The 56473-nt window shown below is 69.0% G+C and carries 51 protein-coding genes and 5 pseudogenes (1 of these 56 only partly in view); 20 read left to right on the plus strand and 36 right to left on the minus strand.

Features of this window, described 5'->3' with window-relative positions; genetic code table 11:
• From IO36_RS24835 to IO36_RS24870, 8 genes are all read right to left on the minus strand, one after another.
• Positions 1 to 329: the 5' portion of a TetR/AcrR family transcriptional regulator gene (locus IO36_RS24835; protein ID WP_037623081.1), read on the minus strand. Its footprint begins 283 nt before the window's first position; the window shows 329 of its 612 coding nt (coding positions 1-329); the start codon lies at positions 327 to 329; its stop codon lies beyond the left edge, outside the window.
• Positions 330 to 376: 47 nt separating this feature from the next.
• Positions 377 to 1279 carry a 3-hydroxybutyryl-CoA dehydrogenase gene (locus IO36_RS24840; protein WP_051900914.1) on the minus strand — a complete coding sequence of 301 codons (903 nt, stop codon included), beginning with the start codon at positions 1277 to 1279 and terminating at the stop codon, positions 377 to 379.
• Positions 1280 to 1385: 106 nt separating this feature from the next.
• Positions 1386 to 2561 carry an acyl-CoA dehydrogenase family protein gene (locus tag IO36_RS24845; protein ID WP_037623083.1) on the minus strand — a complete coding sequence of 392 codons (1176 nt, stop codon included), beginning with the start codon at positions 2559 to 2561 and terminating at the stop codon, positions 1386 to 1388.
• A gap of 38 nt (positions 2562 to 2599) precedes the next feature.
• Complete coding sequence (locus tag IO36_RS24850; protein ID WP_037623085.1) at positions 2600 to 3772, minus strand: acyl-CoA dehydrogenase family protein; 1173 nt, start codon at positions 3770 to 3772, stop codon at positions 2600 to 2602.
• 92 nt (positions 3773 to 3864) lie between these two features.
• Complete coding sequence (locus tag IO36_RS24855) at positions 3865 to 5919, minus strand: acetate--CoA ligase family protein (protein ID WP_037623086.1); 2055 nt, start codon at positions 5917 to 5919, stop codon at positions 3865 to 3867.
• A gap of 1 nt (position 5920) precedes the next feature.
• Positions 5921 to 6112: a ferredoxin gene (locus IO36_RS24860; RefSeq protein ID WP_037623087.1), complete on the minus strand. Its 192-nt coding sequence runs from the start codon at positions 6110 to 6112 to the stop codon at positions 5921 to 5923.
• A 53-nt stretch (positions 6113 to 6165) separates the two neighbouring features.
• Positions 6166 to 7416, minus strand: a complete 1251-nt coding sequence (locus IO36_RS24865) for an NADH-ubiquinone oxidoreductase-F iron-sulfur binding region domain-containing protein (protein ID WP_051900915.1) — start codon at positions 7414 to 7416, stop codon at positions 6166 to 6168.
• Complete coding sequence (locus tag IO36_RS24870; protein ID WP_158997480.1) at positions 7413 to 7820, minus strand: hypothetical protein; 408 nt, start codon at positions 7818 to 7820, stop codon at positions 7413 to 7415. Before IO36_RS24870 ends, IO36_RS24865 begins: the two co-directional genes overlap by 4 nt.
• A 424-nt stretch (positions 7821 to 8244) precedes the next feature.
• Here IO36_RS24870 and IO36_RS24875 point away from each other — a divergent pair, with 424 nt between their 5' ends.
• The 10 genes and pseudogenes from IO36_RS24875 to IO36_RS24925 all read left to right on the plus strand — a co-directional run bounded on the left by IO36_RS24875 (position 8245) and on the right by IO36_RS24925 (position 18378).
• On the plus strand, positions 8245 to 9420 hold the full coding sequence (locus IO36_RS24875) for an aromatic ring-hydroxylating oxygenase subunit alpha (RefSeq protein WP_037623201.1): 1176 nt from the start codon (positions 8245 to 8247) through the stop codon (positions 9418 to 9420).
• A 159-nt stretch (positions 9421 to 9579) separates the two neighbouring features.
• Positions 9580 to 10704 (plus strand): polyamine ABC transporter substrate-binding protein, encoded by a 1125-nt coding sequence (locus IO36_RS24880; protein ID WP_037623091.1) that lies wholly within the window; start codon positions 9580 to 9582, stop codon positions 10702 to 10704.
• 3 nt (positions 10705 to 10707) lie between these two features.
• Complete coding sequence (locus tag IO36_RS24885) at positions 10708 to 11604, plus strand: ABC transporter permease (RefSeq protein ID WP_037623092.1); 897 nt, start codon at positions 10708 to 10710, stop codon at positions 11602 to 11604.
• The gene (locus tag IO36_RS24890) at positions 11601 to 12491 is read left to right on the plus strand and encodes an ABC transporter permease (protein ID WP_051900916.1); all 891 of its coding nucleotides are present in this window, start codon (positions 11601 to 11603) and stop codon (positions 12489 to 12491) included. Before IO36_RS24885 ends, IO36_RS24890 begins: the two co-directional genes overlap by 4 nt.
• A 2-nt stretch (positions 12492 to 12493) precedes the next feature.
• Positions 12494 to 13564, plus strand: coding sequence for an ABC transporter ATP-binding protein (locus IO36_RS24895; protein ID WP_037623093.1), 1071 nt, complete (start codon positions 12494 to 12496; stop codon positions 13562 to 13564).
• Positions 13565 to 13594: 30 nt separating this feature from the next.
• Positions 13595 to 14914 carry a flavin monoamine oxidase family protein gene (locus IO36_RS24900; protein WP_037623094.1) on the plus strand — a complete coding sequence of 440 codons (1320 nt, stop codon included), beginning with the start codon at positions 13595 to 13597 and terminating at the stop codon, positions 14912 to 14914.
• A complete protein-coding gene (locus tag IO36_RS24905; protein WP_037623095.1) occupies positions 14907 to 16340 on the plus strand; it encodes an aminobutyraldehyde dehydrogenase in 1434 nt (477 codons plus the stop codon). The genes IO36_RS24900 and IO36_RS24905 overlap by 8 nt, the downstream gene beginning before the upstream one ends.
• Before the next feature lie 457 nt (positions 16341 to 16797).
• Positions 16798 to 17253 carry a hypothetical protein gene (locus IO36_RS24915; protein WP_051900917.1) on the plus strand — a complete coding sequence of 152 codons (456 nt, stop codon included), beginning with the start codon at positions 16798 to 16800 and terminating at the stop codon, positions 17251 to 17253.
• Positions 17250 to 17894 (plus strand): annotated as a pseudogene (locus IO36_RS24920) (ATP-binding protein); the annotation flags it as partial. The gene IO36_RS24915 and the pseudogene IO36_RS24920, both read left to right, overlap by 4 nt.
• Before the next feature lie 88 nt (positions 17895 to 17982).
• Positions 17983 to 18378, plus strand: a complete 396-nt coding sequence (locus IO36_RS24925) for a hypothetical protein (protein WP_051900918.1) — start codon at positions 17983 to 17985, stop codon at positions 18376 to 18378.
• 7 nt (positions 18379 to 18385) lie between these two features.
• Here IO36_RS24925 and IO36_RS24930 read toward each other — a convergent pair whose 3' ends face one another.
• The 3 genes from IO36_RS24930 to IO36_RS24940 are packed head-to-tail and all read right to left on the minus strand — an operon-like array spanning position 18386 to position 21412.
• A complete protein-coding gene (locus tag IO36_RS24930) occupies positions 18386 to 20023 on the minus strand; it encodes a tyrosine-type recombinase/integrase (RefSeq protein ID WP_037623096.1) in 1638 nt (545 codons plus the stop codon).
• A gap of 13 nt (positions 20024 to 20036) precedes the next feature.
• Positions 20037 to 20351, minus strand: coding sequence for a helix-turn-helix domain-containing protein (locus IO36_RS24935; protein ID WP_037623097.1), 315 nt, complete (start codon positions 20349 to 20351; stop codon positions 20037 to 20039).
• Positions 20348 to 21412: a tyrosine-type recombinase/integrase gene (locus IO36_RS24940; protein ID WP_037623099.1), complete on the minus strand. Its 1065-nt coding sequence runs from the start codon at positions 21410 to 21412 to the stop codon at positions 20348 to 20350. The genes IO36_RS24935 and IO36_RS24940 overlap by 4 nt, the downstream gene beginning before the upstream one ends.
• Positions 21413 to 21557: 145 nt before the next feature.
• On the opposite strand from IO36_RS24940, the pseudogene IO36_RS48340 reads away from it, so the two are divergent.
• A pseudogene (locus IO36_RS48340) lies at positions 21558 to 21652 on the plus strand (IS21-like element helper ATPase IstB); the annotation flags it as partial.
• Between the two features lie 56 nt (positions 21653 to 21708).
• On the opposite strand, the gene IO36_RS44825 reads toward IO36_RS48340, so the two are convergent.
• From IO36_RS44825 to IO36_RS43320, 3 genes are all read right to left on the minus strand, one after another.
• Positions 21709 to 22647, minus strand: coding sequence for a HEAT repeat domain-containing protein (locus IO36_RS44825; RefSeq protein WP_245173469.1), 939 nt, complete (start codon positions 22645 to 22647; stop codon positions 21709 to 21711).
• Between the two features lie 281 nt (positions 22648 to 22928).
• Complete coding sequence (locus IO36_RS24955; RefSeq protein WP_037623101.1) at positions 22929 to 23360, minus strand: DUF4259 domain-containing protein; 432 nt, start codon at positions 23358 to 23360, stop codon at positions 22929 to 22931.
• A gap of 329 nt (positions 23361 to 23689) precedes the next feature.
• Positions 23690 to 24334, minus strand: a complete 645-nt coding sequence (locus IO36_RS43320; RefSeq protein ID WP_051900919.1) for a hypothetical protein — start codon at positions 24332 to 24334, stop codon at positions 23690 to 23692.
• Positions 24335 to 24447: 113 nt separating this feature from the next.
• On the opposite strand from IO36_RS43320, the pseudogene IO36_RS49380 reads away from it, so the two are divergent.
• Positions 24448 to 24666 (plus strand): annotated as a pseudogene (locus tag IO36_RS49380) (anti-sigma factor); the annotation flags it as partial.
• Here IO36_RS49380 and IO36_RS24965 read toward each other — a convergent pair.
• From IO36_RS24965 to IO36_RS46965, 3 genes are all read right to left on the minus strand, one after another.
• Positions 24661 to 24987, minus strand: coding sequence for a hypothetical protein (locus IO36_RS24965; RefSeq protein ID WP_037623102.1), 327 nt, complete (start codon positions 24985 to 24987; stop codon positions 24661 to 24663). The pseudogene IO36_RS49380 and the gene IO36_RS24965 overlap by 6 nt on opposite strands.
• The gene (locus IO36_RS44835; protein WP_078943418.1) at positions 24984 to 25544 is read right to left on the minus strand and encodes a GNAT family N-acetyltransferase; all 561 of its coding nucleotides are present in this window, start codon (positions 25542 to 25544) and stop codon (positions 24984 to 24986) included. Before IO36_RS44835 ends, IO36_RS24965 begins: the two co-directional genes overlap by 4 nt.
• 869 nt (positions 25545 to 26413) lie before the next feature.
• Positions 26414 to 27127: a hypothetical protein gene (locus IO36_RS46965; protein WP_051900920.1), complete on the minus strand. Its 714-nt coding sequence runs from the start codon at positions 27125 to 27127 to the stop codon at positions 26414 to 26416.
• A 412-nt stretch (positions 27128 to 27539) separates the two neighbouring features.
• Here IO36_RS46965 and IO36_RS46970 point away from each other — a divergent pair, with 412 nt between their 5' ends.
• The 4 genes from IO36_RS46970 to IO36_RS24990 all read left to right on the plus strand — a co-directional run bounded on the left by IO36_RS46970 (position 27540) and on the right by IO36_RS24990 (position 29460).
• Entirely contained in the window at positions 27540 to 27698 is a 159-nt protein-coding gene (locus IO36_RS46970; protein WP_158997482.1) for a hypothetical protein, read from the plus strand.
• Positions 27699 to 27797: 99 nt separating this feature from the next.
• On the plus strand, positions 27798 to 28013 hold the full coding sequence (locus IO36_RS24980) for a hypothetical protein (protein WP_037623105.1): 216 nt from the start codon (positions 27798 to 27800) through the stop codon (positions 28011 to 28013).
• A gap of 14 nt (positions 28014 to 28027) precedes the next feature.
• Positions 28028 to 28696 carry an adenylate kinase family protein gene (locus IO36_RS24985; protein WP_037623210.1) on the plus strand — a complete coding sequence of 223 codons (669 nt, stop codon included), beginning with the start codon at positions 28028 to 28030 and terminating at the stop codon, positions 28694 to 28696.
• A gap of 227 nt (positions 28697 to 28923) precedes the next feature.
• Positions 28924 to 29460: a hypothetical protein gene (locus IO36_RS24990; protein ID WP_158997484.1), complete on the plus strand. Its 537-nt coding sequence runs from the start codon at positions 28924 to 28926 to the stop codon at positions 29458 to 29460.
• Positions 29461 to 29758: 298 nt separating this feature from the next.
• On the opposite strand, the gene IO36_RS24995 is transcribed toward IO36_RS24990, so the two are convergent.
• Positions 29759 to 30109: a hypothetical protein gene (locus tag IO36_RS24995; RefSeq protein ID WP_037623106.1), complete on the minus strand. Its 351-nt coding sequence runs from the start codon at positions 30107 to 30109 to the stop codon at positions 29759 to 29761.
• 663 nt (positions 30110 to 30772) lie between these two features.
• Positions 30773 to 31432, minus strand: coding sequence for a hypothetical protein (locus tag IO36_RS25000; protein ID WP_158997486.1), 660 nt, complete (start codon positions 31430 to 31432; stop codon positions 30773 to 30775).
• A gap of 672 nt (positions 31433 to 32104) precedes the next feature.
• On the opposite strand from IO36_RS25000, the gene IO36_RS25005 reads away from it, so the two are divergent.
• Both IO36_RS25005 and IO36_RS25010 read left to right on the plus strand, forming a co-directional pair.
• Positions 32105 to 33166, plus strand: a complete 1062-nt coding sequence (locus IO36_RS25005) for a hypothetical protein (protein ID WP_158997488.1) — start codon at positions 32105 to 32107, stop codon at positions 33164 to 33166.
• Positions 33112 to 34893, plus strand: coding sequence for a hypothetical protein (locus IO36_RS25010; protein ID WP_158997490.1), 1782 nt, complete (start codon positions 33112 to 33114; stop codon positions 34891 to 34893). The genes IO36_RS25005 and IO36_RS25010 overlap by 55 nt, the downstream gene beginning before the upstream one ends.
• 294 nt (positions 34894 to 35187) lie before the next feature.
• Here the strand turns inward: IO36_RS25010 and IO36_RS44840 are convergent, their stop codons facing one another.
• From IO36_RS44840 to IO36_RS47740, 15 genes and pseudogenes are all read right to left on the minus strand, one after another.
• Positions 35188 to 35727, minus strand: a complete 540-nt coding sequence (locus tag IO36_RS44840; protein ID WP_342455127.1) for a hypothetical protein — start codon at positions 35725 to 35727, stop codon at positions 35188 to 35190.
• A 50-nt stretch (positions 35728 to 35777) separates the two neighbouring features.
• Positions 35778 to 36323: pseudogene (locus IO36_RS25020) on the minus strand (glycosyltransferase family 2 protein); the annotation flags it as partial.
• Between the two features lie 117 nt (positions 36324 to 36440).
• Positions 36441 to 37197, minus strand: a pseudogene (locus IO36_RS44845) (UDP-N-acetylglucosamine--N-acetylmuramyl-(pentapeptide) pyrophosphoryl-undecaprenol N-acetylglucosamine transferase); the annotation flags it as partial.
• A 134-nt stretch (positions 37198 to 37331) separates the two neighbouring features.
• The gene (locus IO36_RS43325; RefSeq protein WP_245173470.1) at positions 37332 to 39077 is read right to left on the minus strand and encodes a serine/threonine-protein kinase; all 1746 of its coding nucleotides are present in this window, start codon (positions 39075 to 39077) and stop codon (positions 37332 to 37334) included.
• Between the two features lie 1578 nt (positions 39078 to 40655).
• Entirely contained in the window at positions 40656 to 41171 is a 516-nt protein-coding gene (locus IO36_RS25045; RefSeq protein ID WP_245173472.1) for a hypothetical protein, read from the minus strand.
• Positions 41168 to 42379, minus strand: a complete 1212-nt coding sequence (locus tag IO36_RS25050) for an amidase (RefSeq protein ID WP_037623213.1) — start codon at positions 42377 to 42379, stop codon at positions 41168 to 41170. The genes IO36_RS25045 and IO36_RS25050 overlap by 4 nt, the downstream gene beginning before the upstream one ends.
• Positions 42376 to 43401 (minus strand): bifunctional 5,10-methylenetetrahydrofolate dehydrogenase/5,10-methenyltetrahydrofolate cyclohydrolase, encoded by a 1026-nt coding sequence (locus IO36_RS25055; RefSeq protein WP_078943420.1) that lies wholly within the window; start codon positions 43399 to 43401, stop codon positions 42376 to 42378. Before IO36_RS25055 ends, IO36_RS25050 begins: the two co-directional genes overlap by 4 nt.
• Before the next feature lie 21 nt (positions 43402 to 43422).
• Positions 43423 to 43905 carry a hypothetical protein gene (locus IO36_RS46975; protein ID WP_158997492.1) on the minus strand — a complete coding sequence of 161 codons (483 nt, stop codon included), beginning with the start codon at positions 43903 to 43905 and terminating at the stop codon, positions 43423 to 43425.
• A 124-nt stretch (positions 43906 to 44029) separates the two neighbouring features.
• The gene (locus IO36_RS25065) at positions 44030 to 45760 is read right to left on the minus strand and encodes a type IV secretory system conjugative DNA transfer family protein (RefSeq protein ID WP_245173473.1); all 1731 of its coding nucleotides are present in this window, start codon (positions 45758 to 45760) and stop codon (positions 44030 to 44032) included.
• 2 nt (positions 45761 to 45762) lie between these two features.
• Positions 45763 to 47322, minus strand: coding sequence for a type VI secretion protein (locus tag IO36_RS25070; RefSeq protein ID WP_037623124.1), 1560 nt, complete (start codon positions 47320 to 47322; stop codon positions 45763 to 45765).
• Positions 47322 to 48851, minus strand: coding sequence for an SCO6880 family protein (locus IO36_RS25075; protein ID WP_037623126.1), 1530 nt, complete (start codon positions 48849 to 48851; stop codon positions 47322 to 47324). The genes IO36_RS25070 and IO36_RS25075 overlap by 1 nt, the downstream gene beginning before the upstream one ends.
• A 3-nt stretch (positions 48852 to 48854) precedes the next feature.
• Complete coding sequence (locus tag IO36_RS25080) at positions 48855 to 50717, minus strand: hypothetical protein (protein WP_158997494.1); 1863 nt, start codon at positions 50715 to 50717, stop codon at positions 48855 to 48857.
• The gene (locus IO36_RS48350) at positions 50707 to 51471 is read right to left on the minus strand and encodes a hypothetical protein (protein ID WP_245173474.1); all 765 of its coding nucleotides are present in this window, start codon (positions 51469 to 51471) and stop codon (positions 50707 to 50709) included. Before IO36_RS48350 ends, IO36_RS25080 begins: the two co-directional genes overlap by 11 nt.
• Positions 51472 to 51481: 10 nt before the next feature.
• On the minus strand, positions 51482 to 51808 hold the full coding sequence (locus IO36_RS25090; RefSeq protein WP_037623128.1) for a hypothetical protein: 327 nt from the start codon (positions 51806 to 51808) through the stop codon (positions 51482 to 51484).
• Positions 51809 to 51821: 13 nt separating this feature from the next.
• Entirely contained in the window at positions 51822 to 52643 is an 822-nt protein-coding gene (locus IO36_RS47740) for a hypothetical protein (protein ID WP_245173482.1), read from the minus strand.
• Between the two features lie 318 nt (positions 52644 to 52961).
• Between IO36_RS47740 and IO36_RS25100 the strand changes: the two genes are divergently transcribed.
• Complete coding sequence (locus IO36_RS25100; RefSeq protein WP_209441263.1) at positions 52962 to 54053, plus strand: C40 family peptidase; 1092 nt, start codon at positions 52962 to 52964, stop codon at positions 54051 to 54053.
• Between the two features lie 29 nt (positions 54054 to 54082).
• On the plus strand, positions 54083 to 54640 hold the full coding sequence (locus tag IO36_RS25105) for a hypothetical protein (protein ID WP_051900925.1): 558 nt from the start codon (positions 54083 to 54085) through the stop codon (positions 54638 to 54640).
• Between the two features lie 540 nt (positions 54641 to 55180).
• On the opposite strand, the gene uppS is transcribed toward IO36_RS25105, so the two are convergent.
• Complete coding sequence (uppS, locus tag IO36_RS25110; RefSeq protein WP_037623130.1) at positions 55181 to 55879, minus strand: polyprenyl diphosphate synthase; 699 nt, start codon at positions 55877 to 55879, stop codon at positions 55181 to 55183.
• On the minus strand, positions 55872 to 56420 hold the full coding sequence (locus tag IO36_RS25115) for an NUDIX hydrolase (RefSeq protein WP_051900926.1): 549 nt from the start codon (positions 56418 to 56420) through the stop codon (positions 55872 to 55874). Before IO36_RS25115 ends, uppS begins: the two co-directional genes overlap by 8 nt.
• Positions 56421 to 56473 lie beyond the last annotated feature (53 nt).

The following is a 56473-nucleotide window of genomic DNA, read 5'->3' on the forward strand; positions in this document are numbered from 1 at the left end:
CACAGCTCCTGCCACAGCCGCCAGTCCTGGTGCAACACGGGGTCGGTCGGCAGCAGGCTGCGCAGGATGCGCGCCAGGACGACCGCCGCCGGTGCCGTCTCCGCGTCGCGCTCCAGGTCCACGGCCGTGCTGGCGAAGGAGTGGGCCATCGCTTCCGTGAACAGCTTCTCGCGCGTGTCGAAGTGGTAGTGCAGCAGCGCGGTCGACACACCGGCCTGCTCCGCGACCATGCGCATGCGGATCTTCTCGAAGCCGATCTCGGCGATGGCCTCGCACGCCGCGGTCAGGATGCGCTCGCGCGTGTCCGCCGTGCGCACCTTGTTCGACACTCTGCGACTCCCCTCGTCCGGCGGTCGTACACCGCCGCCATTGTCCCTCACGTCCGCTCGGCCCGCGCCGCCGCCTCCTGCGCGGATCGCGCATCGTACGTGTGGAAGCCGCGGCCCGACTTGCGGCCCAACAGACCGGCCTCCACCATCCGGGACAGCAGCGGGGGCGGGGAGTACGTAGGGTCCCGGAACTCGGCGTAGAGCGACTCGGCGATGGCCCGGGTGGTGTCCAGACCGATGAGGTCCGTCAGCGCCAGCGGCCCGAGGGGGTGCGCACAGCCGAGGACCATGCCGCGGTCGACGTCCTCGACGCTCGCGACGCCCGACTCGACCATGCGGATCGCGGCCAGCAGGTACGGGACGAGCAGCGCGTTCACCACGAAGCCCGCCCGGTCCCGGGTGCGGATGACCTCCTTGCCGAGCGTGCCCGTCACGAAGGCCTCGGCCCGGTCCGCCGTGTCGGCCGAGGTGAGCAGCGACGGGACGAGTTCGACCAGCCGCAGCACCGGCACCGGGTTGAAGAAGTGGACGCCGAGGACCCGCTCGGGCCGGCCCGTCGCCGCGGCGAGCTGCACGACCGGGATCGACGAGGTATTGGTCGCGAGGACGGCGCGTTCGCCGGTGACGACCGCATCGAGCCTGGTGAACACGTCGAGCTTGAGCCGCTCGTCCTCCGCCACCGCCTCGATCACCAGATCCCGGTCGTGCAGGGCCTCGAACTGGTCGGCCACGGTGATCAGCACGGCGGCGGCCTCGCGCCGTTCGGCCGTGAGCCGGCCGTGCGCGACGGCCTTGTCGAGGGAGCGGCCGATGCGCCGCCGGCCCGCGCGGGCCGCTTCGGCGTCGCGTTCCACGACCGTCACCGGCAGGCCGGCGCGCGCGCAGACCTCGGCGATGCCGGCCCCCATCAGGCCGCAGCCGACGACCCCCACGCGTTCGATGTCGGTCATCCGTTGTCCTCTCTGCGTCGAAGGTCCCCGGCGTCCCCGGCACCGGGGAAGCCGGGGACGCACCACGGTCCGCCAGGGCCGGGGCGGGTGGCCGCCCCGGCCGGTGTCATCGGGCGACGGGCAGGTCCAGCACCCCCGGGCCGCGCTTGATGAGCTCGTTGGCGATGATCAGCCGCTGGATCTCGGAGGTGCCCTCCCAGATCCGGTCCACGCGCAGCTCCCGGTAGAGCCGTTCCACGGCGTACGCGCGGTCGTAGCCCCGCCCGCCGTGTATCTGCAGGCACCGGTCGATCACCCGGCCCGAGGCCTCGCTGGCGGCGAGCTTGGCGATGGAGGCCTTGGCGTGCAGGGTCTTGCGGTCCTCCGCACCCGCCTGGTCCACCTCCCAGGCCACCTGGTGGGTGTAGGCGCGGTTGACGGCGATGTCCACGGCGCAGTCCGCGAGCATGCCCTGGACCAGCTGGTACGTGGCGATCGGCGCGCCGAACTGCTCGCGCTCCACGGCCCAGTCACGGGACAGTTCCAGGGCCCGCTCGGCCGCGCCGGTCGTACGGGCCGCGATCATCAGGCGCTCCTCGGTGAACCAGGAGCGGGTGATGTCGTATCCCTCGCCGATGCCGCCGAGCACGGCGTCCTCGTCGACCTGGACGTCGGAGAACGTGAACTCGGGGTGCTCGTAGACGAAGGTGTGCATGAAGCGCGGCACGCGCGTCATCTCGATGCCCGGGGTGTCCTTGTCGACCAGGAACAGTGTCGGGGCGCGCTCCGGACCCGCCGCCGCGAGGACGATCATGAAGTCGGCGTGGTCGCCGACCGTCACGAACCACTTCTCCCCGTTGAGCACCCACCCCCGGTCGTTCTTCGTCGCCGTGGTGGCGATGTTCTGCGGGTCCGACCCGGCGCCGCGCTCGGTGACCGCGTAGCAGTCCCGGCGCTCACCCCTGATGACCGGGACCAGGAAACGCTCGCGCTGCTCGGGCGTGCAGAACCGCAGCGCGTTCGCGGGCCGCCACACCATGTCCCACAGGGCGCCGGTCAGTCGGCCCAACTCCTCCTGGACGGTGACCTGTTCGGCGATGGTGAGGCCCGCGCCGCCCCATTCGGCAGGCATGTTGACGGCCTGGAGGCCCGCGTCCAGGACCGCGTCGCGGATCTCGGCGTGGGCGCTCGCGGGCAGCCCGTTGTCCTCCTCGCACCGGTTCTCGTAGGCGGCGATGAAGTCGGTGAGGGCACGCGCGTCGGCCTTGAGCTGCGCCTGGCGCGGGGTGAGACGGAAGTCCATGGAAGTCCTCGCTGTGTGGTGGTCCGGCGTGGGCGGGGTCAGTGCGTGGGGAGAGCCAGCGCGCCGGTGCCGCGCTTGATGAGCTCGTTGGCGATGATCAGCCGCTGGATCTCGGAGGTGCCCTCCCAGATCCGGTCGACGCGCAGCTCCCGGTAGATGCGTTCGACGGGATAGGAGCGGTCGTAGCCGCGGCCGCCGAAGATCTGCAGGCACCGGTCGGCGACCCGGCCGGCCGCCTCGCTGGCGGCGAGCTTGGCGGTGGAGGCCTTGGCGTGCAGGGTCTTGCGGTCGGTGCCCGGCTGGTCGGCCTCCCAGGCGACCTGGTGGGTGTAGGCGCGGTTGACGGCGATGTCCACGGCGCAGTCCGCGAGCATCCCCTGGATCAGCTGGTAACCGGCGATGGGGGCGCCGAACTGCTCGCGCTCCACGGCCCAGTCACGGGCCAGCTGGAGGGCCCGCTCCGCGGCGCCGACGGTGCGTGCCGCGATCATCAGGCGCTCGTCGGTGAACCACTCCTTGGTCAGTTCGTAGCCGTTGCCGACGCCGCCGAGCACGTCCTCGTCGGCCACGAAGACGTCGGTGAAGGTGAACTCGGGATGCCCGTTGACGGCCGAGTGCATGAAACGCGGCACGCGGGTCATCTCGACGCCGGGAGCGGCCTTGTCCACGAAGAACAGCGTGGGCAGCCGCTCGGGGCCCGCGTCCGCCTGCACCAGCAGGAAGTCGGCGATGTCGCCGCAGGTGACGAACCACTTCTCGCCGTTCAGCAGCCAGCCGCCCTCGGTGCGCGTGGCCGTGGAGGTGCCGGAGGACGGGTCGGATCCGGCACCCGGCTCGGTGACGGCGAACGCGTCGAACCTCTCCCCGCGGATCACGGGCAGCAGGTACTTCTCGAGCTGCCGTTCGTCGCCCTGGGCCAGGACGTTCGCGGGCCGCCAGGGAATGTCCCACAGGCAGTTGGTGGCCTTGCCGAACTCCTCCTCGACGATGACCTGGTCGAGCAGGCTGAGCCCGGCGCCGCCCCATGCGGCGGGCATGTTGATGGCGTAGACGCCGGCGTCCATCGCGGCCCGGGTCAGTTCGGTGACCAGCTCCTGCGGCAGGGGACCGCCGGCCTGCTCGGACTGGTCCTCGTAGCGCATCAGCAGCCGGGCGTAGTCGGCCGCGCGCCGCTTCAGGTCGGACTGTTCGGGGGTGTAGCGCATGTCCATGGTGACCACCTCTTCGGTCGGGGGAGGGCGGGGGCGGGCGGGGCGCCCGGGCGGGTACCGGGGTGTCGCTCGGGCGGGTACGGGGGTGTCGCTCAGCCGAGGACGGCGCGCGAGTCCAGGGCGAGCGCACCGCGGGGGCCGACGAGGAGCGGGTTCACCTCCAGCTCGGCGATCTCCGGGTGGGCGGCGGCGAACGCGGTGATCGTCTCGATGGCCGCGGCGGCCGCCGCGACGTCGACGGGAGGCCGGCCGCGCACCCCGTCGAGCAGCGCGGCGGTGCGCAGTCCGCGCAGCAGGTCCAGGGCGCGGCCGGCGGTCACCGGCGCCAGGGTGAAGGCGACGTCGCGCAGCGACTCGGCGAGCACCCCGCCCAGGCCGACCATGGCGACAGGGCCGAACCGCGGATCGCGGTTGACGCCGACGATCAGCTCGATGCCGTCGGACAGGTCCGCCATGGCCTCCACGGAGTAGGCGGGCGCGCCGAGCCGGGCGTGCATCTCGCGAAAGGCGGCCAGCACCTCGTCGGTCCCGGCCAGACCGAGGGCCACACCGCCCGCGTCCGACTTGTGCAGCAGGTGCAGGGCCTTGAGCACGTACGGGCCGGGGAACCCGGCGACGGCGGCGAGCAGTTCGGACTCGTCGTGGACCTCCCGGGCGGTGGGGAAGGCGAGGCCGGCCGCTTCGAGGGCCGCGCGGATCCGCGTGTACCCGGTCTCCTGCATCGGCGCGGCGGGCAGGGGGAGGGGGACGACGCCGGGCGCGGTACGGCCGGCCACCGTGGCGGCGAGGGCACGCGCGGCGTCCTCGGTGGCGTCGAAGACGGGGATGCCGGCGGCCGCGAGGGTGCGGCAGCTGGGGGAGCCGGGATACATCGACTGCACCACCAGCGGTTTGGCGGTGGCGCCGTGCCGGGCGGCGATGAGCCGTGCCGCCTCCCGCTCCCCGTCCGCCAGCGCCGTACCGCCGCCGCCGAGACCGCCCTCGGAGGCCGCGTAGCCGCCGAAGTAGCCGGTCATCAGCACGGCGTCGACCTCCTCGGCCGCGAGCAGCGCCTCGACGGTCGCCGCGTACGAACCGGGGTCCTGCTCGCCCATGCCCGCCAGGTCCACGGGGTTGGCGACGGCCGACTGCTCCCACAGCACCTCGCGCAGCCGCTCCCGGGCCGGCGCGCCGATCTCCGGCACCGAGAGTCCCGCGGCCTCCACGGCGTCGGCGGCGATCACGCCGTGGCCCCCGCCGTCGGTGAGGACGGCGACCCGGCGGCCGGCACCGCGGCGCGGTCCGGCCGACGCGGCGAGCACGACGGTGAGTTCGCGCGGGGTGGCGACCAGTTCCACCCCGGCGTCCCGGCAGGCCGCACTCACCACGTCGGCCGAGGTGGTCAGCGCCCCGGTGTGCGACTGCGCGCTGCGCGCCGAGGCGTCGCCGCGCCCGGCGGTGAGCAGCACCACCGGCTTGCCGGCCACGGCCGCGGCCTCGGCGAAGGCACGTCCGTCCGCGAAGTCCTCGGCATAGACCGCGATCGCCCGGGTGTCCTCGTGCCGGGCGCAGTCCGCGAGCAGGTCGACGAGGGTGACGTCGGCCTGGTTGCCCAGCGACACGAACCGGGAGAAGCCGAGGCCGTGCGGGGCGAAGCGCAGCTGGAGTTCGAGGGCGAGGTTGCCGCTCTGGCTCAGGAGCGCCACGCCGCCGGGCGTGAAGGTGTCGGAGGCCAGGAAGAGGTCCGTCGTGTTGTCGGCGATCCCCAGGCAGTTGGGGCCGACCATGACGGCTCCCGCGGCCCGCACCCGTTCGGCGACGGCCTGCTGGCGTGCGCGGCCGGCGGTGCCGGTCTCCGCGAAGCCGGCGGTGATCGCGACGATCGCGCGTGCCCCGCACTCCAGGGCCTCGTCGACGGCCGCCTCGAACCCGGCCGCGGGCACGCAGACCACGGCCAGGTCGACCGGTTCGCCGATCGCGCTCAGGGTCGGTGCGGCCGTGCGGCCGAGCACCGTACCTCCCCGCCGGTTGACCAGATGGACGGGACGGCGACCGTTCGCGCGGACGGCCTGGGCGGCTATGGCGTGGCCGTACTTGGCGGGGTCGTCGCTGGCGCCGACCACGGCGACGGAGACCGGGTCGAAGAGGGCCGAGAGGTCACGTCCCATGTCACTTCACCGGCCGCAGCGCGGAGTTGGGGCAGGCGGCGACGGCGGCCACGGCGGCGTCCTCGCCGCCCGGCGGCACGGACGTCTCGATCAGTTGCGCGTAACCGAAGTCGTCGAGGTCGATCAGCTCGGGCGCGGGTTCGCGGCACAGGCCGTAGCCCTGGCAGAGAGTGGCGTCCAGCAGCAGTTTCATGGTGCGGCCCTTTTCTGGGAGGGGAGAGGAGCAAGGGGGCGGGGGAGGGCGTGTCAGGGCACGGCCACCAGGAATCGGCGTCCGTCCTCGGGGGCCACCGCGCCGGCGCAGCCGGGACAGTCCCGGTGTTCGTCGAGACGGTCGGGGAAATGGGTGAGGAGGCTGGCGGCGATCCGCGCGGCGGCGTCCAGGAGCCCGCAGGCCCCGCGTCCGGGCAGCTGCCCGGACCAGCGCCGCAGCCTGTCCGGGGTGCCCGGGTCGGCTGTGCCGCGGGCGACGGCGGACAGGGCCCCGGCGAGCGCTCCGGTGCCGGAGACGCACACCCCGCACTGCCGGGCGCTCTGGGCGGCGAGATAGGCGGTCGCCTCGCTCGCGACGCCGACCGGACAGTCCCCGGGGTGCAGGAAGTACAGGGCCCCGCAGCCGAGTGCGCCACCGGCGGCGCGCAGCCCCTCCAGGTCGAGCGGCAGGTCCGTCCAGCCCGCGCCGTGCAGTCCGCCGAACAGTCCCCCCAGCAGCACGGCCTCGGCCTTGCCGTGCCCCCAGGCGTCGGCGAGGGCGTCCAGGCGGGTACCGGCGGGGACCTCGGCCAGGGCCGAACGGCCGTCGGACCCGGACAGGGTGACCAGATGGGCGCCGGCGACCTCGGCGGCGGCCTCGGGCCGGGAGTGCAGCAGGGCGACGCGGGCCAGTGTCTCCACGTTGGCGACCAGGGTCGGCGCCCCGCCGACGCCGCGTTCGAAGGGGCGTGGGGGTTTGGCCGTAGGCAGCGCCGGACCGCCGTCGATCCGCCGTACGACCGCGCTCTCCTCCCCGGCGACGTAGGAGTGGGGCGTGCGTACGACGTCCACCCGGGGGCCGGCGGGCCGCTCGGCGAGGGCCCGCAGCACGGCCTGCTCGGCCTGGGCGTCGGAGAGGTAGACGCAGCCGCGCCCGGCACCGGTCACGGCGGCTGCCAGGCGCAGGCCGTCCAGCACCAGGTGCGGCCGGTACCGCAGCAGCCAGCGGTCCTTCACGGAGCCCGGCTCGCCCTCCTCGCCGTTGGCCACGACGACGGGCGTGCCGGGAGCGTCGCGGACGGCGCGCAGCTTGACGGCCGCGGGGAATCCGGCGCCGCCCCGGCCGCGCAGCCCCGCCGCGCCGATCCGGTCGAGCAGCGTGCCGGGAGCGGACACCGGCGCGTACCCGCCGGTGGCGAGGTAGCGGGAGGAGTCCTCGTACGAGGAAGGGCCCCCGGCGCTGCCGGGCGGTCGGGCGAGCAGCCCGTGCCGCCCTTCGGGGAGGAGGGAGAATACGCCGGTCATACGGTGCTCCAGTGCTCGCCGCAGCGGGATCTCAGGCGGTCCACCGCGCGTTCCAGGGCCTGCCGCTGGGCCGTGGTCCGGTCGTAGCCGGTGCCGGGCAGGCCGATCAGCATCCGGTGGTGGTCGAGGACCACCTCACCGGCCAGCAGCGCCGGTCCGGGGTTGGCCGGCCCCGGCTCCTCGGCGGCGGCCACCACCAAGTCGGTCACCTCGCCCAGGTAGCGCAGCCAGCTTCGCTGCGTGCCGCGCAGCACCAGTCGCTCGACGTGCCGTCTCTCCTCGGCCGCGAGGACCGACGGCGGCCGGCCGGCGGCCGGGGCCCGCAGCGCGGCCACGGCCGAGGGGAGTTCCTGTTCGGGCTCCGGTGTGAGACCGAGCCATGCCAGATGTCGGCGAGCGCTCATGTGCGTGCCTCCGGGGGCGCTCCGCGCTCCCGGAGGGGGAGCGGGGTGGCGCGGCGACGGCGTGACGGGGGATGCTCCGCCGCTCGCTGTGCGTGGCGGGGAGCCGTGCGGAGTACCGGCCGGGGCCGTGTACCGCGTGACGTGCGGCTGTCCTGATCGGGAGGGCCGGGCTGCGCGGATCGGTGGTCCGCGGGCGGCCGCGACGACCCACCGCTGTCCCTGCGGGGTCGGCCCGTCCGCCTGCAGCGAGAGACTAACTAACTAATTAGTCAGCCCACAAGCCTTGACTTGCCATCGCGCCGGTCCCAGTCTGACTAACCAATTAGTCAGTCGGATCCCACGGACCCCCATGGGGAACCCGCGGCCCATCCCGGTCACAGCCTCACCGCCCATCGCCGCCCCGAGCGGCGCGGAGGAGGACTTCATGAACCCCTCGACCACCCGGACGGCCACCGCGCCGCCCGGTCCGCCGAGCGAGACCCCCGATCACCCCGGCGAGGCCCTGCCCGCCCGCTACTACACGGATCCGGCCATCGCGGCCGCGGAGACCGAACGCGTCTTCGCCAAGTCCTGGCAGCTCGTCTGCCACGAGTCCGACCTCCCCGGCCCGGGCGCCCGGCTGACGGCCACCGCCGCCGGCCGGGAGGTCCTGGTCGTGCGAACCGAGGACGGCGGCCTCGCCGCCCACCTCAACGTCTGCCGCCACCGCGGAACCCGCCTGGTCACCGGCCCGGAGCCGGAGGGCAAGGCGATCCGCTGCCCGTACCACGGCTGGACCTACAAGCTCGACGGACGCCTCGTCGGCGCCCCCGAGGCCCGCCGCATCCCCTGCCTCGACAAGCCCCGGCTGGGACTTCACCCGGTCAACGTGGAGTCCTTCCTCGGCTTCGTCTTCGTCAACCTCGACCTGGAGGCCACCCCGCTCGCCGAGTCCTGCGCCGGGCTCGCCGAGGCCGTCGGCCACTACGCGGGACCCGGCCTCACACCGGTCGGCAAGCACCGCATCCACGACGTCACCGCCGGCGAACAGCAGAACGCCAACTGGAAGGTGATCGTCGACAACTACCTGGAGGGCTACCACGTCCCCGTCGCCCACCCCGCGCTGATGCGACTGCTCGACTACCAGGCGTACACGGTGGACGTACAGGAGAACTACGTCCTGTTCGAGTCACCGCTGCGGGACAAGCCGTCCTCCAACTGGACGGAGCGCCTCTACCAGCGGCTCGCCACCCCGATGCCGGGGCTGACCGAGGCCGACCGGCGGGTCTGGCGTTACGCAGTGATCTATCCGAACACGCTCATCGACTTCTACCCTGACCACGTGCTCGCGTGGACCGCCCTGCCGACCGCCCAGGACCGGGCGGCGATCCCCGGCGCGTTCTACACCAGGCGCGGGGAGAGCCTGCGCACCAGGATCGCGCGGCGGCTGAACATCCACATTGGCTGGGTGACGAACGACGAGGACGCCGAACTGGTCGAGCGCGTGCAGGCGGGCCTGTCCACGCCCGGCTTCGAGCCCGGCCCGCTCTCGCAGCGCGAGGCCGCCGTCGGCTGGTTCGCCGGCCGCATCCGCCGTGACCTGGACGGGGACGCCGAGTGACGGCCCGCCGCCGGGGCTTACGCCGCTCCCGCTGACGCACGTCCCACCCGTACCCGCACCCCAGACCGGTCTTCACTACGGAGTCACAGGGCCTCCGTGAGCCGACCAGCCGGTCCCGCCCTGGACTGCCGTGCCGTTCCTCGACGGAGAGGACGCTCCATGTCCCCCGAGGTACCACCCTCGACCCGACGCGCTCTGCTCAGGGCGGGCGCAGGCGGCCTGCTCGGCGCCGCGGTCGCGGGCTGCGGGTTCATGCCCGCGAAGACCCCCGACGCCAAGGACCTGGCCCCACCCCGCGCCCGCGTCGACGGCGATCTCGTCTACTTCAACTGGGCCGACTACGTCGACCCGTCCGTCTTCAAGGGGTTCGAGAAGGAGTACGGCGTCAGCGTCGTCCAGTCGAACTTCGACTCGATGGAAGGCATGGTCGCCAAGCTCAACGCGGGCAACCGCTACGACATCATCTTCCCCAGCGCCAAATGGGCCCAGCGCCTCGCCCGCGGTGGCCGGCTGCGCCGGATCGACCACACGCAGCTCAGCCACGCCAAGGACGTGTTCGGCGCCTACTCCTACTTCGCCGACCCCTGGTACGACCCCGGCTCCGCGCACACCGTTCCCTTCACCGCCTACAAGACCGGCATCGGCTGGCGGCGCGACCGGATCGGCGAGCTGACCGGATCCTGGAAGGACCTGTGGAGCGACCGGGCCAGGGGCAAGGTCTTCCTGCTGGACGACCGTGACGAGGTCCTCGGCATGGGAGCCCTGGAGCTCGGCCTCGACGTCAGCACCGGCGACCCGGGCGACCTCGACCGCATCACCGACCTGCTGGGCACCCTGCGCCCACGGCTGCGCGGCTTCTCCAGCGACAGCTACAACAACCTGCTCAACGGGAACGCCGTCATGACCCAGGCATGGAGCGGCGACATGGCCGCCATGCTCAACCAGGCCAAGGACCCCTCCGTGTTCGGCTTCCAGGCGCCCGAGGAGGGGACACCGATCAACTCCGACTGCTACGCCATCCCCTGGAACGCCGCGCACCCCGGCACCGCGATGCTGTTCATCGACTACATGCTCCGGCCGGAGAACGTGAAGAAGAACATCGAGTACATCGGCTACCCCATGCCGGTGGCCGGCTCCGAGAAGACCTACGCCGAACTCGTCAAACCCTTCCCCGAGTGCCTCGTCAGCGAGGCCGACCTCAAGGCCGACCTGTTCTTCCGCAACGGGAGCCACGCGGTCGAGGACGCGCGCGACACCGCCTGGACCCATGTGAAGGCGGGCTGAGACATGGCACCGACGCGTCACCCCTCGCGCCCCCGCCGCGGCCCGGACGCCACCGGCACCCGCATGTGGACCTGGTTCATGCTCCCCGGCACCCTCTGGATGACCGGGTTCCTGATCGCCTCCCTGGTGCTGGTCGCCGTCCTCACCCTCGGCACCACCGACGAACTCGGCAACCCCCGCTTCGGGTTCGACCTCTCCAGCATCCGCGCCCTGGCCGACCCCGCCTACACCGAGGTACTGGCACGCTCCCTCGGCTACGCCCTGCTGACCTGCGTGATCTGCCTGCTGATCGCCTACCCGGTGGCGTACACCATCGCCCTGCACGGCGGCCGCTGGAAACACGCGCTCATCGCCGCGATCGTCGTGCCGTTCTTCGCCAACTATCTCGTCCGCATGTACGGCTGGTCGGTGGTCCTGTCCGACGACGGACCGCTGCTGCGGGCCCTGCGCGCCGTGGGACTGGCCGACGGCGACACGAAGATCCTCAACACCGGCGTCGGCGTGATCGCGGGACTCGTCTACGGATTCGTCGTTTTCATGATCATCCCGCTGTACGCGGCCCTGGAGCGGCTCGACGTCTCCCTCATCGAGGCCGGCCGCGACCTCTACGGCGGCCCGGTGCGGACCTTCCTCCACGTCACCCTGCCCGCCACCCGGCAGGGCGCGGCGGCCGGACTGGTCCTCGTCTTCCTGCCCGCCATGGGCGACTTCGTCAGCGCGCAACTGATGGGCGGACCGGACCAGATCATGATCGGCAACCTCATCCAGGACAAGTTCTTCCAGGGCCAGAACTGGCCGCTCGGATCCGCGCTCACCATGCTGCTCATGCTCGTCCTGCTGGTCGGGATGCTCGGCTACCTCAGGCGCACCCGCAAGGACGAGGCGGAGGCCCGCCGATGACCCAACTCAGCCCGCCCGCCACCACCGCGTCCCCCGCACCCGACCGGCCCGCCGCACGCACCCGCACCCGGCGCGGCCGCGCCGACCGCAAGCCCCGCGTCCTCGTCGCCGTCACCGCGCTCTTCTTCGCGCTGCTCTATCTGCCCATCGCCGTGGTGACGCTGTTCTCCTTCAACTCCCAGAAGTCCCTCACCGTCTTCAGCGGGTTCAGCCTGCGCTGGTACCGCGCCTTCGCCCACGACGACGTCCTGATCTCCTCGCTGGGCACAAGCCTGCGCATCTCCCTGGTGGCGACGGCCGGTTCGATCGTCCTCGGCGTCGCCCTGGCCCTCGGACTGGTCCGAAGCCGCACCCGGCTCGGCTCACTGGCCGGCCTGATCATGCTCGTACCGCTGATCACCCCCGAGATCGTCACCGGCGTCGCGTCGATGCTCCTGTTCAAGGGCCTGGGCGTGACCCTGTCCACCGGCACGGTGATGGTCTCGGAGATCACCTTCTCCATCTCCTACGTCACCGTCATCCTCCGCTCCCGGGTCGCGGCCCTGAACCCCGAGGTGGAGGAGGCCGCGATGGACCTCGGGGCCACCCGCTGGCAGGCGGTCCGCCTGGTCACCCTGCCCGCCCTGCTGCCCGCGGTGCTCGCCAGCGCCGTACTGATCTTCGCGCTCGTCTTCGACGACTTCGTCCTCGCCTACTTCACCACCGGCGTCGACCCCCAGCCGCTGTCGGTGCGGATCTACTCGGCGATCCGCTTCGGGGTGCAGCCCACCATCAACGCCGTCGGCACGCTGATGCTCGCCGGATCCATCGGCCTGATCGCCCTGGCCCTCTTCATTCCGCGCCTGTTCGGCCGCCGCGGCGGCCTCGACATCCTCTCCGGGAGCTGACCATGGACGAGACCCACGCCGTCCGCCTCACCGGCGTCTCCAAGCGGTTCGCGGACACCTACGCCGTCCGCGACCTGAACCTCGACATCGAGGCCGGCCTCTTCTTCTCCCTGCTCGGCCCCTCCGGCTGCGGCAAGACCACCTCACTGCGCATGATCGGCGGCTTCACCGATCCCACGGAAGGATCGGTGCTGCTCGCGGGCGAAGACGTGACCGCGCTGCCGCCGAACAAGCGCAACGTCAACACCGTCTTCCAGAGCTACGCCCTGTTCGACCACCTCAGCATCGCCGACAACGTCGCCTTCGGCCTCAAGCGCAAGGGCGTCGAGAAGGCGGAGATCCGGCGCCGCGTCGGCGAGATGCTGGAACTGGTCCAGCTCGACGGCTTCGCCGGGCGCAAGCCCCGCACCCTCTCCGGCGGCCAGCGCCAGCGCGTCGCCCTCGCCCGCGCCCTGGTCAACCGGCCGGCCGTCCTCCTGCTCGACGAACCGCTCGCGGCCCTCGACCTGAAGCTGCGCCGCCAGATGCAGGTGGAGCTCAAGCAGATCCAGCGCGAGGTCGGCATCACCTTCGTCTTCGTCACCCACGACCAGGACGAAGCACTGACCATGTCGGACCGGATCTGTGTCATGAACGAGGGCCGCGTCGAGCAGTGCGGCACCCCCGAGGACGTGTACGAGCACCCCGCCAGCCGCTTCGTCGCCTCCTTCATGGGCACCTCCAACCTGATGACCGGCACCTACCGCGGCGGCGAGGTCACCCTGGACCAGGGACCCGCCCTGCCCGTCGGGCCCCGAGCCGCCATCGCCGACGGCACCCCGGTCAGTGTCTCCCTACGCCCCGAGAAGGTCTGGCTGTCCGACTTCGAACCGGGCATGTCGGTGCTGCGCGGAGTCATCCGCGACACCGTCTACAGCGGCCCCACCACCACCTATCTGATCGAACTCGCGCCCGGCGTCACCCTGTCCGTGCTGGAGCAGAACACGGCGCGCGCCCGCATGGAGGACCGTTGGAGCGGCGGCGAGACGGTCGAGTTCGGCTGGCGGCCCGAACACTGCCTCGTCCTCGCCTGACCGCCCCCACCCGATCTGAAAGCGAAACCGATGCATCACGACGTGATCGTTCTCGGTGCCGGGCTGGCCGGGCTCGCCGCCGCCCGGGACCTGGCCGCCGCCGGCACCGACGTACTCGTCCTGGAGGCCAGGGACCGGGTCGGCGGCCGGGTCGAACAGGCCCGCCTCCCCGACGGCCGTACCGTCCAGCTCGGCGGGGAGGTCGTCGGCCGCGCCCACACCGCCTACCTCGACCTCGCCGCGGAACTGGGACTGAAGCTGGTGCCCAGCTACGTGGCCGAGCCCGGCCGGATGGTCCGCGCCACGCCGGAGGGCAGCTCCGCCGGTGAACCGCCGCACTGGTTCGGCGACGGCGACTCGGCCCTCCACGCCCGGCTCGGCGCCGAGTTCGCCGCCCTGGCCGCCACCGTCGACCCCGGCGACCCCTGGTCGCACCCGGACGCGGCCGCCCTGGACCGGCTGTCCGTGGGCGCCTGGCTGCGCTCCCGGCACGCCACCCCCGCCGTCGTCCGCCTGTGGGAGATCGGCCAGCTGGCCCTCGCCGGAGGCTCCTACGAGCGGATCTCCCTGCTGGCCGCACTGCGCAAGAGCGCCGCCGTCCCCGCGTCCGGCCCGGGCGACTACGACTACGACGACTGGGAAGGACTGCGGCTCGCCGAGGGCTCGGCGACCCTGGCCGAGGTGATGGGCCGCGAACTCGGCCCGCGCGTCCGCCTCGGCTCACCGGTCGCCGCCCTCGACATACGCCCCGGCCGCTGCACCGTCCGCCTAGTCACCGGCGAGGTCCTCACCGCCGGGGCCGTCGTGAGCGCCCTGCCCGTGGGACCGCTGCGGTCCGTCGCCGTCAGCGGCGTGAGCGAGGCGCGCCTCGCCTCCCTGCACCGGCAACGGCAGGCGACGGCAGCCAAGTTCGCCGCCGTCTACGACCGTCCCTTCTGGCGCGCGGACGATCTGAACGGCCTCTCCGAGTCCGAGGGCGTCCTCGGCAGCACCTGGCCCCAGAACGAAGGCGTCCTGTCCGCACTGATCCCGCCGGAGCGCTACGGCGTCCTGCTGGGCACCCCGCCCCAGCTGCGCACCCCCGAACTGCTCGCCGAGATCGCCGGCCTGTACGGCGACGAGGCCCGCCGACCGCTCACCTGCTACCTGCGGCTGTGGGGCAGCGACCCCTGGACACAGGGCTACGTCACCCAGTGGCCGCCGGGCGAGGTGATGGCCGTGGGGCCGTCGCACGGCACCCACGAACCCCCGTTCTACGTCTGCGGATCCGAACAGTGGGTCGCCGGATACATGGAAGGCGCCGTCCGCACCGGCCGCGCCGCAGCGAAGGAGGCACTGCTCCGTGGCTGACAACGCCCTCCCGGCAACCGTCCTCAACCACATCGACGGCAAGGAGACACCCGCCGCGTCGGGTGCCACCCTGCGCCTGATCGACCCGGCCACCGGACGCCTCCACGGCACCGCTCCGCTCTCCGGCACCGACGACGTCGACAACGCCTGCCGCGCGGCCGAGAACGCCGGGCACGTGTGGTCGGCCACCACCCCGCAGCAGCGCCAGGGAGCGCTGCTGCGCATCGCCGACGCGCTGGAGCGGCACGCCGACGCCGTGGCGAGCGCCGAGGTCGCCGACACCGGCAAACCCCGTGCCCTCTTCCTCGCCGACGAACTGCCCGCGATCACCGACGTGCTGCGCTACTTCGCCGGCGCCGCACGCAACCTGCCCGGCGCCGCGGCCGCCGAGTACACCCCCGGCCGCACCTCCGTGCTGCGCCGGGAACCCATCGGCGTCTGCGCGCAGATCACCCCGTGGAACTACCCGCTGATGATGGCCGTGTGGAAGATCGCCCCAGCGCTCGCCGCCGGCAACACCGTCGTCCTCAAACCGTCCGACAGCACGCCCTCCTCCGCCACGTTCCTGGCCCGGCTGGCCGCCGAGCACCTGCCGCCCGGTGTGCTCAACGTCCTCTGCGGCGACCGTGACACCGGCCGCCTGCTGGTCGCCCATCCCGCCGTGCGGCTCGTCGCCCTCACCGGGAGTGTCCGCGCCGGACAGCAGATCGCCGCGGCCGCGGCCGCCGACCTCAAACGGCTCCACCTGGAGCTCGGCGGCAACGCGCCCGTGCTGATCCACGAGGACGCCGACCTGGACGACGCCGTAGGACAGCTGTCGTCGCTGGCCTTCTACAATGCCGGCCAGGACTGCACCGCCGCCACCAGGGTCCTGGTCCACCACCGGATCCACGACGCCTTCCTCGACGCCTTCGCCGAACGGGCCGCCCAGCAGGTCCCCGGCGGCCCCGACGACCCGGACGCCGACTTCGGCCCGCTCAACAACGCGGCCCAGCTCGCCTCCGTACGCCGTCTGCTGGAGACCTTGCCCGACCATGCCGAGATCGTCACGGGAGGCGCGCAGCTGGACCGGCCCGGGTACTTCCACCAGGCCACGGTGGTCGCGGGGGTGCGCCAGGACGACGAGATCGTGCAGAGCGAGGTGTTCGGTCCGGTCGTGACGGTCCAGCCGTTCACCGACGAGTCCGAGGCCTTCGAACTGGCCAACGCCGTACCGCAGGGACTCGCCGCCAGCGTGTGGACACGCGATCACGACCGGGCCATGCGCGCGAGTCGCGCCCTGCGCACCGGAATCGTCTGGGTCAACACCCACGGCACCACGGTGTCGGAGATGCCGCACGGAGGGGTACGGCACTCCGGACACGGCAGCGACCTGTCGCTCACCGGACTGCTCGACTACACACAGGTCAAGCACGTCATGCTGTGACGGGCCGCCCTCACCCGCCGTCGCCCGACCGGTTCGCGCGGCGCCGCCTGCTCCTGCCGGCGGTGTCCAGCAGCCCGCCCAGGGTGAGCGTCACGGTCCCCACGACGCGGGCCCGGCGCGGTCCGCCGCGCTCGGCCCGGAAGACACAGACACATCTGCCCACGACGAGTGCCGGCACACCCAGCAGCGATACAACGACCAGGGACTTGCCTGGCGCAGCACGCTGCACAAGCGCGCCACCCGTGGGCTCCTGCGCCGGATGCGGATTCCCACGACAGCCTCTGTCACGCCCTGTGCCCACTCCCCGGATACCCGTCCGGCTCGGGCTCGATGCCAGCCAGCGAGTGTCTCTACGCGCTCAGCGGTCATGAGGGCCGGGGGCACGCCCTTCGTCGCTGCCGCGAAGCGACATTCCGCCCCACGGACGGCGGATTGGAGGCCCTGGTCCGCAAGCCCGGTGCCTTCCCCCGGCGCGACCGCGCTCGACCAGGCCCGCTCCGCAGGGAAGTTCACCCCGGTCCACGGCGTCTGGTGGGCCGCGGCGGTCCGGGCCCACGGCGACACGGAGGGCACCCGGGCACTGATCGACGTGCCGCTGCTGGGCCGCCACCTCCCGCACGAGCACATCGTCGCTGGCCTGGCCACCGCCCTCCGGGCGGGGGCGCTGACCGCGGACGCGGTCGCGTTGGAGGCCCGCAAGGCCGCCCAGACCGAGGACGAGCCCGCCGTCGAGGTTGCGGTGCCGAGGCTGGCCGCCGGGTCGGGATCGGCGAGCGTGACGTTCCTGCACGAGTGGAAGCTCAACCACCTTCCGCCGGACACCAGGCCGCTGCCCTCGGTGACCCACTACGACCAGTTGCTCCGACACCGTCGCGCCGGCGGCGGTGACCTGCGAGAGAGAGAAGCGCCATGACCGCCATGCTGCCCCGCCGGCGGAACCTGACCGAGCAGGTCGCGACCACGGCCATCGACACGGCTTGCCGGCTGCTGCGGCTGCCGTCGATCCGCAACGAGTGCGCCGACCGGGCGGTCAAGGACCAGATGACCTACTGCGGCTTCCTCGCCGAGCTGCTGATGGCCGAGTGCGACGACCGGGCCCTGCGCCGCTCCGAGCGGCGGATCAAGGCCGCCGGCTTCCCCCGGGACAAGTCGCTGCGGACCTTCGACTTCGACGCCAACCCCAACATCGACCCCGCCGTGATCAACGCCCTCGCCAGCTGCGAGTGGATCAAGAAGAGCCAGCCGCTCTGCCTGATTGGCGACTCCGGCACCGGCAAGTCCCACATGCTCATCGCCCTGGGCACCGAGGCCGCGATGCAGGGCTACCGGGTCCGCTACACCCTCGCCAGCAAGCTGGTGAACGAGCTGGTGGAGGCCGCCGACGAGAGGCAGCTGAACAAGACCACCGCCCGCTACGCCCGCGTCGACCTGCTCTGCATCGATGAGCTCGGCTACATGGAACTCGACCGCCACGGCGCCGAATTCCTCTTCCAGGACCTCACCGAGCGCGAGGAGAAGAACTGCGTCGCTATCGCCTCCAACGAGTCCTTCGGTAAAGCGCACATCTTCCGGCGAACCCGTGCCAGGCAGCGCCGAAACTTCACTACTCCCGGCAGCGACGCGGATGCTGCATGATCGAGCGGTGCTGATCGAACTGGTGAGGGTCGCGAGGTTTCCCGGAAGTCCTTGGCTTGCAGATGTCCGGACCTCGTTCGGTCATACCGCGGTCCGATGGTGCGGGGATCGTGCTGCGGAGCCCGGCGAGTACCACGTCGAGTGGACGATCGACGAGGACATCGTCTGGGGGCAGAACGCCAAGCCTGCTGTTGGTATCGGTCCCGGGCTCCGGACCGGCGGGCACTGCGTAGTTCTGCGGGGACGGCTGGGCCTCACTGAGGACGGTGCCGCCCTGCTGGACTTCGACGGCACGAATATCCTGCTGGACCTTGCTGATCCGCTGCCCGAAGATGTCGCCAATACGTGGGTCGAGCTCTTCCTCGAGCGCGAGAAGGTCAGCGTCTATCCGTACGTACTCTGACCAGGGATCAGGTTCTCTCCGACGCCCACTGCGACAAGCGGGTCTCGTCGATGCGATCGGACAGATAGATCAAGGTGGCCTGTGGGTCCATGCCGAAGGCTGCGGCGACAAGTTTGGGGTCCATGGTGTTCACCAGGTCGAGGAGACGGGTGCTGCGGATCACGCGGGGCGGGAAGCCACAGTCGTCAAGAACGTGGGAGAGATAGGCAGTTGAGGCCGGGTATCGCCCGCTCTTTGTTCCTTTGGCGACCACGACGTGGGGGTTGCTCGTCGGCCATGCCTCTCGGTGGGCGAGGCATCTCTGCAACACCGTCCAGGAAGCCGGATCCAAGGGAACGGGGTGAGGGCGTTTCCCGAGCCGGACGGTCTGGACTTGCTGGTCGATGTCGCTGACCTGCAGCATTCGCACCTCGGAGCTGGCGGCGCCATGCAGGAGAGCGAGCATTCCCAGCATCGCCTCATGCGGATGCACGTGCTCATTGGTTGTCCAGCGGCGGAACAGTTCGCGTTGCTGGTCGAGGGCGAGGGTCTGGCCGCGGAAGCCGTTCGTCTCCTTCGCGATCAGCTGGCGGGTGGGGTCGACCACCAGCATTCTCTGGGACCGCGCGAAGCGGAAGAACTGCCGCAGTACGGTCAGCCGCCGCTTGCGTCCCTTGGGCAGGACGGCGAGGAAGGCTTCGATGTCGTGCACGTCGACGAGGGCCCAGTCGATCTTGTCCCGGTCATCGACCAGGAAGAGTGCGAGGTCACGCAGGGTGGCCAGGGCTGTCTCCAGGGTGAGATTGCTGCGAGGGCGGGTGCCGGCTCGGCGGGCTCGGTCCTGGGCCCGCATCCGGGAGGTATTGAAGGCGGCGACGGCTTGCCGCAGCGGCTCGGGAACGGCCTTGATGCGTCGTTGCCGTCGGCCGACGGCGAGCCGTTCGGCCTGGTCGGTGGGCAGGGCCAGGTGGTGGAGGGTGAAGAAGTCCTCGAGTGCGCGGGCGAAGGAGCCCATCGACCGTCCGGGCCTGCGGGATCTTTCCAGCAGAGACTGGGGAGAGATGGAGTGCCCGTCTTCCAGGAGTCGGCCGAGGTCGGTGACGAAGCCGCAGGCTCTGGCGGTGCAGTGCCGGGCGGCGACATGAGCGACGAAGTCCCCCAGCCAGGATGGTGGATGGGCGAGCCGGTCGCGGAGGTGTTCCCCGCGGATGAAGGGACGGCCAGGGTGCTTTTGCCAGCAGGCCGAGCACAGCCCCAGTCCGGCATGTCGCCGCAGCTGGCCGCACTCGCGGCAGGTGCGCGGAGGCTGCTTCTGCTGCCGGGGCCGTGAACAGTGACCGCACCAGCCGGTCGTCTCACGCAGATAGCCGGTCCTGCGGCAGCGCGGACACATCTGCTGGGCAGCCCGTTGTTCGGCCTTGCGCCGGCAGTCGCGGCACAGACGGTTCTGCGATGAGCGGACGGGGTGGCCGCATACCTCGCAGACGCGTGAGCAGATGATGCACCGGCCGGTGTCCTGCTGCAGAACACGGTCGCGGCCGCAGCCGGGGCAAACCGCCTTGGCGGCCTGCTCGTTCAGTCGGCGCCAGCACCGGCAGCAGTGCCGGCGGTCGAGATATCCGGCAGGGGCACTACAGGTGACGCAGTCGCGTTGCTTCTTGCCCATCGCCGCCCGCCGGTCACAGAGGCGGCATCGACCGGCCCCTGGCGGAGGCAGCCTGCGGCAGGTCGGCGACTGGACGAGGAGGTGCGATGGGCCGTCCGACGGGGGTGGTGTCGACCTCGATCAGGTCGTTGGGGGTGCACTCCAGCGCGGTGCACAACGCGGCTAGCGTGGTCATCTTCACTTGAGAGGGTTCCTTGGTGAACAGCGCGGACACCGATGCCGAGGACAGTTCCAGGCCGGCCTTCTCGGCCAGCAGCCGCCGCAGTTCCGTCCCGGTCCACACCTTGCGCTGGGCGGCGGCCATCCGCAGCCGCCATTGGATCTTCATGCCGTGGTGTCCTTCCCGGTCATCTCGGCCAAAGTGCTGGCGACCGCGCGTTGGTAGGCGTCCTCGATGAAGGTCGCGGAGGGTCGGGCACATCGCATGGTCGAGCTGACGGTCCAGTGACCGAGCATCTGCTGGATCGCGACGAGATCGACGCCACGTTCGTAGTTGTGCGTCGCGCAAGCTCGTCGCAGAGCATGCGGGCTGAATCGCTCTGATGCCGGGCGTCCTTCGAGTTCCATCAGATAGCGGAGCCGGTTGCGGATGGTCCCGCGATGCAGGCTGCCGCCGGACTCGTCGGCGAAGAGCACCGGCGAGTCGGGGAACTTGGGCCGCACGTCCTCCAGGAACCACCGCAGCACCAGGTCCAGGCCGTCGAGCATGGGCACCCAACGAGGCCGCGGCCCGGACGTGTGGGCTCCCTTGCCGAAGCGGACGTGGAGCTTGCCGAACGGACCTCGGGTGAAGTGCAGGTCCGGCTTCTCCAGCAGCGATGCCTCCTCCGAGCGGAGACCAGCGTGACACAGCGTCCGGAACATCGCATAGTCCCTCGCTGCGGGTCCGTACTTCCTCGCGGTCGCGATCCTCTGCTTCATGAAGTCGAAGAACTCCGTCACCCGCTCCGGTGTCGGCGGCGGCAGCAGGGCCGGCGAATCGTCCCCGACATGACGGGAAGCGTTGAACTCGTCGACCGGGCAGACCAGACGGGCGCCGAATGCAGCCTCGATCTCGGCCGCCTTGCGGGCCTGCAGGAACCGGTGGAAGCTCTTGAAAATCTGCACGTACTCACGGCGGGTCGACGTCTTGCGGCCCTGAACGGCCAGGTCACCCACCACGCGGTCGATGTCCTCGGGCGTGACTTCCCAAGCAGGCCGTCCCAGTGCGGTGAGTGTCCGCTCCAGCAGTCCGATGTCGTTGTCGACGGTCACCGGGCTGAACCCGCGGGCCCGCCACGAGGCGACGAACGCGTCGACGCACATGGTCTGGAACTGCCACGGCTCCGTGGTCAGCGGCTCCTGCGGGACGGCCCCGCCCGCGATGACCTGCAGTCTCGCCTCGGCCACCGGCACGCCTTCCCGCACCTGAACAGTCAAGGCAGCACATTGAAAACCAGGGGGCCACCGCGAGAACCTAACGAGGACCGCAGGGATGGGATACGGGCAGGTGGCAGCAGCAACTCTTGTGAGGGAACAAGTGCCAGCCCCAGATGGCTGGACCAAGACGTTCACCGACCCCCGCCTCTGCGCGGCCATCGTCGACCGCCTCACCTTCAACGGAACATCATCGAGACCGGCACCGACTCGCCAGCACCCGGGCGCGCGCCGAAGCACCCGCCAAGGCTGGCTGACCACTGCATGCCTCAGCCTGATGGTCCTTCATCCCAAGGATCGGCAAGCACTGTTCCGGGGATGTTCACCGTGAGCATTTCGTCGATGCAGTTGCGCAGCGCGAGACCGGGGGCGTCGGTCCAGGTGAGCCATGGCACCGGCTGGAGCAGGGCGTCGTACTGGGGAATGCCGGGGTCGGTGAGGAGGGTTCGGAGTTCGTCGGGGACGGGGTCGGTAACCAGGCACAGCCAGGCCAGGCCGGCGCCGATGCGGACCTCGGGTGGCCGTCCCGGGTCCGACCAGAGGTCCCGGGCCCACCGGTGAGCGTGGTCGTCCTGGTGTTCGCGGGCGAGTTGGGCGATCGCCAGGATCAGGCTCACCCGGACCACCGCGTCGTCTTCGTTCGCCAGCCTGAATCGCAGGGCCGAGGAGACACGTGGGACCTCGTCGGTCACTGCCGCCAGGACGTAGGCGGTCACGGAGCGGACCTCGGGGTTGGGGTCGGAGAGAAGCGGGAGCAGGAGGGGCAGGTCGTCCGTGACCGCTTGACGGGCGGCTTGGATCGTCCAGTCCACCGGGCACATCGTGCTGCCCTCGATCAGCAGCGGTTCCTCGGCGACTTGGAGCAGGCCTTCGCGCGATCCGTCTCCCATGTGCTGGCATCGGCCGATCTCGGCGACCAGGCGAAGGGTTCGGGCGCGGAGCGCAGGGTGCCCGGCCGTCGCAGTCCGGAGCAGGAACGGCACCGCCAGTGCCCCCACTGCGATCGTGCTGCCCTGGTGGTGAAGATTGATCCAGAGCTGCCACAAAGCCTTGTCGGCGGCTTCGGCGTCTGCGGAGCCGAGCGTTGTGAGGAGACCGGGGATCTCCTCGCCCGGGCCGTAGAAGTGCCGAAACCGCTGCCAGGGGACTTCCTCGCACCTGAACCCGTCCTTGGCCTCCGGCGGGATCGCGCCCACGGCCGTCCGCACGTCGCAATCCGTGCCGACCCACCGTTCCGGCCAGCCAGCCCAAGGGTCGTCGTCCATAACTTGGCCTTCCCGTCCACCAGCAGCATCCGAGTCCCGGAGTCTAACGACCGGTGATCAAGAGGCGGACCGTCTCTGCCGCATTCTGGCGGCACCGCACCACGGAGACGTCATTTCTCGTGAGCATCTGCAGCACTCAAGATCGCCAACTGCTGTCCAAACCGCTGATCAAACGCTGCTACTTCACGGGTTCTGGCTCAGCTTTCGTGCCCAGTGACGCTCCGTTATGGCTGGACGTCGAAGAGAGCAATCGAAGGGGGCGGCGGGACAAGCACGGCGCGAAGGCGAGTGAGTATGGCCCGCCACTGCTTCCAGTCCTCCGGGTCGATCCAGTTGGAGGCCGGCCCGTCCTCGTCGCTGGCGATGCGGGCGAGGGCTTCGTCGGCGAGTGCCCGAAGGTCGGAAGGGAACACGGGCATAGGTGTTTCCGGACCGTAGGACATGTCGATGGGTTCGCCTCCCGGACATTGCGCCGCGATGAGTGCAGCGGCGGCCACCGCCTCCTCTGCTTCCGTGAGATAGCCGGTGGCGTCGATCGTCCGGATGATGACACCTCGGATCAGGGCTTCGCGTGCCTCGGGCTCTGCGTTGTCGAGGGCGTTGGCGAAGTCTGCGGCTGTGTCGTTGTCGAAGGGACCGGTATCCCAGGTGCCCATGCTGATCTCCGTTGCGTATGGTCGCCCGGATCCTCGCATCAGGGACTGACTGCCGTCTCCCGCTGTCCGGCGACGGCACTTCGGCCCTCTTCCAGGTGATCGACCAGAGGGTCGGCCCCGAAGCTTTTCGGCTTCGGGCGGTGACGGCTTTGCCGTGGTGCTGCTCCAGGTCGGCGAAGACTGACCCTCCCCTTGTAAGTTCGGTTCATGGAGCACGTGGGCTGCTTGGGCCCGTGCTGGGCGAGTGAAACGGCATCCAGCGACCGAAGCCCTCGACTAGCAGCCCTGCTGCGGCCCGAGCCGGAAACGGACATCAGCTCAGCGTGTCCTCAGGTGAAGACGATGGCTGCTCCGGTCGCGATCGAGAGTTTCGCAGCCTGGAGAAGTTGCAGGCAGACATAGGATTCGACGCCATAACGCTGCCATCCCTCGCCGGCCGGCTCTTCGGCATCGGTGGCCTCGAAGACCTCCTCGGAGTGCGGGTCGAGGTCCTCTGGAAGACCAAGGGCTTCAGCGAGTCGACGGGTTTCCACCAGCAGTCGTACCGAGGAACCGAGGTAGCCGCCCGGTGCCTTTTTGTCGACGATGACGTGGTTGAAATCGACAGGGGCGTAGTACCCCTCGCAGTCCGAATGATGGATCAGGTGGTCGAACGGTCCCGGCGGCTCGCCTGGGAGAGTCTTGTAGACCTTGCTCAACAGTGGGTCGTCAGTCGCACGCTGGGCCTCATGCAACGGTTCGGGCAGGCGCCCACCCGCCGCTAGGTGGACGGCGAGACGACGAACGGCGTGCAAGCCCGAGTAACCCCACATCTCGAACTCCGCGGCCTCCGCGTCAACCAGATCGGGCTCGGTCCACTGCGGCGCGCCCGCCCTCTCCAGTAGCTCGCCGATCGCAACGAAGTCAGCGCGGACCATCTCGGTGTAGTCGTCCTCTGCATCGCTGAGGGCACCGACGACCATGTTCAAACCCATGACCCGATCTTGCCAGCACGATCACATCGTGCCCGGCCTCATCGCAAGGAAGTAGTACTTCCCTGTCATCGTCTCCCGCGCCGCCTTCGTAGCCACGGACCTGCCCCGCGCTCAGCGGCGACAAGGTCTGTGAACTCTGGTACGCGGCCCCCTCCGGCGACCTCCGCCCAGCCGGCCTCCTGCCGGGCACCGGGGACCACTCCGCCCGCGTCCTCGACAGGCCGCTCGGCCGGACGGTGGCCGTTGGGATCACCGTCGAACCGGCCGGTGGCTCCCACCAGCCCACCACTGAATCCCTCGGCATCATCCCCGGCGGTTCTCAAAAGTCATGAGGTGCCCTGGCGGCGCCTGTGGGCGCAGGTGACCAGCGCGACGCCCAAGATCAGCTGCACGCCGAAGAGCGCGTCGTACCAGCCTGGAGCGTCGAAGGGGACGCTCCACACGGCCCAGGCCAGGGCGCGTATGCCGAAGATAACAGCGGCGGCGGATCCCCAGGATTCAGCGACCGATGGCCAACGGCCCGTCTCCCCGGTCTGAGTCTTCTTGGCGGCTTCGCTCTGGCTCCTCAGCCTTTTGATCGCTTTGGTCTTCTCGGCGCCGGTGAGTTCGGGGTGCTGGCACTCGATCTGCTCCTGGGCGTCTTTGAGATTCATCGTTCTCGGCTCCCGCCACGACAGCGCGAGATGGCTTCTTGCCGATGCTGGTACCAGCAGGCGTCGACCTCACGCCCGTCGCCCAGAGTGAAGCGGGGCGGTCCTGGCACAGTGGCGAAGCCGGCTGCTTCGAGTGCTTCGCGAGAAGGCTTGTTCGTCGGCTCCGCGCCCGCTCGTACGACGTTGAAGCCCAGATGGCGGTGACCGAGCTGGATGGCCGCGCGGAACAGTTCGACGCCCAGTCCCTGCCGACGGTAGCCAGGGGCCAGCCAGCCACCGATCTCGCCGGATTTCAGGTTTGACGCTTGTCGCGCCCGCAAACCGGTCATCGGCCTCCTCATCAACTTCAAGCGATCGCGAGCCTCGAACCCTGACAGGTCGTCATCCGCGCGCATCGACAAAAACCACTCTCGCGTGTCCTCGTCCTGCACCAGGTTGTCGCCCTCGTTCCCCAACCAGCGCTGCGCCTCAGCATCAGATCGAGCTGCGGCAGAACCCATGACATCCAGTGCAACGAGCGGCGTGTAGTAGAGGAGCAACCGTTCGCTGCGCAACACGTGCCGGCCCGCACCGCACTTGCCGCGTACAGGGGGGTGAAGCGGTTCTGCGGACCGGCGAAACAGAGGTCCAAAACATGCCTCGCCCCCAGACGAAGACCGCCGACGTGCTGCTCCAGCACTGCGCGATGGCTGAATATGGCGCGTACCCCGCAGGCGCACGTGAGCCTGGGGGTCGGCACTGATCGACTCGTCACACAGGAGCTTCCCCGTGCGGCCTCGCGTGGGATTCCTGCCGTTTGGGCCGGACTTGCGATTGCGCACTAGCCGGGCATCTTGCTGGTGGCTGGCCCCCCAAGACTCTCATCCGGGCGCTGCTCATTGCGGTGGCTGCTCGGATGTACGTCCCGGCTGCCCGGCGGCGTGCCTCGGCGAGAGCGGATTCCAGTGGGCCGAGGAGTTGCGGCGTGGCTGGAATGATGCTGCCGGGGCCGAGCTGGGCGGCGGTGCTGGAGCGTTCCAGGAGTCGGAGACGGCGCGTAGGACCAGCCGGCCGCCCTGGTCGTCCCGGCGGGCAGCGACACAACCAACAGGTCGACGTCGTCCTAGCCGATATCCGGATTGGTGTCCTCGCTGCCCGGCAGTCACATGGACTCTCCGCCGGACCAGGCCGTCCGGGAGTCGTTTGGCATGGAACAGCGGGCGAGGGCGAATGGATCCACTCGCTCGATGACATCGCTGGCGCCGGTGGCAGGCGAAGTGGCGCATCGCAGGTGTGCTGACGATGGGGGTGGACTGGGAATCGCGACGACGACGGTCCGTGCGGTGAACGATTTGACCGCACGGTGGGCGCAGACTCCTGAGGGTGGCACGGTGTTCTCGGCGGCGCTGTGGCCGGCGACGCCCGGTGTGTCGCGGTGCCTCTTGGGTCAGAATGGCGGGTCGTCGGAGCAGCCTTCCTTCCAGGGATCCATCGCTTCGGGATCCGAGACCCATGGGTCGGGAAGGGGGCCGGGATCTACGCCCCAGGTCACGAGGCACCGCTTCGCCATGTAGCGGTACCCGCCGTATTCGCTGGCGCTTAGCGTGTTGCGAACCAGAGGTTCGAGCTCTGGAATGTGGACAGCCAGCTTCGGCACGGCGAGCGTCATCGCCGCTGCGTACACCGCAGACTCCCTGATCAGAAGGTCTGCCTCGGCGAAGTGTGACCGTGCCGCCTCATAGATCAGCGGGATGACGGCACGCACCGCGGCGACATCCTCAGGTTCTCCAGGGCCGTCTTCGTCGTACGTTGCTTCGTCGGCGAGATCACCTAGCCATTCGAGGAGCGCCGCACGCAGGGGCCGGCAGCGCTCGTCGTGGAAGTAGGTCCCCGGGGTCATCGTTCGCGGGTGGTCCAGGACGGCGATCACGAAGCGGGCAGCCGGGGCGGTGGCGCTGTAGATGCTGTTCTGGTGGGTCACGGCATGACCGAGGTCGCGTACGGCCCTTCGTTGGACATTCTCGTCGTCGTCCAGCAGCCCGGCCAGGATGACGGGGGTCTCTGGGGCCACGTCGGGGCAGCAGTGGTCGACGCTGTTCCAGTCCGTCGCCAGAAGGAGCGCCCAGGGGTCGGTGGCCTCGCTGCCGGCATTGATCGTCACGGGTCCAAGTGTGGCCTGTGGCTCTGCAGGGGCCAAGGTTGGACCAGCGTCCGTCGCCATGCCCCTGCCGTGCCGAGATGTCTGAAGGTCTGGCCTCATCCTTCTCAGGCCGGTTAGTGCGGCCGCGGGGAACACGCCGCCGATCGCCCGGCCGCCCTCGCCCCGCCCCGCCACTGGCTGGATCACGCGCCACCCCGACCACCTGTGTGAGGGCGACGAACAGCAGCTCAAAACCCTGCTGGCCCGCTCACTCGAACTCACAGCCGCCGTCGGCCACGTCCGCACCTTCGCGACCAACCGCGAAGGCGACCGGCTGCCGCACTGGATCGCCGACGTCTGCGCGGACGACCAGTGCGGCCTGGCCGGCTTTGCCGCCGGACTGCTTCCCGACCTCGACGCCGTCGTCTACGGCATGAGCACCGACTGGTCGTCCGGACCGGTCGAGGGCCGCGTCAACGATCTGAAAGCGCTCAAGCGCAGCATGTTCGGCAGAGCGCAAACATCGCTACTGCGCAAACGACTCTTCCTGATCGCCGCCAGCCGCCGACCACAGACCCTCACGGCCCGCTGATCGACGTCACGGAATCCTTGCCCAATCCCAAACGACCAGGGGCCGCAGACAGACCGAAACCAGTCGCGGTGGCACCGGCCCCTGCGGAATGCTTGGGTCGTGCGCCTGAATATCGATGGGGTCACCCCGCTGCCGCGGATGCTCTTGATCAGCGAGTTCCTGCTCCAGGCCGACTTCCAGGTCGAGCTGGACGGAGCGGTGTTCGTCGCGGCGGGTGGCCGGGTCTCCTACGAGGACGGCAGTGTCGTGGTGACTTGCTCGACCGGTGAGCAATACAAGCACCCGATCCGCGACAGCTACTGGATCTGCCGATGATGGCGACGGGCTCGATGCGCATCGCCATCTTGCAACCGCCGGCGTGGTTGTGGGAGACACCGAGCGATTCGCTGGCTCGGGCCGTGGCAGTGCCACGCATCAACTTCGGCGATCTCATGCGCGCTCACCTCCGCCAGGGCACCGACCTGGGGATCCGATCTGCGGAGATCATGAACTCCGGCCGGCCGCTCCCGAACGAGATCATCAATAAGATCGTCCGGGACTACCTGTGCCAGGCATCCCTCACAGCTTTCCTCCTCGACCGGCACCCGCTCAACGTCGCCCAGGCGCTTGCTCTGGACGAGTTGCTCCACGAACTCGACACGCCCCTGGACAGCGTGTTGCGCCTGCATCTTCCCGAGCAGGAGGTGGAGGGCCGCGTCCGCCACCAGTCCGCACGTCGCCTCTGCCGTAACGACTCGGCCCACGTCTACGAGCCAGCGGTGGACACCCTCGACGTCGATGGCGCCTGCAACGTCTGCGGCGGTGAACTCTATCAGCGTGAGGACGACAAAGAGAAGAGCATCCGCAGTCGGTTCAGCAGTTACGAAGCGATGGTGGAGCCCATGATCCGGCACTACGCAAGGCAAGGGCTCCTCGTCACAGTCGACGCTGTCGGCACACCCGACGAGATAGCCAGTCGCGCGCTCACCGCGCTGGGACAGCATCAGGCCTCCATGTGATATGACAGAGCGTCACCCAGTGCACGGAAACACGATCGGCTTCACGAAGTTCGTGCCTGAACCCATTTCAAGCGTCGCCGACAGACGCTCGGCTGCGCCGTATGGTGGTTCGTGGATTTCAGCACGTCAGACGGGCGCATGTGGGGCTAGGAACCGAATTCACGCTGTGAGCAACACTGCCTCTTCCGGAACGATTCACCCTCCTCGGCTACGACCAGCTCGGATAGATGACCAGCCGAACCGACCCGGTGGCCTACGCCGCCGCGGCCGCGGCAGCATCGCAGACCGACCCGGAACTGCTCGTCCCCACCAGCGCGGACGGCAGCGGAGTCACCCAATACAGAGGCTCCGGGCGCTGGAGCCCGACCAGCAAAGGAACTGACATGCGTCACCTCAACGCCGCTTTCGCCCTCCGCGCCCTTCGGCGTGGGAAGCAGATCGAGCAGTTCCTCGGCGGCATCGACACCGACGGCCGACCCGGGCTCCGCTGGATCGCCCTCAGTTCCAGCCGCACGGGCGTCACCATTTACCTGAGCGAGGTCGAGGACGTCGGCACGGACTCCTTCTTCGACATCACCGAGTTCCCGCCCCTGGACCCCGACGAGGAGACGTGGGGCCGGGAAGTCGCCGTCCTGCCCACGCCCGAGGAGGCCCTGCACCTGGCAGAACACGAACTTGCCGCCGCCCCTCAACGATGGGTCAACGAGGGCGTCGTCTGCGACGAGTACCGGGACTTTCGGGCCGCACGCAGGTCAAACCCGTGACGCTTCGGCGCCACCCGGCACGGGCTCGTCGGAACAGGTGCGCTGGGGACGCCTCGTCGAGGCGATAACGGCGCTGTTCTACTCCTACGAAACCCAACAAAAGGTTGTGGTGGGGTTGTCGCGGTCGTCTCCGCTGCGACGTCGGGCAGCAGCGGATCTGGCTTATCTGCCCGGTAGCGACCGCGGCGGACTGAAGGCGCAGACGGGCGTTGACCCCGAGCTTCGGGCAGGCAAAGAGTCCGGATTGGTTTGCTCGGGTACGGGCCGTGGAGACGTCGGTCGAGGTCAGGCGGCCTGCTCAGGGTCGCAGGGATCGATCCTGCGGATCGAAGCACACGAGTCCGTGCCGGTTGGCCAGCGTGGCAGCATAAGCGCACACTTCCTCGGCTGTGCCGTAGGACATGACCAGGTACACGATCGGGCCCGACGCCCCGTCGATGACTGGCGGTGCCGACCATATGAAATGGGGGTCGTTCTCGTCCGGGTATCGTGCGACCAAGGCGTCCACGTAGGTCGCGATGCGTGGCGCCGGGGGTACCAGGACGTCGTCCGATTCCAGGTAGCGCTCGTACAGCTCGGCGTAGGTGGAGTCTGCTTGGCGATTGTCGAGTGGACGGTCCCCGTCCCACACAGCAAGGTCATAGCTCATCAGCGCATCCTCGCAGGCAGCAGCCTCACCGACGCTGGCGGGCCGGGGAACGGGAATCGGCCCCTGACCAAACTTCCTGGTCAGGGGCCGATTCCCGTTAGGGTGGCGGCGCCAGGATTCGAACCTGGGAACGCGAAACCGGCAGATTTGCAGTCTCCCTGCTGGAACGGGTTGAACGGAGGTTGCTCAGCGCCCGCCTTCCCACCAGAACGGCCGTCAAGGCAGAAGGACGTGGATGGTGCCCAAAGGAGGCACGCCATCTCCAGCAGGTGAATGTGGGGGCGAGGGCCTGCCCGGCGCTCGATCGCAGGAGGGCGTCCGCGCACAGCGGGGACGCGCCCGCGTTGACCGGCGCTGTGGCCGCAGACCGGGGCCACTGCACATCACCGGCCCTGGGTGCGGCGCGCGCGGATGTGAGGCGTGGAGCCGGCGGGCGTCGTTGCCCCCGTAGCGGCGGGCTGCACATTGTTCAGCAGGCGAGGATGACGTCGGCGGGGATGGTGCCCCAAAGCCACAACCGTCTCGTCTCGAACGACCGCAACATTGACGACCTGACCGACATCCCTGTTTGGAAGAAGGCCCACCCGCGCACCCTCAAGGCGCGGTCAAGGGTTACTGGATCGAACTGCTCCGAGGGCGGGCCGCCAGGCCCGGCGCCAGCCTCTACCAGCCGCCCGTCTCTTCCAGGTACTCCTGTAGCAGTTCTTCGAAGTGATCCAGGTGCGCGGAGTACCCTGCCTGTAGCAGATGTGCGAGCAGGTGAACCTTGTTGACGTCCTCATAGAAGTTGATGTTGGTTGGTGTTGCCCGAGCTGGCCGGCGGTCGCTGCCTCGTCCGATCATGGAGTAGCGGAAGGTCTCACCTGTTTCGTCTTGCTGGTCCAGCCAGCGCAGTGTCTCCATCGACTCGTTGTCGATGCGGTTGTTGGGCGGGTCCAAGTCCGAGATGAAGCCCAGGTAGGTGTTGAGCCGCTCGGCGAGCTTCTTGATGCTATGGCTGTCCTCGCGCAGTTTCTTGTCGACCTTTTCCCCTTCCAGGTTCGCCCCGTTGGTGTTGTACTGGCCGCGGCGGACGATGCGTGCTGCGGTGCGGATGAGCCATTTCAGGCTGAGCTCGACGCTGTGCCGGTAGTTGTAGAGGACCGGGATCGGAAGTGAGTCGTCGGGGCCGTGTTGACTCCAGTGCGTCGCGCAGATCTCGGCTACGCGCAAATATCCGCCAGCGATAGCGAGGTCGTCTTCCCATCTGCCGCCGATCACCGCGATCTCATGCGCGGGCCATCGAGGGCGCGGCAGGTTCATCATCTCTTCCGTCTGGTCCATATGCTCAGGATGTTCTCGGCCCGCGCTGCGCGCGAGGGGTTTTCCCCGCGCGCAGGATGCGAGCCGGCCACAGGGCTCGAGCGCCGGTGTGTGTCAGCCGCGGAGAGCCGCACACGGCGTGAGACGAAGCGGAAAGCCTGCAGCAAGCAGTGCCGAAGGGCAGGTTGTGGGAGCCGATGAGGGCGTCCAGCGGTCCTGGGTGACGTGTGGTGGGACGGGATGCTCAGGGAGTCCGAAGCGCTGGCCAGGGCGGCGGAAGCGCGATGCCCAGGTGCGGTGGAGCGGCTGATCGCGCTGCTGCAGGCATGGGCGCTGGGGTTCGCGGCCGCGCGGCCCGATGTCCTGTCCCCACGCCTGGCTGTCTCCCGGCGGGGGCTTCGGAGAGACGAGGCGGCGGGGTTCCTGGCAGCGCTTGATGCGCGGGTGCTGCATGTGGACTCTGCTGGCGTCGTGGTGCCCCAGGCCTTCCGGCCGAAGGCCTGCGGGGGCCGGCATGCCCTGTTCAGCCGTAACGGCGCGAGCGTAGCGGTCAACTTGGGGCGATCATGGTGCCGCACTGGCCGGAAGGTCTCAGAACGGACGTACGCTGACCTCAAGGCAGGGCCGATTTGCCCGCGGCCGGCCCCGAGCTGATGCTGGAGAGGGGACAGCGCTAACGGCGGGGTGATCCCCATGTCATTCACCAGCGGAAGCCGCTCGGGGGACTCCAATCCCGGCTCGGGCAAGATGCGACCTTCGGGCATGCCTCGACCCGGTGTGGGTCACTACGAGGTCAGAGAAGTCGAAATACTCCAGGAAGCGCTGGCTGCGGTCCAGGCCAGGCCGGAGATCGCCGAGCAACTGAGGGCGTTACAGGAGCCCCCGGACATCGAAGCGGTGGTGAAGGAGCAACATGCCGTCATCAGGATGAACCTGACGGAACACCTGGAACGCACCCGCCGACTGGGAAGTCAGTTGGACGACTACCTCGTGCGGGAAATTGCGTACTCGGACCGTGGCCGATTTGCCTGGTTCAGGGAGCTTTCCGAGACTGCGGAAGGTTTGCGGGACGTGGCGGACGCACTGGCCGAGATCAGTCGTGCACCGGATTCTGTCTTGAAGGGCTGGGAGGACGAGGACCGGATGCTCGACCTGATGAGGGCGACGTGGGAGCGACGCGAGCAGGCGGCGAAACTCCGGGCTTCGCCCGGCGGGTCAGTACGGACGGGGCGGTGGCACCGGAGGGGGCGTAAGCACCTAGCCGATCTACCCAACTGGACGGGGCCACCCCGGACCGTCGTGACCAAGGAGTACATCGCCGTCCATCAGGAGCTTCTCCAGATCGAAGGGCTGTTGAAGCAGGACATGGGCGAGCAGCGTGCGCAGGCAAGCGAACGGCACGAGTTCCGCACACTGGAGGCCGAATGGCATGCGGCATGGACGGAACTCCGCTCCATGGCGGAATCTGCCGTGCACGGGGTCGTGCTCACCGCCCTCAACAGCGCTGTCGCCGCTGACTTCGCCCTGAGCATGAAGGTCCGCTCGCTCGACGGCCTGCGCGAGACGCTCGCCAACAGGAAGATCGTGATCACGTCGTCCTTCGAGCGGCTCGAGTCGATGATCGACCGGCACGGGGAGGGGAGCTTTGGCATCGCGGGCCGCGAGGCGTTGGCAAAACCACGCTCATCCAGTCCTTCACGATGTCCGGCAGTGGCGGCGCCGCCACTGCGGAGCTGGACGTGTCGAAACGCATGAGATTGGGCGTCGTGGAGGCAGCTCCGGTTGCGTACGAGCCGCGGGACTTCGTTCTGCACCTGCACGCCAAGGTGTGCTTGGCACTGCTCGGCCCTGATGCGGACCGAGACCTGGAAGGCTATGGGACCACCGGTCCGAGGTCTTGGACCAAGGCCGCTACCGCCCTTGCCCTCGCGCTGGCGGGAGTGGCAGTTCTGGCCGCGGGCACCACGCTTCTGGCCCGCGCAGCCCGGCTGCTCAGCGCGCCGGATGACGGGTGGAGCTACGCAGGTCTGGCCCTGACCCTTGCCGCGGCCCTTCTGCTAATGCTGTGCCTCATCTTCGTGGTTCGGCTGGCGGTGCCGGACTCTCTCTGGGCCGCCTCCGATGCATCCTCCGCGCAGGCACTGACGCTCGCGCAGTCACGTCGCTACTCAATAGCCAGCCTTCTTGCGAACATATGGTGCCCGGCCCTCGCGGTCTTCACGGCGGTCGGCCTGGCAGTGCTCACCGTGTCCGGCGGACTGGGCCGGGGTACCTGGATGCTGCTCGGCGGCGCTGCGACGATCGTCCTCGGCGTGACCCTGCTTCTCACCGGTGGCCGCATGGCGCGGATCGCTCACGACCTGTGGATATCTTCGCGGGTCGGGACGGCCGAGACGACGTACTCCGGCGAGGCCGTGCTCCGCGAACGGGCGTTCCGCGAGCTCCGACAGATCCGCTACGAGCAGACGCTCAGCAGCGAGCACTCCATGACGCTCAGGCTCGGTGGCGCGAAACAACTTCCCGTCGGCATCGACGTCGGATCCAGGCAAGGGACGTCGCTGGCGGAGCGGGCCAAGAGCTATCCCGAGATCACGTCCGGCCTCCGTGCCTTCCTGGAGGCGGTTAGCCAGCATTACGACCTCATCATCGCCGTCGATGAGCTGGACAAGCTCAGGAGTGCGGCGGACGTCGAGAACTTCCTCAACGACATCAAGGGAGTGTTCGGCGTCAGTCGCTGCTACTTCCTCGTCTCCGTCTCGGAGGAAGCTGCGGGCAGTTTCGAGCGGCGCGGGATGCCTTTCCGCGACGTGTTCGACAGCTGTTTCGACGACATCCTCATGCTGCAACGGCTGCAGCTTCCCCCGGCCCGCGAAATTCTCTACAGCCTGCTCCTCGGGTGGACGAAGCCCTTCGTCGCGCTGTGCTACGTACTCTCCGGCGGCCTCCCCCGGGAACTGCAGCGCAGCGCACGTGCGCTGATCGGCCAGCATGAGGAGATGAGTTTGATCCACCTCGCCGGGGCGGTACCCGAACTGATGCGGCGCGAGGCGGCCGCTCGGTTGGGCGCCGTCCGGCACGGTCTGCTCCGCGAGGCATGCGGGCCAGCTGGCCTCACCCTCGTCCACCACATCGAAGGTATAGAGCCTGCTGGTGCCTCCTCGGAGCAGTTCCGACAATGGTACGAGGAATTGGGTGCTTGGTGCCTGCGACAGTCCGCCGGGGTCCGCACGCCGGACGGGTTCTCGCCGATGCCGGCGGCCACCCGCATGGGATGCGAACTCGCCGCGTTCATGTTGTTCGCCGCCACGGTGATGGAGTTCTTCGGGTCCACCCTGGACTCGAAGCGCCTCCAGGAGGCCGAGCGGCCCGACGCGGGCGGCAGGTCGCTCACGAAGCTCGTGGACGCACGTCACGCGTTGTCCCTCAGCCCGTGGACCTCGGTCGGCTGCCTCACGGCCTTCCGCCGTGCCTGGGGCCTGTAGCAGGCCTCGTGCGCCGTCGTCAACGCTCACCGCGAACTCCGAACCTTTGCGGCGGCGGATGACCAGCCGTGGACCATGGGGATCAGTGCCTGGCTGTCGTGCAGGTTCGCTGCCGGATCATGCGCCAGGAGGGGGTTCCGGCCAGAGAAGTCCTCCGGATTGTGGCTGGACCACATCTCTCGCGTCCGCCGGCCGCACCTGTGGGCCCCTCGAAGATTGTGGGTGTCGCACACTCTTGTGGTGCGCTGTTGTTGCATGCCTCCTGCGGGTGGAGAGAGCAAAAGCGCTCGGGTGTCAGGCGGACTGCGTGGACGCTTGATCGCCTGCCGCCGGCCCTGCAGCCTGCGGGGCGGTGTAGAACACTGAGCTTCCTTGCTTGGTACGCAGGGCCTGGGCCTTGGCCACGAGCCCTTCCAGCGTCGTACGAACCACGGTGGGCTTGATTGTGCGCTCAGGGTGCCGCTGACCCAGCGCTGCCGTGACTTCAGCAGCTGAGCGAGGCTCGACCTGGTCGGCCAGGTGCTTGCGCACGAGGTCGACCAGCGTGGGCTGCACCGGCTGAGGAACCGCTGCCGCGGTGGCCTTCTTGCCGGCCTGCTTCTTCACCGGAGCAGCCTTCCTGGCCGCGTCGGAGGCTGCCGCGGGCTTCTTGCGAGAGGCCGGAACCTCCGTGACAGGTTTCGCCGAGGGCGCTGCCGGGGCGCCGAGAGCCTGCTGGAGGTTCACCAGGATGGTGTGATCGTGCCGCAGGCCGACCAACTGCTTCTGCAGGGCTTCGATCTCACCACTGAGGCGTTCCTGTTCCTTGAGGTTGCGTTCCAGGTCACCTGCCACCTGGACGCTGTACTGGCGCCGTCTCGCATGATCCTCAGCCACAGCGCCTAGTCCTGGCGCTTGCGCATCTCAGGCATCAGCCGGGTGCCCAGGGCGTTGCGGTCGTACATGGCGGTGAGGGCGGCGACGTAGTCCCGGCGCAGCATCGCGGGGTAGTCCACGTGCCCGCGTGCGCGGATCACCCGCCCGTTGGGGACCCAGTCGGTGCTCTCGCCGTCGTAGTCGGCGTCCATCTTGTAGTAGCTGGTGAACGTCAGCGGTGCATCGCCCTCGGCGGCGAAGGCGAGCTGCTTCTCGGTCTTCTCCGGCAGCCACAGGTCGTCGGAGTCGAGGAACGCGACGTAGTCCCCGCGGGCTCGCTCGATCGCGAGGTTGCGGGCCCGGCCCGCACCGCCCCGCTCGGGCGCTGTCTTGGGCAGTACGCGCTTGTCCTGGGCGGCGAGCTCCATCAGCAGGTCCATGGAGCTGTCGGAGGACTGGTCGTCGGTTACCAGCAGCTCTACGTCAGTGTGCGTCTGCGTGAGCACCGATCGGACGGCCGCGCCGAGGGTGGCTGCCGAGTTGTAGCCGGGCATCACGACAGACACCAGGGGCACAGCACTTCTCCTTGCCAGACCAGGAACGACGGTCCATTCAAACACTGCAATCGAGTAGGAGCTGCCTGCACTGTTGTCGCTGGTCAGAGCTATGCAGGGCTTTCCCTGGCCGTACGCGCCGCAGAGGTGGGGCACCGTGTCGTCGGCTACGACGTGGACCCGCACCGCGTCCAGCAGCTCGCCGACGACTCCGTTTATCTGCTGGGCGCCCTGGGCCCCGCCCGTGACGTAGACCGTCGGCAGTTGCCGGTCGAAGCCGTGTAGACCCATCGCCTCGACTGCCTTGTCCGCGTGCCCGGTCAATATCTGCGGCGTACTGGTTCCCGGTGACGACCGCAAGATCGCGTACTGCCTCCGGTAGGAGCGCTACCGTGGACTGCGAGGAGATTGCGATGCGCGTCGCGGAGCCTGCCAGTTTCCGGTTCGCCAGCCCCAAACGCACGGTCTGTTCGTGCAGCACCAGCGGGCGACGGCACAGGCGGGCGGCCAGACCGGCGGGCACTGCCACATACCCACCAGTGGCCAGGACAACGTCCGGCCTGAAGTCGGCCACCAGCTTCCTCGCCTGCGCCACGCCGCGCGGGACCCGGGCCATGTCCTTCATGTTTGCCGTGGACATGATCCTGAGCGGGTTGCTGGACCGGGGGTCCTTGCCCGCGGCGACGGCGCCGAACACGATCCCCCCGGCCGGGGCGATACGCGCCTCCAGGCCGTCAGCCGTACCGATCCACGGGACGTCAAGCGTTCTGCCCTCGCCCGCCAGCCGCTCCTGAAGCGCACGGATCGCGGTGAGCGCGGGATAGGTATGTCCCCCTGTACCTCCCCCTGTGACGATCAGGCGGAAGGTGCCGACAGCTCGGGGTGTGTGCTTCACCCAGCGCAGCCTACTGACGTCGAAGGTGCTTGTGGTGACAGGAAAGCTCCGGAGGACAGTTGTTCCTCAAACACGAGTCGTAGCCCGCGACGGCGGCGCGAAGACGGTTCCTTCTCGCATGCGCTGGTGTGGGTTCATACACGGCAGCTGTCGATATGGGTGACGTCGCGGAAGTCGGCGACGATGGGGCTGGCCATGGATTCGCGATAGACGACGGCTGCGCGGCCGTAGGGCCAGGCGGGATCGTTGTGGAAGTCTTCCTGGGCTTCGGAGCAGGCGCCGAACATCAGGCTTCGACGGACGTCGATCCAGCCAGGGTCGTCGTTGTAGTCCTGCCCTTCGGGATAGATCGCGGGGCCGAAGGTGATGAACATGGTCTGTGCTGCAGGGTTGAATGTCACGATGGCGTCGTCGCCCATGTATTGCTCGCCTTGCAGGCTGGGGGCTGCGTCGGCGACCAGGCGTTGAGCGGCCTTTTTCTCCGCATCTGTGGCCGGTACCCGGGCCTTGCCCCATTCATCGATGGTGGGCTGCGTGGTGTCGCTTCGGGTGTAGGCGGGGGAGGGGGCAACGGCACGCTGTGGGATCTGCGACGTGGCCTGCGCAGGCGGTGTGGACACGGCGGGGCTTCCAGGCTGAGCGGCTGACTTCTTGGCCGCAACGTCTACGGTAGCTGCCGAAGTGGTCCGGCCGCTCTGCGCTGCAGGGCCCGCGTCGTGGTTGGCGCTGGACGACTCAGTGGCAGCGAAGGCTCCGCCGATGCTGCCGATGACCGCGGCGGCCGCGGCGACGGCCGCATAGAGACGAACCCGGCTGCCGTGCCCTGCCGGGGCGGGCCAGGAGGCCTCGTCCTCGGGTGCCGGATCCCAGTGCAGGCTGCTGACCAGGTCAGGTATCAGCGTGAGCTGTTGGCCGCTGTCGAGCGTGGCTACTGCGGTTGTCTGCATGGCGAGCAATTCGGCCCCCATCGCGGCAAGTTGTGCAGCCGAGGGGCGGTCGGCCGGCTCCTTCGACAGGGCCTTTTCGACCAGAGGAAGTAGGTCGGTCGGCACGCCGTTCAGGTCCGGCTCGGCCGACATCACGCGGAACGCCACGGCATCGACAGCGCCGCTACCAAAGGGCAAGCGGCCGGTCGCAGCGTAGGCGACGAGGGCTCCCCAGGCGAACACGTCGCCCTCCGGGCCGACTGCGCCGGTGCGATAGTGCTCGGGGCTGATCCAGCCCGGTGTACCCGTCAATACACCAGTACGGGTCACCGAGGTACCGTCCAGAGCGTGGGCGATGCCGAAGTCCAGCACCTGCGGCCCGCTCGGAGCAAGGATCACGTTCGACGGCTTTACGTCCCGATGGACCACACCCGCAGCGTGGATCGCGCCGAGCGCGGCTGCGGTGCCGGCCGCCAGAGCGTACAGATGCGCACCGGCCAGAGGCCCGTTCACCACCACGTGCCTGTCAAGAGTCGGGCCGGGGATGAAAGGCGTAGCCAGCCAGGGAAGCGCAGCTTCGGCGTCGGCATCGTGGACTGGCACCAGGCACGGGCCGAAGACTCGTCGAGAAAGCTGAACCTCCCGACGGAACCGCGCGCGGAATTCGTTGTCCGCAGCCTGCGCAGGATGAATGATCTTGACAGCCATCCGCTCGCCCGCGGTGGATAGCGCGGCGTACACCGTGCCCATGCCGCCCGAGCCGAGCTGTCCGACGACACGGTAGGGCCCCACTCGGCGCGGGTCGCCTGGCTGCAGTGACTGAACACGGTTGGACACGCACATCCCCCTGATGATCAACGGCACCGACGGGCCGAAGCGGTAGCCAATCGTAGGGGTTGTCACCCCTCGTTCACGTCCGCACTCCTGATCCGGAGTCCAGGGCTTGCCGTTCACGAAGCGCCGTAGAGAACTGAGAACGCGCCCGGCCTGAAGCGCCTGATCTGCAGGCTTTGCCGCGGCCTAGACAGTTGCGAGCTCCCAACGCTCTATCAGGCATGCACAGCCGTCCGCCAGGGAGCGGTGATCGAGTTGGTGAGCAGGTGTGGCTGGCGGTCTTCCCACTGCTGCCCGTGCTCGGCACGATAGGGGGCGCGGTTGCCTACCGGCTTCGGGAGCGTGCCCGTTGGACCGCGGTGATGGCCGTCCTGCAAAAGGGACGGGACGGAACTCGGATGCGGTTCAGGGCAGTCGACAGCCAGGGAAGGGCGACAACGCAGCGGGAGATCACCCTTCCTCCGGCGGCCGGAGGCGCGGATGAGTACGGCAGCTGACGAGCCTGCGCCCGGATCGCCACCGGACGGGGCAGTCTGGGAAAAACAGATCGAGGACCCTTACCAGGCTTTCCACTCATCTGACCTGCGTCAGTACGCCGGCGTGGCGATCGGGCAGGTCGGTCCTACTGAGACCCCCGGGCCGTTGAGAAGGTTGTCGATCAGCTGCTCTGTTTCCAGCTCCAGGTCGCAGTCGAGGGCTTGGGCGGACCTGCTGGCTCGTAGTGGCGGGGCTGCGGGTTGCCGTCGGACACCACCAGGGCATCCTCTGGCGCGTAGGTGAGTGTCGCCAGGGGAACGGACCGTCGAATCTGGCTCGTCTACACGGTGGTGTGCAGGGCGTGGCGGGTCGCCTGCTGGAAGCTGCTGATGCGCATTCTTCTGGCGTCGGCAGCCACACGAAAGTGGATCTCGTGGGTTCCTTGGGGCGGATGGCCCGGCGCGGATGGCGGTGCGGGCCCACTCGGCGCACAGGACGTGCCAGGTCCTCATGGAGTCGTGCAGTCTGTCCGCTTCCAGTGCTACCTCGTTCGGGCCGAGCATGTTCACCCGTGCTACCGCAGTGCTCAGGTCGGTCCAGCAGCGATGCATCTCGAGAAGCGTGCTTTCCACGTATCGCAGGAACCTGCCCTCCCTGTGAGTTCGTCGAACAGCTTCCACAGCTCACCGTTGAGGATCCGCGCCGTCGAGATATATGCGGCGTACGCCTCGATGCGCTGATCGTGAAGCCGCCGGTGGCGTTCCTCCAGGAGCTGGTCACGCTGGTGCTGGCGCTGCCCGTGAACGGATATCCAGCCTCCCCCCAACCCTCCGAGAGCTCCGACTGAGGTTCCGAGCACTCCGGCCACAGCCCCGTCCATAGGAAGGTAATGGGTTGTGCCTGGCGCTCCCAATCCGCCGGTTCTGCAGATGATTGCGGCAGATGCGCACTGAAGGAGTGGAAAACAGCGGGGGTTGCTAACACCGATCCTGATCAACCGAGAGTCAGGAGCCGGCCTGTGAGTTGTGTGCCCATCCCTGGCGTGGCCGCAGGCTCACCATGATTTACCGACACTGCGGCCGCCATTGCCAGGGTCAGACCAACGTATGCCGCCAGCGGATTCAACAACCTACCGGTCACGGTTGCGTCTCACGCAGCAGCTGCTTCCGGCGTCCCGACTCGGGCAGCTTTGGCGGGCTGCCGGACTGTAGGGTCGCTCTCTCACAGCGGCGGGTCCAGCTCGGCGGCCATCCGCCGTATCTCGGCCTCGGCCGGGTGCACCGCCGGGTCGGTGGTGTCGGTGGATGTGGCCAGGTACAGCTCCCACTCCTGGTCGGTCTGCGGGTTCGGGGGAGGCACAGGCGGGTCCTGGTGGCCGCTGACGCATGCGGGAAGCCTCATGTACTGCCTGAACGCGTGCACCGTGTTGATCCACTCGGCCTCGGCAAGCTCGCGCCCCGGGGGTCTTTCGCCCTCGTAGGTACGCAGCCAGCCCAGGTACAGGGCGGTGAGCATCTCGCGCACCCACCGGTGGCGGTACCAGCAGGGCGGGATCTCGTTATGCAGCTCGGCGGTGTGGCGCAGCCATTCCACCCAGGTGCGCAGTTCGCGCAGCCGGGCACGGCGCTCGGGTGGGGGCATGGCCGACCACACCCAGCGGCGCAGCTCCAGTGCTGTGCCCGGTGTGGATGGCGTGGCAGGCCACAGGGCAGCCGGATCGTCGAAATAGTCAGTCACGTTCCGCTCTTTCCAAGAGCCGCAGCGTTCTTGTGCAGTGGTGCGCCGGCGGAGAGCGCTTCGGCGGAGATTGCGACAGCCAGGAGGTCGGTCTCCCGGCCCGGCCGGGAGACCAGTTGGAGACCGACCGGCTCACCCTTTGCCGTCCATCCGGCCGGAATACTGATCGCAGGGTGACCGGTGATGTTGAAGGCCCACGTCAGAGCGACGCTCATGGCGTGGCCGGGTCCTTGGTGCCCGTGAGGGGGATTGGGTGTCGTCGGTGTCGCCAGGACGTCGAACTCGTCGAAGGCGTCGTCGAGCGCGCGTAGTAGGGCAGTGCGTGTAGCACTCGCGCTGTCTGTGTCTCCTCCTTTGCCGCGTAGGGCGGCCCAGCAGGGAGCGGGGTCAGGAAGGCGGAGCGCGACATCGTCTGGGGCGAGGGCGTTCGCGTCGGCCAGCTGGTGCACGAAGGCGTGGGTGACGTCGGTGATCCGCTGGGTCGTCTCGGCGAAGCCGAGTGTGGCCGACCAGGCAGCGCGCAGCGGTCGCAGCGGAGGCGCGAGGCCGCGCAGGGTGCTGGTTCCGGCTATCGCATCAAGGTACGCGGCAGCGTCGGCAGCGCTGCGAGTCAGCGGTCCGGCGATGTTAAGCCCGGCGCGGTCGCGGGCGGGTACAAGGCCGTTGGTCGGCTTCAAGCCGGTGACCGCACACCAGGCGGCCGGGATGCGCACGGACCCTGCCCCGTCGCTGCCGGTCGCCAATGGCACCATGCCGCAGGCGACGGCTGCGGCCGAGCCGGCCGAGGAGCCGCCAGGGCTCCACTGCGGATTGTGGGGGTTGAGGGTGGGGCCGCGGTCCGTGTTGCCCCACGTCTGCCAGGAAGTTCCTCTTCCCGGCGTGGCGGTGGCGCCGATCGGGATGCAGCCAGCGGCCACCAGGCGCACAGTTTGGTACGCATTGAGTCCCTCGGTGGCTTTGACGGCAAGGGGAACGCCGGCCAGGGGCAGCCGCTCGCCCGCCCGGACGCGGCGGTCGACCTCCGCGGCGCGGGTCGCGGCATGCCGGGGCCACAGCTCGGTGAAGGCCCTTACGGGGTGGTCGAGTCGGGCGACGGCTTCCAACGCCGCTTGTGTCACCTCACGTGCCGACCGTTCTCCAGCGAGCACCTGGGCGGCGATCTGCGTGGCGGCAAGCTTGCTGTAGTCGTCGAAGGGATGAGTCGTCACCGTGACAACCCGCCAGACCTGCGGTCCGGGCCGGCAGGCGGAGCCACTCGCCACTGGTCGGACCTTCGGTGCCCCGGGGTGGGGGTCGGGAGTGTGGGTCTCTGCGCGGCCGGTGCGGGTCGTGCCTCCACTTGGTGACGTGTCAGGTAGGGAACCTGGGGAACCTGCCACGGCTTCAGGCCGGGGTCGGCCTCCTGGCGGACGATACGGTCCATCAGCACGGCCATTTCCACGGGTCCGACCCCGCCCGGGACCGGGGTGACGTACTGCGGGATGGTGGCGGCATCGGGCCGGACGTCCCCTGCCACTGAGCCGTCAGGGCGCGGCATGAACCCTGAGTCCACTACAAGCCTGTGGTGAGGACTGATGTGGTCGGGAGTGAGTATGTGAGGCTGACCGGTCGCGGAGACGACGATGTCGGCCTGATGGACGGCGCGCAGGTCGTCGCCGGCGTCGAGTTCCCGTACCTGCAGGCCGTGGTCGGAAAGCAGCCGGACCACGCCGCGGCCGACGAAGCCTCGGGCGCCCACGACTGCCACGGTCGGATCATCCGTGGTGAAGGGGACGACCAGCCGGGCGATGCCGTCCGCGGTGGCGCAGGCCGGGTAAGGCGAGCGGTCTTCCAAAAGGGCGTCGATGTCCTTGGCCGGGTCGAGGCGCTGGACTAGTGGGGTCAGGTGCGGAGGTGGAGGGAACTGCACGATGATGGCTGCAATTTTCCTGCTTTCATTGAAAGCGTCGAGCAGGTCGGCGAATTCTGACGGGGCGACCGGTGGCGTCAGAAGGCGGTGATCGACCCCGAAGCCGAGGCGGGAGAAAGCCTTGACCTTCTGTTCGGCGGACACCCGAGCAGCCTCCATACGGAGGTGCCACAGGGGAGGGTCATCTGCCGCCGCGGCGAACCGGATGATGGCGACCTGCTGACCAGCAGGTTCGATGACCTGTCGGTAGGGTGCGAGGTTTTCGCCCACCGAGCGCAGCAACGTCGTGCCGGACAGACGGCGGGTGGGAGGCTGAGACATGTTCGCAGCGAGTGCCCTTCGTCAGATTCCTACGGAGCGCAGTTCGGTGAGCACCTGGGGTACGGGCTGCAGATTCAAAGGACCGACAACGGTTGCTGCCTGGTCGTCGGCCAGCATGTGATGGCCGCGCAGGTCGTTCTGGAAGCCGCTCTCGCCTCGGGGCAGCTCGACACGCATGAAGGTTTCCGGCGCACCGTGGCTGTCAGGCGAGGAGAACGACCCGTGGTGTGCGATCCACACCACCTGTTGGGGATCAAGATCTGCGTAAGGCTGCAGTTGTACGAGAAATGCATCAGCTGCGCCAGCCATGTCTCCGGTCAGGCCAAGACGGTCTGGATTGCTGTCCAGTTCGGAGAGCACCGCAAGCGGTGGTTCGGCCTGCCGAAGCACCAGGCGCGCCAGGCAGTGCGCCTGCTCTCCTGTGCTGTGTGACCACTGCAGGAGCAGCGCCACCCTTCTGGTGCCTTCAGTGTCGACGATCAGGATGCGGGCTTCGTCCGTCATGCCGTGTTCCCTTCTTGGATTGCGACCTTTTCAGGGCTGCGGTTGCGCTGGATAGCGGGCCCGGCCAGCAGTGTCTGCGAAGGTATCCGGGTATGCAGGGAGGATGGAGCAGCGAAGCGGTCAGTCATGTCCCGTTCCTCTCCACCGCCGGCACCGCAGGCTTGGTCAAGTTGAGCGCCTTTTCCTCGTCCGGGGTGCGCTGTGGGGCAGCGAGCAGCCTTTTGAGGTCGCGGTCGCGGAAGGTGAGTCGCATCTTCACCTTGACCGGCGCCTTGTTGGAGTATTGGGCGATGGCCGTGAAGTCGTCCAACTGCTGCAGGAAATGGACGGGAGCGAGATCGGTTTCGGTAGAAGTGGTGTTGGTGGACACCTCGCCGCGCGAGCGGCCGGTCGACGTCCTGTTCACCTCGGTACGGCCGTACAGGCCCGAGAAGTAGCGCAAGGTCTCCAGGTCGCCGCAGCCGGGCAGCAGCATGCGCAGACCGCTCGCGGACAGCACCGTGTTGGCCTTCTGCACGCCGAGCCGGTCGCGCAGCTGGGACAGGTCGTGCCACACGGTCAGCACCACGATGCCCATGCCGCGGCCGGTGGTGAGGATGTTGGGCAGGCGGGGGTAGCGCAGCATGTTGCCCGCCTCGTCGACGAGCACGCCGAGTCCGGGGTCAAGGGGCTTGCCGGTGGTGTTGTAGGCGACCTCGGCCCCGTGGATGATCGAGGCGATGATCGAGGTCAGCAACGGCGCGAACCGTTCGGCGTCGGCCTCGGAGGCGATCAGGCACACGGTGCCGTTCTTGGTCAGCAGGTCCTCGACGGTGAAGTCGGTTCCGGCGCAGTTCTCGCGGACCTCCTCGTCGGCGTAGACGCGTGCGAGGACGTTGAGGCTGAACTGGATGGAGCCTATGCCGTCCTCGTGCAGGCGCAGCCACGGGGAGGCATAGTCGTCGGCGACCTCGTTGTAGCCGTGCTGCTGCAGCACGGATCGGACGTGATCGACGGCGTCCTTGCCGAGGGAGAGCCAGCGGCGCATGGCGTTGATGCCGCCGCCGGAGAGATTGGCGGCCAGCAGCACGCCCTTGAGGACGCTCTTGGCCTGGTCGACCCAGGGAGCGGCGCGCTTGTCGTCGCTTGAGGCGGAGGCCTCGGCCATCCAGGCGGCCATGCGGTCGGCGGCCTTGGCGTCGGTGCAGTACTCCACCGGGGACCACTTGTTGGTCTCGCGTCCCGGGATCCCGGCCGGGGCGATCACCCAGACCGGCCCCAGGACGCGGCGGCGGGCATAGATGATGTCGAGATCGGCGGCCTTGGTGGTGGTCACCACCAGCGGCCCCTGCCATTCGGCGGCGTTGGGCAGCACCAGACCGGTGGTCTTGGAGGAGCCGGGCACCCCGAACACCGTGGCGCTGATGTTGGGCTGGGCGGCCACGATCTTCTTGGTGTTCATGCCGCGGCCGGCGGTGATGCGATTGGCCCGCAGCGTCGGGTCCTGCGGGGCCTTGAGCTTGCGTTCGACCTTCGCACCGCCCCACTGGGCGCCGCCGGTGTGGCGGCCGAAGTTCAACTTGGTGACGGCCTTGAGCCCCAGCAGGAAGAACGTCAGTACCAGCGTCACGGTCAGCAGGTAGAACAGCCAGGCGGGCGGGGCGGGGGAGAACACCGCGCCAGGACCGTTGACCAGGGCGCGCAGCACGGTTTCCGGGACGCCAGCCGTCGTATGGGACCAGCCTCGGCCGGACAGCAGGGCGGCGAGCGGGGCGGCCAGCAGCACCGCCCCGCCCAGCGCCACGGCGAGGCCTGCGGCGTAGGCGGTGAGCAGGGTGTTGTCGTCCAGTCCACTGCCAGCGCTCTTGTCGGCCACGGTCAGATCACCATCTTCTCGTCGGTCTCGAAGAGTTGCTGTTCGGTGTGGGAGAGCATCAGCTGCACGGCATGCGAGCCGCCGCCGCGGCCGACCTTCCACAAGGCCCTGCCGCGCTGTCCGGCGCCCCAGGAGCCGATCAGGTCGCACTCGGCGTCCGTGAGGCCGATCGCCTCGCGGGTCAGACGCAGCGGGCGGGTGTCCTGGGCGAGCTGGATGCGGGTCTCGCAGGAGCTGATGAGGTCCTTGGCGATGTTGACGGCCTCGGAGCCGGCGGCGCCGACGCCCTCGAAGTCCGAAAGCCGGTGGGTGGCCAGGAGCTGGATGGTGCCGGTCGCCCGGGACAGCCGCAGGTCGGCGTCGATCTTCTTGACCTGGGAGGCGCCGCCGGAACGCATCTGCCGCCACAACTCGTCGCGGACGACGATCCACGGACGGCTGCCGGGGCGGTCGATGGCGGCCTGAGCCCATGAGGAGACGCAGGTCAGCACCATGGCAACGGTCTCGTCGCCGTACTGCTCCAGAGCGGAGATGTCGACGGACTGGATCGGGGCGTCCCAGTCCAGGCCGATGGAGGTCTGGTCGTCGAAGAGCCCGGCCACGTGCCCGTTGACCATGGCGCCGAGGGCCGAACGGATGGACTCCATCTGCTCGCGGGCCCGCTGCACCTCGCGGTCACGGACTCGGAGTTCCTCGGCCATCGCGCCACTGGGGTCGCGCAGCTTCTCATAGACCAGCGGCAGCGTGGGCGTCTCGAGCCGTGTCTGTCCGTACAGCTCGCCGGTCACCTCGCGCACCGCGACATCGAGGGCCTCTTCCTCCTGCGGCAGCAGGGTGCGCCGTAGCTGCAGCTCAAGCAGCGCCTTCAGCAGGGTCAGCCGGCGTCGGTGGATCTCCCTCAAACGGTTCTGCAGCTCGCCCGGGTCCTTGATCAGTTCCAGGCCGGAGCCAAGCGGCCCGGCGTCGAGCGGGTTGACACGGCCGGGCAGGCCGGGGCCGAGCCGGACGGGCTCCACCCCCAAATGACGGCACAGGGCGGCGTATTCGCCCTTCACGTCCCCGGCGATCAGGGTGCGGTGGCCGAACGCCATCAGCCGAAAGCACAAGGCCTTGATGTGCGCACTCTTACCGGAACCGGGGATGCCGGTGATCATCACGTTGGGGTTCGTGCACAACCCCTCCTTGACCCAAACGGCCGGGTGCGCACTGAACGCCTCGGTGGTCAAGGTGTTCTGCCCGATGTAGGCGCCGACGGGGGGCAGGCTCGCGGCGTGCAGGAACGGGTAGGCACCGGCGGCGTTGGCGGTGTCGGCGCGCACGACCTCGACGCGGGGCAGGGAGGCTGACCGCCCGGCATACGGCTGCGCCCAGCCCTTCTTCGGGGCGATCCGCATGACCGTGTCGGGGTCTTCCAGCAGCCGGGCGCGGCGCTGTTCGCGCATGCTCGGGGCCGGCTGGGGCGCATCGGCGGGCCGCTGCTCCCAGCCGGTGGCTTCCCCGAAGCCAGCCTCTTTCAGCATCGTGTCGCCGTTGTCGCGGCGCTTGAACAGCTGCGGTGCCATCAAAAACCGATCCTCCGATCCGGAAGTCCCTGGCCCAGCGGCAGGGCGGCGGCCGCAAAGCCGACGTCCTGGGCGCCCCACATGCGGCGCAGCTCCAGCCCGGAGGCGGCCGCGTCGGCCTGCAGCTCGGCGCAGGCGGTCTCCAGTTCACCCAGGTCGGTGACCGTAACGGCGAGCAGGGCAGTCAGCCGCACCACTCCCTGGCCTGAGGCCCGGGCGACGTCCTGGGCCTTGGCCTTCTCCGCTTCGAGGAGTTCGTCGGCGGACTCGTCCTGGCCCGTCTTGGCGCGCAGCTGCCGTGCAGACTGCCGCTTCGCCTTCTCACGGGCCAGGTCCTGGCGGGCCCGGCGCGGGCCGATGGGCTCGTAGACGACGCTCAGGGAGCGGCGGGCGTTCTGCCGCGGCCGCAGCAGCGGCTGCAGGAAGGTCGCGTACACGTCGGCCTGAGGCCAGGTGCGCACCTGGTAGGAGACGGTCCAGGCGCCGTCGTGGCGATAGGTGCCCCAGTCGGTCTCTGCGTACGCAGGCCCCGCCAGCTGCGGATCGAGGCCCGGCGGGAGGCCCTGCCAGTCGGGTTGTTGGGTGGCGGCGTTGCGGGTGGCGAGCATCAGCTGCGCCTCGGGGTCGTAGGCGGTGCGCACCACCTGGGCCAGGGTGCGTGGGGCAAGCCACTCGACGACCTGCAGGCTGGCGGTGGACAGGGCGCTGTGCATGGCGTGCAGCTCGCGCACCAGGACGGCGGCCGCGCCGACCTGGCCGCCGCCGGCGCCCTTGACGGCCAGCCTCGCCCTGGGCGCGGACAGGGTGACGGACAGGTATGTCTCGCGGGTGGTGGCGGCCGGGCCCGCACCCTCCATCAGCTCCGTCAGGGCGGCGACCGCCTCCTTCGGGGCGTCCGGGGCGAGATGCCGGTCGGTCCACGATCGCAGGGCCGCACCGTCGTCCGGCAGGCACCGCTGGTGCACGGCGAGCCGGATGATCGGTGAGTCCTCGGTGCAGAAGCTGCGCAGGAAGCCTGCCCAGGCGGCGACGCGGGCGGTCTGCCGGTCGCTGTCGACCAGCGCGAGCCCGGGGAAGGTGATGCGGGCAACGGCGGTGTAGGTGTTGGCGACGGGGTCGTGGGAAACGCCGAGAGTGCCGCCGAGGCCGTCGGGAGCTTCCAGGAAGCGGAGCCGGGCCAGCACGCCGGGCAGGTCCATCGGTTGCTGAGTGGTCTTGGCTGAACGCGGGGCGAACGCCCCGGACATGAACACGTTTCGCCGGGTGGCCACGTTGATCTGATGCCTTACTGCGAGAAGAATCCATTCATCGGCGCTCAGGCCCAGCACACGCCCGAAGGCGAGCGCGAACAGCACGGCCGCAAGCGGCACACACACCAGAGCGGCCGCCCAGCTGCCCAGGTTGAGCGGCGTGAGCAGCAGCACGCAGCCGCCCACGACAAGGGTGAAACCGACCCCGCTCAGCCGGCCCATGAACCCGCTGCGCTCGGACTGCCAGCCGCCATAGGTGACGGGGGTGGAGCTGGACATGGGCTATCCCTTCCTCGGCGCACCGCTGGCGCCGGGCCCGCTGGTCTGTTCGGCGGGCGCCGGGGCTGCCCTGTCCGGTCTGCGCGGGGCGATGATGACGTGACCGCCGCCCGGCGAGGCGGTATCCAGCCCCGCGTGCGCGGCCGTGTTCGCCATACCGGACTCCACAACGCCCTTGCCTACGGCCATGACCTGCAGACCCAACCCGAGAGGACCGGCAACCCGGGTGCTGAGACGCCCGCGCCCCGCCCCCTTCCCGAAGGAGCCCTGAAGCTCCCCTTTGGACGTGTCGGTGAAGTCCCTCTTGCCCCTTGAGGTCATGCCCGACTGGGCGTTGTCCTGTTCCAGGGCCCGGGTGTAACCGGAGCCCCCTCCGACCACTCCGGCCCCGCTCATCGAGCTGGCCGAGGAGCCGACCGAGCTCATCAGGCCGCTGGCCATGGCGGCGCCGGCACCCAAGGTTGAGAACGTCGCGAACTTGGCGATGGCAGGCCAGCAGAAGCACGCCATGAGGAAGATGACCAGGCCGACGATCATGTTCTGCACACCCTCACCCTGCTCGATGGCGAAGAAGCCGATCGCGAAGCAGAACGTGATCATCGGCTTCATCAGGATGAGTGCGAGCAGCGCGTCGCGGGCCTTGGGCCACCAGTCCTTGGTGGCATCCGACATCTGCCCGACCAGCGTGATCGGCATGGTGGCGACCAGGATCATGATTCCGGCCTGCCGCAGCAGCATCTCGATCCACAAGGCACCGATCGCCAGGATGCACACGACGCCGATGACGATGACCACCCCGACCGCGGACGCGGCCACCCCCTCACCGGTGATCAGCGCGCCGCCGGCCGTCGAGGCGCCGCCACCGCCGAGAATCAGGCCCCCGAACATCTTGCCGAACTGCGCCTTCATGGCGTCCGACGCAGAACCGGCCGTGCTGCCCCCGCCCGTGAACGAGTAGTGGATGATCCAGGTAGAGATCGAGTCGGACAGCTGCAGCGCGGTCGTGGTCACCGTCCAGTACGCCGCACTGATGACCGCCCACTTCGCCAGCCCGGAGATGGCGGTTGCCGCCGGCCCGCCCTGGTGGCTGATCGCCACCTTCCCGAACTGCAAGAGCAGCAGGAACACGGCGACGACGGCAGACAGCGCCGTGGCGATCCCCATCGGCTGACTGATGCCGGTGGAGTCCAGGTTGATGACTGACGTCTTGTTGAAGATGTCGGCGAACTGCTGCAGCAGCCACACCACGGCGTTGCCGATGTACTGGGCGGCCTCCTCCAGCGCGTCCCGCGCCAGTTCAGAGATCTTCTTGCCGATCCAGTCACCGAGGGTCTGCCCGCCGGTCGGCCCGTACTTCTGGTACGCCGCTTCCTTGCAAGCGCTGAACGACATTCCCTTGTCGACGCACTTCTCCAGGAACTTGGACCACTTGTCGTACTCGGCCTGACTGAGCTTTCCGTTCCTGACCGCTTCCAGGTTGTCCTGGCGCCACTTCTCCAGCTTCTTCTTCTCGAGAGCCTTCCAGTCCTCGTCGCTGCACTCCGACGACTTTTCGCCGCCAGCGTTCTCGCACTCTCCAACGGTGCCCGGCAGCTCGCCAGCCTCCGGCATGCGGCAGATGCTCTCGTCGTCGATCTCGTCGTAGATGCAGTAGTTGCCCTGCTTGTCGATGCCGCAGGGTGCGCCGCCGCTCCAGTCGACGGGGCATTCCTTGCCGTCGCCTGGCCCGTAGTCAAGGTGGTACTTCGGATCGTCCTTCGCCATCGCTGCGGGGGCGGTGCTCAGGCTGGTACCTAAGCAAAGGAGAACAGCGGTCAGCAGGACGACGAGACGGACCAGCGGATGCGTCCGGGGGTCAGTCCGCATGCCTCACCTGCTGCCAGCCGTCCGCCCAGGAGACGTGGGAGTGGGGGGAGTAGGCGCGGGCGAAGGAGCGTTTCTTCCGATACTGCGGCTCGTTCGTGATTTTCCAGGCGCCTTCCTGCCACTTCAGCAGCAGGTCCGTGTCCTGGTCCTTGAGCGGGCTGTCGTCGGGACTGCCGTCAGCCTTGGTGGCGTACCGGTCGTAGTTGATCCAGACCTGCACGACCTTGCCTCCGGAACCGGTCAGGGAAGTGGCCCGAACGGCGTTGACCGTGGTGTCGAAGGTGAGCCCGGCCGGGGTACCGCCGGACGGCGGGAGGCCGACCTGCTCGCGCAGTTTGCGCACCTCGGAGATCTGCTCGTCGACATAGCCGTCGGCATCGGGGGAGACGACGGCATCCAGTTGCTGGCGGGCCTTCTGGTCGTCGAGGAAGGCGTACTCCTCCCAGAAGTACACGGCGGTGGAGATCGCGCCGACGGGTCCCCTGGAGAAGCCCGTGGACAGGCCGTCCTTTTGCCCGGTGGGCTTCGCAAGGACGAGTTTGCGGGCCTTTTCCGGGGTCATTGCCGCCTGCTGACCGCCGGACGATGCCGACGGCTTGGCCGTGGTCGGCTTCGGCGTGGCCTCGCCGGACTTGAAGTCGCCGCCCCCCAGCATCGTGGCCGCGGTCACGCCGCCGCCGATCAGCGCGCCGACCACCAGAACGCCGAGCGCGGCGAGCGTGAGCCGGGCCTTGCGGGTCTTGCTGTCGCTCACCACGCCCGCCTCACTTGGCCATGTTGTAGAAGGTGGTCACCAGGGCCGCGGTGACACCGATACCCCCGGCGCCGAACAGGCTCCAGAGGATGGCCTGCTTGCCGCGTGCCGCCAGGGCCGCACGCTCCGAGTTGTGACCGACGGCCACGGCTGCCCAACCGAGCAGACCGCCGAGGACTGCCCCGGCCAGACCCAAACCGGCGGTCCAGTTCAGGATCTTCTGTACGGGCTGGTCGACGTCCTTGGGCATCTCTGGGGTGACTCCGGGTACCGCGTCGGCGAGCGTGTGCCAGTGCGGGTCGGCGATGGTGTTCAGGGTGGTCAGGAGCTGGCTCATATCCGATTCCTCGTCAGCGGGCAGGAAGTGCAGGGGTGATCGGGGCGGGCTGCGGTGCATCCGGGAGGGGCTGGCCCCAAGCGGTGTGCGCTGCGGCGAGGACGGCCCCGGTGAGCTGGGCCGCTGCCTGCCGGGTGCGTGAGCGCAGGCGGGCGGCGTGCAGGCCCTGTGCGCGGATGTGCGGGTCGTAGGGCAGGTGCACCACGGCGGCCGTGCGGGCGATGAGCATGGTGGCCCCGGCGCGCACCGCGGCCGGCAGGCGGCCGTCGCCGGTGGCGACCAGGACGATGACGGTGCGGTTGAGGGGCAGACCCTCGGCGTGCAGGGCCATCACGCCCTGCTGCAGGGCCTGGATGCCGTCGGCGGTGGCGGCCGCGCACAACACGGGCACCGCGTAGGGCAGTTCGTACCAGCCACGGGTGTGTCCCACTTCTCCACTGCAGCGGGCGGCCAGCAGGTCGTGGGCGAGCGGGTGCACAGTGTCGGCGACGACGGCCTGCCAGCCGCCGATCGAGGCCAGTTGATACCAGGCGGCCGGAGGCTCCGGCAGAACGAGCGGCGGGGCGTGCCAGTCCCGCCCGTCCGACAGCACCTGCCATGTGGCCCCGCCCACACCGACATTGACGCCGCAGGCCTGCTGGACCACGCTGCGGGTCAGCGGCTGGTCGGGCGGCAGCGCAGCCAGCCCGCCAGCACCCTGTTCGGCGATCCGAGCAGGCCAGGGCGAGGACAGGCGCGGGGCCAGGTCCAAGACCAGGGCGGCACCGCTCGAAGCGAGGTTCGCCGCCAACAAGCTGGCGGTCGTGGTGCGGCCGCTGCCGCCGGTGGCGGCCATCACGGGCACTAACAGACGTGCTCCTGCGGGCAACGCCGGAGCCGCAACGGGTTGTTTGCCCACTATCCCCCCGTACGGTCCCTTTTGGCGTTTGCGTAGGGCAATCGCAGCCGTGGCCCCCGCCGCCACGCCCCCTCGATGGAACTTTACACGCACGCTTCGCTTGCCCAACAAGCAGTTTCACTGCTCTCGTTGAGATGCAGTGATGGCGTACTGTCACACAACATCACGCACGCATTCGGACACCGGTTCCCATTCCGGCGTGCGGATTTCAGATTTGAGGGAGCAAATCTGAGTGACGGTCAAGAGGGGGACTGCATGAAGGGCAAGGCGACCAGACGCCTGCTGCTCGTCCTGGGCGTCGGCTTCGTGATGACGCCCCTCGCGCTCGGCCTGAGCATGGTGCTGCTGATCGCGACGTTCAACGACGACGACAGCACCGTCGGCAACCCGATCGGCGGGCTGCACATCGGCAAGGGCGGCGTGCCCTCCGAGTACGCGCCGCTGATCCTGCAGGCGGCCGCCGACTGCGACCAGGGCCTGTCCCCAGCGGTGCTGGCCGCGCAGCTCAAACAGGAATCCGGCTTCAACCCGCAGGCCGGAAGCGAGGCCGGGGCGCAGGGCATAGCGCAATTCATGCCCGGCACCTGGGCGACGTGGGGGATGGACGGCAACGGGGATGGCAAAAAGGACATATGGGACCCGGCGGACGCCATCCCCGCCCAGGGCAAGTTCATGTGCTCCCTGCTGAGGAAGGCCAAGAAGCATCCCGACTACACCGGCGCCCCGATCGAGCTCGCCTTGGCCGGGTACAACGCCGGCTGGGGGCGCGTCGACCAGTTCCGGGGCGTGCCGCCGAGATCCTTCGCAAGCGGCCAGACCTACAACTACGTGCAGAACATCATGGCCATGTCGGCCCAGTTCGCGGCCCCATCCGCCAGCCAGGACGGCACCTTGCCCGCCGGGTATGAACTACCGGCCAGCACACCGAAGAAGATCCGCGTCGCGGTGGCATGGGCGCTCAAGCAGCGCGGCAGCTGGTATCACCTGGGCGGCGACTGCACCGACGCCCTGGGCAAGAACCCCGCACACTGGTGCGACTGCTCCTCCCTGATGCAGCAGGCGTACAGGGCGGCCGGGGTGAGCATCCCGCGCACCACCTACGATCAGGTCAACGTCGGTACCCAGGTCGACATCGGCCACCCCAAGCCCGGCGACCTGGTCTTCAACCCCGGCTCGGACGGCTCCGACGCACGGCCCGGCCACGTCGGCATGTACGTCGGCAACGGAATGGTCATCGAGGCACCCCGCACCGGCGTGAAGACCCGCATCGTCACCTACGACAGCTGGCGCAACTCCACCAGCTACATCACCCGCATCACCGAAGTCCGCCGTGTGGTGGACTGGTGAACCTCGCACCGCAGCAAGGGAGTTCGTCCATGTCCGAGCCGCGCTTCCGCCCCTGGGGCACCGTAACGCCAGAGTTCTGGGCCATGCCCGCCTCCGGCGCCACACCTGCAGATCGCGGTTTGCCGCCGGAAACACTGCGCGCCCGGCTCGTCAGGGTCGCGGAAGTTGCCCGGAACGACCGCCCGCACGACGCAGCTGCGCTCGCCACCCAGCTCGACCAGGACGTCACCGCCGAGTATGGCGAGCTCCACCTCCACACGGTCCAGGTGCGCGAAGTACGCGGCTACCTCGCTGCCTTGATGGCCGATCAAGCCACGGGCCTGGCCTGGTACCTGCACGCCCTGCAGCTTCGGGTTGCTATCCAGGGCCCCAGACATCCGGACGTCGACGAGGCCACCCGCCGCGCATACAGCCTGTGGCGGGCCGTGCCCCCGGAGGCCGACCGGCAACGGCTGGGCACCGAACTGCTGACGATCGCCACCGATATCCACGGCGCCGACTCGATCGTTGTGCGCCGCATTCGTGAACGTTTGTACTCCCTCACTCTGCCCTCGGCCACGACGGCGCCACAGTTGAACAGCGCCTGATCCCGCGTCCTGCGCTGACATCGTGGCGGAGTTCGCGCGCCAGGCGGAGGCGGTGCTGCGCCCGCTGGTCGACGGCCGCACCGTGGACCTCTACGCTCGCCGACGTGGCCAGCCTCGCCCTGGAGGATGTCGCCGGGCTGGTCCAGGACCTCGTTGGCGGACAGGCCGCGACAGCGGGGAGCCTGCTGTGACAGCACAGCTCGCCTGGGCACCTACCGGCGCCTGGCGATCTCTCTTCGTCGAGGTACCCCGCTTGGGCATTGCGGCGGGGCGTCGCCGGCAGACAACGTGTCGGCCGGCGACGTTGACCCGCAGTGGTGATCGCAGCGGCACGGAGCCACCTCCTTTTCGTGCAGCCCGTGCTGATGGCGATCTGGTTCAGAAGCCGCGGTGGCAGCCGGGCCGGGGGAGCGGTTCGTCCCGCTGGGGGACCTTCCTTTCGCTGATGGATTCTTCACCGGCTGCTGTGGTGCGCAGGGGAAGTGCCAGCGACGCACCCGGGTCCGGAGCCTTCCAGGGGCAGCGGACCGAGAGGCAGGATCAACTGCTTACGGTGCCGTAGCGGCGATCCCGCTTCTGATACTCGACGACTGCGTTGGAGAGGTGGATTCCGCGGAAGTCGGGCCACAGGGTGTCGGTGAAGATGAGCTCGGCGTACCATAGGGACCAGAGCATGAAGTTGGAGAGGCGGTGTTCGCCCGACGTTCGAATGAGGAGGTCGATGTCGGGCAGGCACGCACTCCACAGGTGCTGACCGAAGTCCTCCTGTTTTCCGCCCTTCGAGGTTGCCGCGTATGCGCGCACGGCCTCCGCGATTTCCTGACGTCCGCCGTAGTTGAAGGCCACGGTCACGCGGAGCCGAGGGTTGTGGGACGCGGTGCGCTGGGCCGTCGTCCGCAGCCAGTCCGAACACGCATCCGGGATACGGGGGTCCGTCAGATTCCCTATGAAGGTGATCTGGATGTTCCGCTGCTGGTAGCTCGCCAGCTCTTCGTCGGTCAGAAGCCAGCATCCAGGCTGCATGAGCAGCGCCACTTCCTCATCGGGACGGTTCCAGTTCTCGCTGGAGAAGGCGAAGAGAGACAGATGAGTCACTCCGCATTCCAGGGCAGCTGTGATGGTGGATTCGACCGACAGATGGGCGCGCTCGTGGCCGGCTGTACGCGGCAGACCGCGAGCGCTGGCCCATCGTCCGTTACCGTCCATGATCACTGCGATGTGCAGGGTGTCGTCAGCCACGGAGGGCTCCGTTTCGGTAGTTGACCAGGTGCAGCAGCCCGATGATGGCGTTGGCATCCGTGACGCTGCCGTCGGCCAGCAGACGCGGAATCTCCGTGAGCGGTACCTGTCGCGTGCGCAGCGGAAGTTGCTCCACCGCAATGTCCGGTGCCCGCTCCAAGTCGAACGCTGCGAACAGACGGGTTACGCCGTCGCAGAAGGAGGGTGCGTTATGGAAGGCGAGGAGCGGCACCATCCTGCCGGCGACGTAGCCGGTCTCCTCCAAAAGCTCACGCGCGGCGGTCTCTTCTGGCATTTCCCCCTTCTCGGTGCGGCCTGCAGGGAGCTCCAGCAGAACCTGGTCCACGGCCGGCCGGTACTGCTCGACCAGCAGGACGCGGTCGTCGTCGAGCACTGCAACCACGGCTGACCCGCCAGGGTGCCTGACAACGTGGTGGACGTGCTCTTTCGGCATGGCCGGATGCGTGGTGCGTGTCTCTTCCACGGAGAAGAACGCCGGCCCGTCGACGGGTCGGGAGACGGTGCTGTACTCGTGATCCACTAGTTCTCCATTTCGCTGGTTGGGTCTTCCGAAGAGGCGTCGTGCGGTCCGCT

It is taken from the genome of Streptomyces aureus (assembly GCF_000725495.1).
Classification (GTDB): Bacteria; Actinomycetota; Actinomycetes; order Streptomycetales; family Streptomycetaceae; genus Streptomyces; species Streptomyces aureus_B.

Coding starts and splice junctions, on each gene's coding strand:
- IO36_RS24860 (WP_037623087.1), bottom strand. CDS start 6,112: ATGAAACTGCTGCTGGACGCCACTCTCTGCCAGGGCTACGGCCTGTGC.
- IO36_RS46975 (WP_158997492.1), bottom strand. CDS start 43,905: ATGACGGACGAAGCCCGCATCCTGATCGTCGACACTGAAGGCACCAGA.
- IO36_RS24955 (WP_037623101.1), bottom strand. CDS start 23,360: ATGGGCACCTGGGATACCGGTCCCTTCGACAACGACACAGCCGCAGAC.
- IO36_RS25075 (WP_037623126.1), bottom strand. CDS start 48,851: ATGTCCAGCTCCACCCCCGTCACCTATGGCGGCTGGCAGTCCGAGCGC.
- IO36_RS43320 (WP_051900919.1), bottom strand. CDS start 24,334: ATGGGTTTGAACATGGTCGTCGGTGCCCTCAGCGATGCAGAGGACGAC.
- IO36_RS24990 (WP_158997484.1), top strand. CDS start 28,924: ATGACCAGCCGAACCGACCCGGTGGCCTACGCCGCCGCGGCCGCGGCA.
- IO36_RS24840 (WP_051900914.1), bottom strand. CDS start 1,279: ATGACCGACATCGAACGCGTGGGGGTCGTCGGCTGCGGCCTGATGGGG.
- IO36_RS25100 (WP_209441263.1), top strand. CDS start 52,962: ATGAAGGGCAAGGCGACCAGACGCCTGCTGCTCGTCCTGGGCGTCGGC.
- IO36_RS24875 (WP_037623201.1), top strand. CDS start 8,245: ATGAACCCCTCGACCACCCGGACGGCCACCGCGCCGCCCGGTCCGCCG.
- IO36_RS24935 (WP_037623097.1), bottom strand. CDS start 20,351: ATGAAGATCCAATGGCGGCTGCGGATGGCCGCCGCCCAGCGCAAGGTG.
- IO36_RS25090 (WP_037623128.1), bottom strand. CDS start 51,808: ATGAGCCAGCTCCTGACCACCCTGAACACCATCGCCGACCCGCACTGG.
- IO36_RS24870 (WP_158997480.1), bottom strand. CDS start 7,820: ATGAGCGCTCGCCGACATCTGGCATGGCTCGGTCTCACACCGGAGCCC.
- IO36_RS24890 (WP_051900916.1), top strand. CDS start 11,601: ATGACCCAACTCAGCCCGCCCGCCACCACCGCGTCCCCCGCACCCGAC.
- IO36_RS25070 (WP_037623124.1), bottom strand. CDS start 47,322: ATGGCACCGCAGCTGTTCAAGCGCCGCGACAACGGCGACACGATGCTG.
- IO36_RS25005 (WP_158997488.1), top strand. CDS start 32,105: ATGTCATTCACCAGCGGAAGCCGCTCGGGGGACTCCAATCCCGGCTCG.
- IO36_RS24855 (WP_037623086.1), bottom strand. CDS start 5,919: ATGGGACGTGACCTCTCGGCCCTCTTCGACCCGGTCTCCGTCGCCGTG.
- IO36_RS24930 (WP_037623096.1), bottom strand. CDS start 20,023: ATGGGCAAGAAGCAACGCGACTGCGTCACCTGTAGTGCCCCTGCCGGA.
- IO36_RS25000 (WP_158997486.1), bottom strand. CDS start 31,432: ATGGACCAGACGGAAGAGATGATGAACCTGCCGCGCCCTCGATGGCCC.
- IO36_RS25080 (WP_158997494.1), bottom strand. CDS start 50,717: ATGCGGACTGACCCCCGGACGCATCCGCTGGTCCGTCTCGTCGTCCTG.
- IO36_RS24865 (WP_051900915.1), bottom strand. CDS start 7,416: ATGACCGGCGTATTCTCCCTCCTCCCCGAAGGGCGGCACGGGCTGCTC.
- IO36_RS24995 (WP_037623106.1), bottom strand. CDS start 30,109: ATGAGCTATGACCTTGCTGTGTGGGACGGGGACCGTCCACTCGACAAT.
- IO36_RS25055 (WP_078943420.1), bottom strand. CDS start 43,401: ATGTCTCAGCCTCCCACCCGCCGTCTGTCCGGCACGACGTTGCTGCGC.
- IO36_RS24850 (WP_037623085.1), bottom strand. CDS start 3,772: ATGGACATGCGCTACACCCCCGAACAGTCCGACCTGAAGCGGCGCGCG.
- IO36_RS25010 (WP_158997490.1), top strand. CDS start 33,112: ATGTCCGGCAGTGGCGGCGCCGCCACTGCGGAGCTGGACGTGTCGAAA.
- IO36_RS24895 (WP_037623093.1), top strand. CDS start 12,494: ATGGACGAGACCCACGCCGTCCGCCTCACCGGCGTCTCCAAGCGGTTC.
- IO36_RS24880 (WP_037623091.1), top strand. CDS start 9,580: ATGTCCCCCGAGGTACCACCCTCGACCCGACGCGCTCTGCTCAGGGCG.
- IO36_RS24845 (WP_037623083.1), bottom strand. CDS start 2,561: ATGGACTTCCGTCTCACCCCGCGCCAGGCGCAGCTCAAGGCCGACGCG.
- IO36_RS24965 (WP_037623102.1), bottom strand. CDS start 24,987: ATGAATCTCAAAGACGCCCAGGAGCAGATCGAGTGCCAGCACCCCGAA.
- IO36_RS47740 (WP_245173482.1), bottom strand. CDS start 52,643: ATGGCCGCCACCGGCGGCAGCGGCCGCACCACGACCGCCAGCTTGTTG.
- IO36_RS24985 (WP_037623210.1), top strand. CDS start 28,028: ATGCGCATCGCCATCTTGCAACCGCCGGCGTGGTTGTGGGAGACACCG.
- IO36_RS25105 (WP_051900925.1), top strand. CDS start 54,083: ATGTCCGAGCCGCGCTTCCGCCCCTGGGGCACCGTAACGCCAGAGTTC.
- IO36_RS46970 (WP_158997482.1), top strand. CDS start 27,540: ATGAGCACCGACTGGTCGTCCGGACCGGTCGAGGGCCGCGTCAACGAT.
- IO36_RS24900 (WP_037623094.1), top strand. CDS start 13,595: ATGCATCACGACGTGATCGTTCTCGGTGCCGGGCTGGCCGGGCTCGCC.
- IO36_RS24885 (WP_037623092.1), top strand. CDS start 10,708: ATGGCACCGACGCGTCACCCCTCGCGCCCCCGCCGCGGCCCGGACGCC.